This window comes from Pseudomonas sp. AC229, from assembly GCF_979254655.1.
In genome coordinates, this window is record NZ_CEEDHK010000004.1 from 171,970 (window position 1) to 215,480 (window position 43,511).

Sequence of the window (43,511 nt, forward strand, 5' to 3'; positions counted from 1 at the left end):
CACTTCGTCGGCGAAGTGCTTGTAGAAGGTGCCGCCGCTGCCGACGATTTTGCGGCCCACCAGGTCGAGCGCCTGGATGCCGTTGGTGCCTTCGTAGATTTGCGTGATGCGCACGTCGCGCACCAGCTGCTCTTGGCCCCACTCACGAATGAAGCCGTGGCCGCCGAAAATCTGCTGACCGTGCACGGTGGTTTCCAAACCGAGGTCAGTCAGGAACGCTTTGGCGATTGGCGTCAGCAGTGCCACCAACTCTTCGGCGCGTTTGCGCGTGGTCGGGTCTTCGCTGAACTTGGCGGTGTCGAGTTGCATGGCCACGTAAGTGGAGAACGCGCGGCCACCTTCGTTGCTGGCCTTCATGGTCAGCAGCATGCGGCGCACGTCGGGGTGCACGATGATCGGGTCGGCCACTTTGTCTTTGGCAACCGGGCCGGTCGGCGCGCGGCTTTGCAGGCGGTCGCGGGCGTATTCGATGGCGCTCTGGTACGAACGCTCACCAGCGGCCAGGCCTTGGATACCCACGCCCAAACGCTCGTAGTTCATCATGGTGAACATGGCCGCCAGGCCTTTGTTCGGGCCGTCGATGATGTAGCCGGTGGCGCCGTCGAAGTTCATCACGCAGGTGGCGGAACCTTGAATGCCCATCTTGTGTTCGATGGAACCGCACGACAGGGTGTTGCGCTCGCCCAGGCTGCCGTCGGCATTGACCATGAACTTGGGCACCAGGAACAGCGAGATACCTTTGGAGCCCGCTGGCGCGTCCGGCAGTTTTGCCAGCACCAGGTGGATGATGTTTTCGGTGAGGTCGTGCTCGCCGCCGGTGATGAAAATCTTCGTGCCGGTGACTTTGAACGAGCCGTCAGCCTGCGGCTCGGCCTTGGTGCGGATGATGCCCAGGTCGGTGCCCGAGTGCGGCTCGGTCAAGCACATGGAGCCGGCCCAAACGCCGGAATACATGTTCGGCAGGTAGGTTTCTTTCAGCTCGGCGCTGGCGTGGGCGTTGATCGACAGGCAGGCGCCGGCAGTCAGCATCGGGTACAGGCCGAACGACAGGTTGGCGGCGTTGAGCATTTCCTCAACTTGCGCGCCGAGCACCTTGGGCATGCCCATGCCGCCGTAGGCCGGGTCACCGCCTACGCCAACCCAACCGCCTTCGCCGTAAATTTTGTAGGCCTCGGGAAAGCCAGCCGGGGTGGTAACCACGGTGTTGTTCCAGCTGCAGCCTTCTTCGTCGCCGCTACGGTTGAGCGGGGCGATGGTTTTTGCAGTGACTTTGCCGGCTTCTTCGAGGATCGCCTCGGCCGTGTCTGCATCGACGACTTCCGCCAGCGCAGGCAGTTGTTGCCAGAGTTTGGAGACCTCAAACACTTCATTGAGGACGAAACGCATATCGCGCAGGGGAGCTTTGTAGTCGGCCATGGTAGTGATCCTCGAACGATCCAACGATGCGGCCTAAAGGCCGGTATGACGCAGGCCTCGGAGTTTACCCGAACAACTTTTCAGACACATAGGGTCATGGTGGGACCGATGGGTCACACCCCAATCAGGCCATACACACGTACTGACTCCCCTCTCCCGCAAGCGGGAGAGGGGAGTCCGATTGATGTCTGCCACAAAAAAGCCCGCCATAAAGGCGGGCTTCGTTCAGCCTAGGCGCTTAGCCGGCAAACTGCTCGGCGCTCAGTTGCATCAGGCTTTCGCTGCCCGCTTCTACGCCAGCGCGGTGCACCAGGGTGCGTGGCAGCAGACGTTTGAAGTAGAAGTCAGCCGTCGCCAGCTTGGCTTTGTAGAACTCGGCATCACCGCTGCCGGCGTCGATTTTCTCTTGCGCCACAACGGCCATGCGCAACCAGAAGTAGGCCAACACGACGTAGCCGGAATACATCAGGTAATCGGTCGCGGCGGCGCCGACTTCGTCCGGGTTTTTCATGGCGGCCATGCCGACTTTAGTGGTCAGCTCGCCCCACTCTTTATTCAACGTGGCGAGTTGGTTGAACGCACCCTGCAGCTGCGGATGGCTGGCGTTGGCTTCGCAGAATTTGTGCACCAGCTTCGTAAAGCCACGCAGCAATTTGCCTTGGCTGCCGAGCACTTTGCGGCCGAGCAGGTCGAGGGCCTGAATGCCGTTGGTGCCTTCGTACAGCAGGGCAATGCGGCAGTCGCGCACCAGCTGCTCCATGCCCCATTCGCGAATAAAGCCGTGGCCGCCAAACACCTGCATCCCGTGGTTGGTCACTTCCAAACCGGTTTCGGTCATGAAGGCTTTGCAGATGGGCGTGAGGAAGGCCAGCAGGTCTTCGGCTTGCTGACGTTGTTCTTCTGTCTCGGCGTGCAACTGGTCAAGCAGTTGAGCGCAGAAGTAGGCGAGCGCGCGGTTGCCCTCGTTGAAGGCCTTCATGGTCAGCAACATGCGGCGCACGTCGGGGTGCACGATGATCGGGTCGGCGGATTTCTCCGGGGCCTTGGCGCCGGTGAGCGAGCGCATTTGCAGACGCTCGGTGGCGTATTTCAAGGCGCCCTGGTAGCTGGTCTCACCCAGGCAAAGGCCCTGCATGCCGGTGCCCAAACGCGCATGGTTCATCATGGTGAACATGCAGTTCAGGCCCTTGTTCATCTCACCGATGAGGTAGCCCTTGGCGTTATCGAAGTTGATAACGCAGGTGGCCGACCCTTTGATGCCCATTTTGTGTTCGATGGAGCCGCAGGAAACCGCGTTGCGCTCGCCGGCTTTGCCATCGGCGGCTGGCAGGAATTTCGGCACGATAAACAGCGAAATGCCTTTGGTGCCCGCCGGTGCGTCCGGCAGCTTGGCCAGCACCAGGTGCACGATGTTCTCGCTGAGGTCGTGCTCGCCCGAGGAGATGAATATTTTGCTGCCGGTCAGCGAGTAGCTGCCGTCGGCTTGTGGCACGGCGCGGGTTTTGATCAGGCCCAGGTCGGTGCCGCAGTGCGCTTCGGTCAGGCACATGGTGCCGGTCCAGTTGGCCTCGGTCATCTGCGTGAGGTAGGTCTGTTTCTGCTCTTCGGTGCCGTGGGCTTGAATGGCCGCCATGGCGCCTTGGGTCAGGCCGGGGTACATGCCCCAGGCGTAGTTGCTGGAGCCGATCATTTCGCTGAACAGCAGCCCCAGCGAGTGCGGCAGGCCTTGGCCGCCGTAGGTTGGGTCGGCCGACAGGCTCATCCAGCCGCCTTCAGCGAATTGCTGGAAGGCTTCTTTAAAGCCGGTGGGCGTGGTGACGACGCCGTTGTCGAATGTGCATTCTTCTTCGTCGCCGGAGCGGTTCAGCGGCGCGATGACCTGCTCGCAGAACTTCGCCCCTTCTTCAAGAATGGCGTTGACCATGTCCGGCGAGGCGTCGGTGGCGCCCATGGCCGCGTAGCCAGCGTGGAAGTCGAACACTTCGTCGACCAGAAAGCGCATATCGCGCAGGGGAGCCTTGTATTCGGGCATGGACGTTCTCCTAGGCAGGGACGCGAGCGCGTCATCGAGACCGACACGCTACTGCCGGCCAGTTGCCCGGGACAATGACGTTGCGCGCGCTGAATGCGCGCCTATAAGCAGGCGCGCCTATGCCGTAGGGCTTGCCACGCGCACCGCGCCGCGACGGTTTTGGCCGTGCTGGATCACGCAGTTGCGCCCCGCCGCCTTGGCCGCGTACAGCGCGCGGTCGGCGGCTTTGATCACTTCTTCGGGCGTGCGCTGTTCGCTTTCTTTTTCCGCCACGCCAATGCTTACCGTCACCGACACACTGGTGGCCGCCGCCGCACCGCGCCGTTGTTTGCCTTTGCTGTCGTTTTGCGGGCGGTTGCCTTTGTCGCGCAGCTGAATCACATAGCGCTCGACGGCCTGGCGCACTTCTTCCAGGTGCGGTTTGCATTCGTCCAGCGTCTTGCCGGAAAACACCAGGGTGAATTCCTCGCCGCCGTAGCGATACGCCTTGCCGCCGCCACCGATTTTTCGCAGCTGGCTGGCGACGACGCGCAGCACTTGGTCGCCGACATCGTGGCCGTGGGTGTCGTTGAATTTCTTGAAGTGATCGACGTCGGCCATGGCAATCACGTAGTTGCGGCCCAAGCGAGGCAAGCGTTCGTTGAGCGCGCGACGGCCCGGCAAGCCGGTGAGCTCGTCGCGAAAGGCCATTTGGTAAGCCTCGTGTGCCACCGCCACGGCCAGAATCAGCATGACTTCGCTGCTCATCACGTTCAGGCCGTGGGGCAGCAGGAAGGTTTTCGGCAGCATCCAGCACAGACCCACCAGGCCGACGATTTGCGCGGCGTGCAGCGGGCGCGGCTTATAGATGTATTGAACGATCAATCCGATAAACGCCAGCACGAACAACGGATACGCCAGCTGCACCAGGCTCATCCACTCGGCGTGCAGTGATGGCCAGCGGATCTGCGCCAACCATTCGAGCATGCCCTCCGGGTAGCGCTGCGCCAGGCCAAGCACCACGGCGCCGATAGCCAGCAGCACGGCGGAACGCGCCACCAGATCGCGAACCAGGTGGGTGCGTTCCAGCCAGGCCGCGTAAATACCGTAGAGCAGCGGCAGCAACAGGCTGCACAGGTGGAACACCAGCGCCGTTTCAGGCCGCGCCTTGCCGGTGGTGCGGAAAAAGTCGGCTTGGGTGTCGAGCAGAAAGTAGGCGCCGTAGACCACTACCAACAAAAACAGCTCGCGTTGGCGGGAATAGATCAGACAGAACGCGCCGCCGAGAATCAGCAGCAGCGTGGGCAAGACGTTGAACAGCGACGTGAAGAACTCGTTCAGCACCGGCAAGCTGGCAGCCGTCATCCCTGCCACTAACAGCAGCAACGAAGGAAGGAAATGGCTGAGGCGAACGGCTTTAAGGCGATGCACGACACTGTTCCACGGGCCGTCAGAAAGTGGCGGCGAACCGGTGGCATTTTGCCTATTTCCATCGCACTCGGCACCGGTTCCTGTCGCAATTTCCTTTAATTAAGAGCGAAACATCTGTCTGTAGGAGCGGCTTCAGCCGCGATGTTTTTGTTCTGTTCGAAAAAATGCATCGCGGCTGATCGGTATAGCCAGACCCCGCCCATAAAAAAACCGCCCGCCCTTTCGGGCGAGCGGTTTTTTTCAACCGATGGTGCGAACTACGACTTAGTAGCCCAGCGCGAAGTCTTCTTCGGCCATGTCCATCAGGTTGTTGGCGCCGGACAGCATGGCTTCAACGTGCGCGCGAGTGCGCGGCAGGATGCGCTGGAAGTAGAAGCGCGCGGTTTGCAGCTTGGCTTTGTAGAACGCTTCTTCGGCGGTACCGGCAGCCAGCTTCTCAGCGGCTACACGGGCCATGTCGGCCCAGAAGTACGCCAGGCAGACATAGCCGGAGTACATCAGGTAGTCGACCGAAGCAGCACCCACTTCTTCACGATCTTTCATCGCGGCCATACCGACCTTCATGGTCAGCTCGCCCCACTCTTTGTTCAGCTTGGCCAGCGGAGCGGTGAACTCGGCGACAGCCTCGTTACCTTCGTTGGTCTGAACAAACTTGTGCACGATCTTGGTGAAGCCTTTGAGCGCTTCGCCTTGGGTTTGCAGCACTTTACGGCCCAGCAGGTCGAGCGCCTGGATACCGGTGGTGCCTTCGTACAGCATGGAAATGCGGCTGTCGCGAACGTTCTGCTCCATGCCCCACTCAGCGATAAAGCCGTGGCCGCCGTAGATTTGCACGCCGTGGTTAGCGGCTTCGAAACCGACTTCGGTCATGAAGGCTTTAGCGATTGGCGTCAGGAAGGCCAACAGCGAATCGGCTTTCTTCTTGGCTTCTTCGTCTTGGCTGTATTTGACGATGTCCACTTGCTGAGCGGTGAAGTAGACCATTGCGCGGTTGCCTTCGGCGAACGCTTTCATGGTCAGCAGCATGCGGCGAACGTCCGGGTGCACGATGATCGGGTCAGCGGCTTTGTCCGGCGCTTTCGGGCCAGTCAGCGAGCGCATCTGCAGACGTTCACGGGCGTATTTCAGACCACCCTGGAAGCCGACTTCAGCGTGAGCCAGACCTTGCAGTGCGGTACCCAGGCGAGCGGTGTTCATAAAGGTGAACATGCAGTTCAGGCCTTTGTTCGCTGGGCCGATCAGGTAACCGGTGGCGCCGTCGAAGTTCATCACGCAGGTGGCGTTACCGTGGATGCCCATTTTGTGCTCGAGCGAGCCACAGGAAACGGCGTTACGGGTGCCGACGCTGCCGTCTTCGTTCACGTTGAACTTGGGAACGATGAACAGCGAAATGCCTTTGGTGCCTTGCGGCGCGTCGGGCAGGCGGGCCAGAACGATATGGACGATGTTGTCGGCCATGTCGTGTTCGCCAGCAGAAATGAAGATTTTGGTGCCGGAAACTTTGTACGAGCCGTCCGCTTGCGGTTCAGCTTTGGTACGCAGCATGCCCAGGTCGGTGCCGCAGTGCGGCTCGGTCAGGCACATGGTGCCGGTCCACTCGCCGGAAACCAGCTTGGTCAGGTAAGTGTGCTGCTGCTCAGGCGTGCCGTGCTCGGAGATGGTGTTCATCGCACCGTGCGACAGGCCTGGGTACATGCCCCACGACCAGTTCGAGCTGCCGACCATTTCGCTCAGTACCAGACCCAGAGACTCTGGCAGGCCTTGGCCGCCGTGCTCTACGTCGTGGGACAGGCTTGGCCAGCCGCCTTCTACGTATTGTTTGTAGGCTTCTTTAAAGCCAGTCGGGGTTTTAACGCCGGACTCGCTCCAGGTGCAGCCTTCCAGATCGCCAACGCGGTTCAGTGGCGACAGCACTTGCTCACAAAACTTGGCGCCTTCCTCGAGAATGGCATCAACCATGTCCGGGGTAGCATCTGCGCAAGCCGGCAGGCTTTGATAGTGCGCTTCGTAGCCGAGCAACTCGTCGCGTACGAAACGAATATCACGCAAGGGGGCCTTGTAATCAGGCATAGCGGTAACCTCTACGATGGGTCCTAGATGGGTGACCGGCTTGGCGGTCTCGTGCGAGATCTCTCTCGATTGCCCGGCGGCTAGGATTCAGCCCAGCAATCAAACAGGCGTTTGAAACATACGTTTACGCTGATACCTTGTCAAGCATCGCCCTACAGCCTTCTAGGCAAACGCCTCTATCTGCGGCGCGGCTTCTGTGGGCGAAGCAATACTCTGATACACCTGAAGCGATGCCGCCGCGTCGGCCGGCTTGGCCGCATCGTCAGCCGTACTGTCTTTGTCGTCTTCGGCGTTCTTTTCTTCAGCCCGTTCCACGTTCTCATTGCGACGTTGCTGCGCCAGCTCCGCGCGTGCCGCCGAGGCCAGCCCCTGGGCTTGCGCCGCTACGCGGAGGTCTTGGGCGGAGGGATCTGCCGGCGCCAAGGCCGCGCGCATCACCACTTCCATTTTGCTGATAGTGGCTGCGGGGTCGTTGGCCACTGCGCTCACGTCAATGCCCACTTCGCCGCCAACTGCATACGCCTTGCCGTCCGGCCCGCGCTGCAGGGTGTAACTGGGCGAGCCAGCATACGCGCCACCTACTGAGGCATGGGCAGCCTCGTGGGCGCGAACGTCGGAGTCTCGGCTCGACAATTCGGAAATCTTCTGGCGATCCAGTTGTGCTTGCTGGGCATTTGCTGCGTCGCCCTTAGCGGCGCCGCCGTCCTGTACCGCGTCACCGGGCTTTTCATCAGCCGCCGCCAAGCGCTTGCCATCGGCGGACAACGTCACCGTGGCGGAGGGAGAAGACGCAGAGGTTGTGTCAGAGGGGAGCGCCGAAGGCGTGTCGTCGGCAAGCGAAGACGGGCTCGGCGTGGGCGAAGCCTGCGGTAACAGCGGATAACGCGCAGCACTGCCGATTTGCATGGGCTTTTCTCAGCGCCCGAATAAAACGAGCCCGCGAAGGGCGAACCGCCGACAGAGTCAGGCGGTCAAGGAATCAGGCACGAATGTCGATCAAGGTGCCGAGCACCTCGTCGCTGGTTTCAATCACTTTCGCGCCGGCCTGGGCTTCGGTTTTACCGACGCTCAGTTGCACCAAGTTGTCAGCCGTGTCGGCTGCATCGGAGTTGCGCGTGACGGAATTGCTCGCGATTTCGGACGCCGCCTGATCAATCCGGCGCTGGCCAGATTGCACGGTGCTTAACCCGGAGCTGAAAGCACTACCCGAGATTTCCATCGCAGACCTCGACAAAGAGAAAATTCTGACGCCAATTTAAGCAGATCGCGCTTAATAAACGTACAACCAAAAGGCTATGGGAGCGCCGCTGTTTATAGCGCCAAATGCGCCAGGTGCAGATGAACTGCCACGCTTTCGGCGGCGGCGTCAGCCAAACGCGGCACGCGACCCAGGCACGGCGCGGCCAGCAGCTCGGTCAAAGTGGCCAGGTTTTCATCGAGCCGTGAGGTTTCCGGGTCAACAATATTCGCCACCCAGCCGGCCAATTTCAGGCCGTCCCGCTCAATCGCCTCGGCGCTCAACACGGCGTGATTGATGCAGCCCAAGCGCACGCCCACTACCAGAATCACCGGCAAGCCCAGCGCTATCGGTAGGTCGGATAAAAAGCCGCCATCGCCCAGCGGCACGCGCCAGCCGCCAGCACCTTCCACCACGGTGAAATCCGCGCCTTGGTCGAGCACATGACGCACCGGCGCCAGCAACGCTGCCGCCGTCAGCTCGACACCCGCTTCACGCGCCGCCAAGTGCGGGGCGATGGCCGGCGCGAAGGCCAGCGGGTTGACCTCGTTGTAGTTGAGCGGCAACGAGCACTGGCCGAGCAGCGCAAGCGCATCGCTATTGCGCAGTCCGTCGGCGGTGTTCTCGCTACCGGACGCCACCGGCTTGCACGCCGCCGTGCTCAAGCCCTGGCGGCGAGCGGCGCACAGCAGCCCGGCGGCGATCGTGGTTTTGCCGACCTCGGTGTCGGTGCCAGCGATAAAAAATGCAGCGCTCATCTCAACCTTCCTTTTCCAACACGGCGTACACAACCTGATAAGTCGCCGGCAAGCCCTGCGCTTGGCGGAACTGCTCGTAGGCTTCGATCAGCGCCAGAATTCGCGCCCGCCCGGTCAACCCGCCGGGCCGGCCAGGGTTGAGGTTGTGGGCGCCGAGGGCTTTGAGTTCATGGGTCAGGCTGCGCACGTCGGCGTAATGCAATACGTGGGGCAGCACATTCAGGCTGCGCACGCGCAAGCCGCTGTCGGCACACAACTGTTGGTAGTCGCTGAACTGGCGAAACCGGTTGACGTGCACATGACCGTCCACCGCCTGCCAGCTGTCGCGCAATTCCTGCAGCGTGCCAACGCACAGGCTGCTGAAGGCCAGCACACCGCCTGGGCGCAGTACGCGTTTGGCTTCACTCAGCACCACCGCGAAGTCGCCGCACCATTGCACCGCCAGACTGGAAAACAGCAGGTCGCGGCTGGCGTCGCGCAGCGGCAAGCGCTCGGCATCGCCGGCAATAAAATGCTGCGCGCCGCCCAGTGGCCGCGCGTGTTGCAGCATGCCCTCGGCGATATCCAGCGCCATGCCGGTCCCGGCACCAAACCGCTCGCCCAGTGCACGGGTGAAATAGCCGGTGCCGCAGCCAATATCCACCCAATCAGCCGGGGCCATTGCTGCCGGCAACTGTTCCAGCAGGTGATTGCCGACGGCGCGTTGCAGCTCGGCAACGCTGTCGTAGCTGGCGGCTGCGCGGGAGAACGAGGCGGCAACCTGGCGTTTGTCGGGCAAGGCGCTCGCTGACCGATCAACCATCATGGCGCCGCCAAAAACGGCATATTTCCTCGGCCACCGGACCGGCCTGCTCCATTTGGAACGCGTGGCAGCCGCCCATAAAACGGATCTCCGGATGACTAGCGCTGGCGGCCGCTTCTGGCACCAACGCGTCGCTGTCGCCAAACATGTGCAACTGCGGGCCCTTGAACGTCGTCATTGCCTCGCGAATATCCAGTGCCGCGAGTACGTGCAAGCCGTTGATCAAGCTGTTAACGGCGGGGGAAGGAGCAGATCTGACGATCAATTTCGCATAGTGGTCCGCTTCGTCTCCGCCTTTGGTGCAGAGCAGCGCAAAGCGCCGCAGCGTGCCGGCAGGATTCTTCTCGCAGCGCTGCATGAAATCGGCAAAGTCTTCGGGCGGCATACCGTGGGGCCAGTCTTCGCTGGCGACGAAACGGCTGTTACTCGCCATGGTAATCAGTCCCGCACAGCGATGTTGGCGACGGGCTGCCAGCTCGGTGGCGAGCATGCCACCCAGTGACCAGCCACCCAACCAGCAACCGTCCGGCAACCGTGCATCGAGTTCGTCCAGCCAGTGCCCCGGCACGCTCGAATCAATTTCCGGCAACGGCTCGAGCTGAACCTGCAGGTCATTTTCCTCGCACTCCAGGGCGATTTGCAGGATGCCCAATGGCTCGATTCCCAAGCCCCACCCCGGCAACAGCACCAATGAGTTACTCATTAGGGTTCCCCAACAACGGCCAGCACTCGGCCAGCCCATTCAACAATTGCTGCACCTGCGCTTCGCTGTGGGCGGCCGACAAGGTCACCCGCAGCCGCGCGCTGCCAGCGGGCACGGTCGGCGGGCGAATGGCGGTGACCATCAAACCGCGTTCACGCAGCAGCTCAGACAGACGCACCGCACGCCCGGCATCGCCAATCACGATCGGCTGAATCGGCGTAAAGCTGTCCATTAACTCCAGGCCCAAGGCTTGCGCGCCACGGCGGAACTGGCTGATCAGGTTGTTCAAATGCTCGCGGCGCCAATGCTCGCTGCGCAGCAATTTCAGGCTTTGCAGGGTGGCGCAGGCCAGCGCGGGCGGCTGGCTGGTGGTGTAGATGTACGGACGGGCGAATTGCACCAGGGTTTCGATCAGCTCTTCGCTGCCGGCAACGAAAGCGCCCGCCGTGCCGAAGGCCTTGCCCAGGGTGCCAACCAGCACGGGCACGTCTTCCAGGCTCAGGCCGAAATGCTCGACGATGCCGCCGCCATTGGCGCCCAGCGGACCGAAGCCGTGGGCGTCATCGACCATCAGCCAGGCGCCAGCGGTTTTGCAGGTGGCGGCCAAGGCCGGCAGGTCGGCGATGTCGCCGTCCATGCTGAACACGCCGTCGGTGACCACCAAGGTATTGCCGACGGGCTCTTTTTTCTCCGCGCGGGCGATGCGCACGCACAGGCTGTCGGCGTCGTTGTGCAAATAGCGGGAAAAGCGCGCACCGCTAAGCAGGCCGGCGTCGAGCAAAGACGCGTGGTTTAAACGATCTTCCAGCACGGTATCGCCCTGCCCGACTAACGCGGTGACGGCGCCGAGGTTAGCCATATACCCGGTGGAAAACAGCAGCGCGCGCGGCCGCCCGGTGAGGTCGGCGAGCGCTTCTTCAAGCTCGTGGTGCGGCGTGCTGTGGCCGATCACCAAATGCGACGCACCGCCGCCCACACCCCAGCGCTCGGCGCCGGCTTTCCAGGCAGCGATGACGTCGGGGTGGTTGGCCAGGCCCAGGTAGTCGTTATTGCAGAAGGCCAACAAACGCTTGCCGTCGACGACCACGTCCGGCCCCTGCGGGGTTTCCAGCAGTGGACGGTGGCGATAGAGGTTGTCGGCGCGGCGGGCAGCCAGGCGGGCGGAGAGGTCGAAACTCATAGGACGTTTGCCTTACGCGATCCTGTAGGAGCGAACTGGCTCGCGAAGCTTTCCAAGATCACACGCTTCGCGAGCCAGCTCGCGCCTAGGGAGCACGGCGGGATTCAGATGATCAGGCTGAGGCAGCGTCGTAGAACAGCTCGCTGCTCTTCTGCTCGATCAGCGCCTGCTCGATGGCGGCCTGATGCACTTCGTCCGCGTGCTCTTCGCGCTCTTCAGGTTTGATGCCCAAGCGGCTGAACAGCAGCATGTCTTTGTCAGCTTGCGGGTTGGCGGTGGTCAGCAGTTTCTCACCGTAGAAAATCGAGTTGGCGCCGGCGAAGAAGGCCAGTGCCTGCATCTGCTCGTTCATCGCCTCACGGCCAGCGGATAAGCGCACATGGGATTTGGGCATAAGAATGCGCGCCACCGCCAGCATGCGAATGAAATCGAACGGGTCGACATCGTCGGCGTTGGCCAGCGGCGTGCCCTGCACTTTCACCAGCATGTTGATCGGCACCGACTCCGGGTGCTCCGGCAGGTTGGCCAGTTGAATCAACAGACCGGCGCGGTCGTCCAGCGACTCGCCCATGCCGAGAATCCCGCCGGAGCAGATTTTCATGCCGGCATCACGCACGTAGGCCAGGGTTTCCAGTCGTTCGCTGTAGGTGCGGGTGGTGATGATGCTGCCGTAGAACTCGGGCGAGGTGTCGAGGTTGTGGTTGTAGTAATCCAGGCCCGCTTCGGCCAAGGCGCTGGTCTGCTCTTTGTCGAGCTTGCCCAAGGTCATGCAGGTTTCCAGGCCCAAGGCTTTCACGCCTTTAACCATTTGCAGCACGTAGGGCATGTCTTTGGCTGACGGGTGTTTCCACGCAGCGCCCATGCAGAAACGGGTCGAACCGATGGCCTTGGCTTCTGCCGCCGCCTCCAGAACCTTCTGAACTTCCATCAGCTTTTGCTTATCCAGGCCGGTGTTGTAGTGGCCGGATTGCGGGCAGTACTTACAGTCTTCAGGGCAGGCGCCGGTTTTGATCGACAGCAAGGTCGACACCTGCACGCGGTTAGCGTCGAAGTGCGCGCGGTGGACGGTCTGGGCTTGGAACAGCAGGTCGTTGAAGGGCTGTTGAAAAAGTGCCTTAACCTCAGCGAGGGACCAGTCGTGACGCAGGGTAGGAGAAGTGGTGGCGCTCATCAGCAGTCCTTCTTGTAGTCATGCGCAAGCGGGTGAATCAGACAATGCCCACAAGCGCGGTATAGATGTTCGGCATAGTTAAGGAAGCAAAATGCGCTGTCAACCTGCCAACTGGAAAGTGGTTTACAAGTGGTTAAATAATGACCAGATCTGTTTTCTCTGCGACGGGCCGCTTGGCGGTCAGCGCTCGCTGTGTAATGCGTGCGAAGCGGACCTTGCGTGGCTCGACAGCTGCTGCATCCGGTGCGCTTTGCCCCTGCCCATGCTCTCGCCACATCAGGGTTTAATCTGCGGCGATTGCCAGAAAAAGCCGCCCCAGTTCGATCAGGTGGTCTCACCCTGGCGCTACAGCTTTCCCATCGACACGCTGGTTACGCAGTTCAAGCACCACGGCAAGTGGCCTGTGGGACGCCTGCTGGGTCAGCTTTTGTCACACCACCTGCGAAATGCCTTCGCCGCCGGCTTACCGCGCCCGGATTTGTTGCTGCCGGTGCCGCTGGGCAAACAGCGGTTGCGACAGCGCGGTTTCAACCAGGCCGGCATGCTCGCCCACTGGCTTGAGCCGCGCCTAAACGTGCCGGTGAACGCGCGCTTGCTCCGCCGCATACGTGAGACGGACGCCCAGCAGGCGCTCGACGCCATCGCTCGGCAACGCAACTTACGCAACGCGTTCGTGCTCGACGATGCCGCGCAAGTCGCCGGCAAACACCTGGCCCTGATAGATGACGTACTGACCACCGGCGCCACCGCCAACAGCCTGGCTCGGTTGCTGAAGAAAGCCGGGGCGCGGCGTGTGGATGTGTACTGCCTGGCACGCACGCCGAAACCCGGCGAAACAGCCTGAGACCAACGCTCGGCGCGCCGCTGGGCGTACACTGGCACCCCACGCCGCCAGGAACGTCCCATGAGCCACCCGTTTGCTGACCTCACCCCCGACCTGGTTCTGGATGCCGTAGAAAGCATCGGGTTTCTCAGCGATGCGCGCGTCATGGCGCTCAACAGTTACGAAAACCGCGTGTACCAAGTGGGCATCGACGAAGGCCAGCCACTGATTGCCAAGTTCTACCGCCCGGCGCGCTGGACGGACGCGGCGATTCTCGAAGAACACGCCTTCACCGCTGAGTTGGCTGATTGCGAGGTGCCCGTGGTCGCGCCACTGGTGCACAACGAGCAAACACTGTTCGAGCACAAAGGTTTTCGCTTCACCTTGTTCCCGCGCCGTGGCGGCCGGGCGCCTGAACCGGGCAATCTCGATCAGCTGTATCGCCTAGGCCAACTGCTCGGCCGCCTTCATGCCGTCGGCGCCAGCAAGCCTTTCGCACACCGCGACGAGCTGAGCGTGCAGAACTTTGGCCACCAGTCGCTGGCCACCTTGCTGGACGGCGGTTTTATTCCCAAGAGCTTGCTGCCGGCTTACGAGTCGGTCGCGCGCGACGCGCTCAAGCGGGTGGAAGACCTTTACGCCGCCACGCCCTATACCGCTATCCGCATGCACGGCGACTGCCATCCCGGCAACATGATGTGCCGCGACGAGGTGTTTCATATCGTCGACCTCGACGACTGCCGCATGGGTCCGGCGGTGCAGGATTTGTGGATGATGCTGGCCGGCGACCGCCACGAGCGCCTCGGCCAGTTGGCCGAATTGGTGGACGGCTATCAGGAATTCCATGACTTCAACCCGCGCCAACTGCCACTGATTGAAGCCCTGCGCACCCTGCGTTTGATGCACTACAGCGCCTGGCTCGCACGGCGCTGGGATGACCCGGCGTTTCCCATGAGCTTTCCCTGGTTTGGCACCGAGCGTTATTGGGGCGAGCAGATTCTGGTGTTGCGCGAGCAGCTCTCGGCGCTACAGGAAGAGCCGCTGCGGCTGTTCTGATTAGCGCGGCTCACGAACCAGCCGCAGGCCGACGTAAGTGGGCGGCGTGCCCACCGAGCACGCCCCGCTGATCGGGTCGCGAATAAAGTCCGACAGCGCACTCGGGTGGCGCCCCGCCGCGATATGAATGCCGCAAAAATCCTGCCCACCCGCGCCAGCGGAAAAACACGTGTTGGTCCATTCCCACACGTTCGTGGCAATGCTCACCAAACCGCTGGGGCTTGAGGCCTGCTCACTGAAACGCTGCACCTTCAACGATGGCGCGCTGCGCTGGGCGTCCCGCTCGTACTCCTCGAGCCAGCGGCGTGCCGGGTTGCGCGGGTCGTCTTTGATAGGCGGGTCATCGACATACAAGTGCCCCGCCGCCTGCAGCCACTCGCCGTATCGCGGCAGCCGGTAAGTCTCGCCCGTCACCGCCGATAGCCAGCTTGCGTAAGCGGTCGCATCCACCCAACTGATACCAACCACCGGCTGATCGGCACGTTTGCGCCCAGGTTTATCCAGCGCCGCGCAGCGTTTAGCCCGCACGCAGGCGGCGTATTCAGCACGGCTCACTTGACGACGCATGATGCTGAACGCCGCCACTTTCTCAACTACCGGAGCAGAGGCGGCCGGCAGCTGATAGCGCGCTACGCCAGCCGGCACCTGTACCCAACTGTCTTCGCGCTCCGGCGCCGGCCCGCCGACGCCCAAGGCCATTAGCAGGCCCAACACCACTGTTTCCGAGTGATCCATAGCGCCTCCTGTTACTGAGCCTTGGTGATCGGGCCGGGCGCTTTCACCTGCTCCATCAGGTCGCTATTCCACTCGCCCTCCACCTTCACATGGCCGGCAGCACCCAGTTCCATGGCTTCGATCAGGTTGTGGTTCACGTAGGCATAAATGCCGGGTTGCTTGAAGGTGTAAAGCGCAGCTCCGGCCGAGCCGCCGCGAATAAACCAGGTCTCCTGGTCTTTCTGCGGCGGGTTGGCGAACTTGCCGTTTTCCCACACCCAATCGCCGTGGCCGCCAATCAGGTGCGGGCGCGTGTCGCGGTTGGCTTGGGAATGAATAAACAGCACGGTTTCGCCGACCTTCGCGGTCATGGCGTTTTCGCCAGTCAGGGCGCCGACGCGGCCGTTGAACACCACATGGCTGGGCGTCAGGGTGCGCATCACCGCGCGGGTGTCGGCGTAACTGGCGATGGCGTTGGGGTATTCCTTGTACTTGCCGTCCGGTCCTTTCGGGATATACAGGTCGAACTCGCCAATGGTGTACGCGCGGTCGTAGTGTAAGGCCTGGCCCGCCGGGTCTTTGAGCCCCTCACGCGGAAGCACCATCAGCGTGCCGCTCATGCCCGACACCACATGCCACGGCACCATGCCCTCGGGCGCGCAGTGATAAACAAAGGTGCCGCTGCGGTCGGCTTTGAAGCGCAGCACGGTTTCCTGGCCTGGCGAAACGAAGGTCAACTTGGCGCCACCCAGGGCTCCGGTGGCGGCGTGAAAATCGATATTGTGCGCCAGGCTGTTGGTCGCCGGATTTACCAGCGTCAGTTCAACGTAATCGCCCTCGTGCACCACCATGGTTGGGCCAGGCATCGAGCCGTTGAAGGTCATCGCCTGTAACGTGGTGCCCTGGTTGTCGACGACCATTTTTTTCTCTTCGATGGTCATTCGAAACTGCACCACCTTCGGCGCCCCGGTGTCGACTTGTTGGTGGGCGTGAACCTGCGGCGGCGCCACCAGGTCAACCTTCACGCGTTGCAACTTGTCGGCGCCGCCTGCCATTGCCGTGCCCGCCAAGCCAAGCGCGACGGCCATTACCAGCGGTTTGATGTGGTTCATTCCAAGCTCCATCAGCGATTGAGTTTGCCGGCCATTGCAGGCCAACAACCCGTCGCTGTTGTTGTCTTGGAGCAATGCCCAACCACTGCTTCGCAGAATCGAGCGATTTCGCACAGCCGCAGTTGCCAGGTCGGACAGATGCCAGCGGGCTGACTAGAATGAGCCCCTGCGTTTTTTCACCAAGGACTTCCATGACCAGCGCCAACCCGCGCCGCGGGTATCTACTCGGCATTTGCGCCTACACCATCTGGGGCCTGTTCCCGCTCTACTTCAAAGCCATCGCGCAGGTGCCTGCGCTGGAAATCATCGTGCACCGCGTGCTCTGGTCGGCGCTGTTTGGCGTGCTGTTGCTGCTGGTGTGGAAGCATCCGGGCTGGTTCGGCGAGCTGCGTAAAAACCCGCGTCGATTCGGGGTGCTGGTTCTTAGCGGCGCGCTGATCGCAGCCAATTGGCTGACCTATGTGTGGGCGGTGAACAACGGCCACATGCTCGACGCCAGCCTCGGCTACTACATCAACCCGCTGATCAACGTGCTGCTTGGCATGGTGCTGCTGGGCGAGCGCTTGCGGCGTCTGCAATGGCTGGCAGTGGCGCTGGCAAGTATCGGCGTGGCGCAGCAGCTCTGGCTGGCCGGGCATGTGCCGTGGATTTCGCTGATGCTGGCGCTGTCGTTCGCGTTTTACGGGCTGATCCGCAAACAGGCGCCTGTTGCCGCGCTGCCGGGGCTGGTGGTGGAGACGTGGCTGTTGGTGCCGTTCGCCATTGGCTGGCTGTTGCTCAGCCCGGACGCGCTGAGCCGGCAACCGGACTTCTGGGCCAGTACCCAGTGGCTATGGCTGGCGGCGGCCGGCCCGGTAACGCTGGTGCCGCTGCTGTGCTTCAACGCAGCGGCGCGGCACTTGCCCTATGCGGCGCTGGGCTTTCTGCAGTACGTGGCGCCGACGCTGGTATTGCTGCAAGCCACCCTGTTGTTCGGTGAGCACCTGAGCCCAAGCACGCTGACCGCCTTCGCGTTTATCTGGGCGGCGCTGGCTATCTACAGCGTCGACGCCTGGCGCAGTTTGCAGCGCAGCAAACTGCCCGTCGCCTGACGGGCATCGCGCAGCCGAGGTTATTCCTCGCTGCGCAGCACCAACTCAACCATCAAGTCATCGGCCAGTGTTTCCAGCCGCGCCTGCAGCACGTCGAGGGACAAGCTCAGCGGAACCGCCAGCACCGCCTCGGCATGAAACAGCGGTTCGTTGCTCATGGGCGCGGGCACTACATCGGTTTCCAGGCTCTCGACGTTCACTTCCAGCTCGCTAAGCACGCGGGTGATATCGCGCACGATGCCGGGTCGGTCGTTGCCCACCAGATCAAGCAGAATCGGCTTCCAGGTGCACGCGGGCTCAATGCCGCTTTCGGCCAGCAGCACGCGAATGCCCTGGTCATTCAGTGCCTGCAACGCGGTGACAAGGTCGTGGTGCCCTTCGGCGGGAACGCCCACTTTCAGAATGCCGGCGAATTGCCCGGCCATGCGCGACATGCGGCTCTCCAGCCAGTTGCCGCCGTGGGTTGAAATGCAGCTGGCGATCTTTTCCACCAAACCGGGCTGGTCTTCGGCAATTACGGTCAACACCAAATGCTTCACGGTTAACTCCTTGCTGTGATTAACGCGGCGTCCGCCACATCGTAGGAGCCAGCTTGCTGGCGAAACGGGCGAACGCAATTCGAATCGGTGATTGCAGGGTTCGCCAGCAAGCTGGCTCCTACAAAAAGCGGTGTCAGGTCAGGCTTAGCCAGTAGGTCAGGTACACCTCGTCTTTCACATAACCCAGGCTTTCGTACAACGCCTGGCCAGCCACATTGGTTTTCGCGGTTTCCAACTGCAAGCCGCAGGCGCCGGTTGCTTCGGCGTGGGCGCGGGCAGCGTTCATCAGTAACTCGCCTACGCCTTGGCGGCGAGCGCTCGGGCTCACATACAAGTCGCTGAGCAACAACGCAGGCGCCAGGGCCAAAGAGGAATGAAAGGGATAAAGCTGCACGAAGCCCTGGGCCGCACCGGCCTCGTCACGCGCCAGTAATACGGTGGAATCACCCTTGTGCAGACGAGCGGCGAGAAAGCCTCGAATCTCATCCAGCGGACGCGGCACCTGATAGAACTCAAGATAACCGGCAAACAACGAGGCGAGGTCGTCAAGGTCGCGGGTTTGGACGGCGTTAACGGGCATACATGGCGCTCCTAAAGGGCTTGCGCGAGTATAGGCAAAAGCCTACGAGCGCTGTCGAGCAAGGCGAAAAAGGTAGTAACACTACAAAATCGTGTACGAAACGAAGATTTTTGTGGAACAAAAGCGCTGTTTTTTGAGAACATCCGCGCCCCCGTTGTGACTGCCGAGGCCATAGCTGGTCGCAGTTCGACGCATGCCCGCTGATTTTCACCCAATCATGATGTAGTATGCCGCGCCTCGGACTACAAGACGGCCAACGCCGGGTCCGTACAGGGCTATCCGCAGTGAGCTATTGAGTACAGCTAAGAGCTGAGCAGAGAGGCAAGTAATGACTGAGCGCGTTCAAGTCGGTGGCCTGCAGGTCGCCAAAGTCCTGTTCGACTTCGTAAACAACGAAGCTATTCCCGGTACCGGGATTTCTGCCGAGCAGTTCTGGAAAGGTGCAGAGAGTGTCATCAATGACCTCGCACCGAAGAACCACGCACTACTCGCCAAACGTGATGAGTTGCAGGCCAAGATCGACGCCTGGCACCAGGCACGTGCTGGTCAGGCGCATGACGCCGTGGCTTACAAAGCCTTCCTGCAAGACATTGGTTACCTGCTGCCAGAAGTTGCAGATTTCCAAGCCACCACCCAAAACGTCGACGAAGAAATCGCCCACATGGCCGGCCCGCAGCTGGTAGTGCCGGTGATGAACGCGCGTTTCGCCCTCAACGCTTCCAACGCCCGCTGGGGTTCGCTCTACGATGCGCTGTATGGCACCGACGCGATCAGCGAAGAAGGCGGCGCCGAGAAAGGCAAGGGCTACAACAAGGTTCGCGGTGACAAGGTAATCGCCTTCGCCCGCGCTTTCCTGGACGACGCCGCGCCGCTGGCTGCCGGCTCGCACGTTGATTCCACCGCCTACAAAATCGTCGACGGCAAACTGGTGGTCGGCCTCAAGGGCGGCAGCAACACCGGCCTGCGCGACGATGCGCAACTGATCGGTTTCCAAGGCCCGGCCAATGCGCCCGTTGCCGTGCTGCTCAAGCACAACGGCCTGCACTTTGAAATTCAGATCGACGCGTCCAGCCCCATCGGCCAGACCGACGCGGCCGGCGTGAAAGACGTGCTGATGGAAGCGGCGCTGACCACCATCATGGACTGCGAAGACTCCGTTGCCGCCGTGGATGCTGACGACAAAACCGTTATCTACCGCAACTGGCTCGGCCTGATGAAGGGCGACCTGGCCGAAGAAGTGGCCAAGGGCGGCACCACCTTCACCCGCACCATGAACCCCGACCGCGTCTACACCAAGACCGACGGCAGCGAGCTGACCCTGCACGGTCGCAGCCTGCTGTTCGTGCGTAACGTTGGCCACCTGATGACCAACCCGGCCATTCTCGATGCCCAAGGCAACGAAATTCCGGAAGGCATCCAGGACGCCCTGTTCACCAGCCTGATCGCGGTGCACAACCTCAACGGCAACACCAGCCGCAAGAACACCCGTACCGGCTCGGTGTACATCGTAAAACCGAAAATGCACGGCCCTGAAGAAGTCGCCTTTACCAGCGAAATCTTCAGCCGCGTCGAAGACGTTCTGGGCTTGCCACGCAACACCCTGAAAGTCGGCATCATGGACGAAGAGCGCCGCACCACCGTCAACCTCAAGGCGTGCATCAAAGCCGCCAGCGAGCGCGTGGTGTTCATCAACACCGGCTTCCTCGACCGCACCGGTGACGAAATCCACACCTCCATGGAAGCCGGCCCGGTTGTGCGCAAGGCCGCCATGAAAGCCGAGAAGTGGATTGCCGCCTACGAGAACTGGAACGTCGATATCGGCCTGGCCACCGGCCTGCAAGGTCGCGCCCAGATCGGTAAAGGCATGTGGGCCATGCCCGACCTGATGGCCGGCATGCTTGAGCAGAAAATCGCTCACCCGCTGGCCGGCGCCAACACCGCCTGGGTGCCGTCGCCGACCGCCGCCGCCTTGCACGCACTGCACTACCACAAGGTTGACGTGTTCGCCCGTCAGGCCGAACTGGCCAAGCGTGAGCGTGCCTCGATTGACGACATCCTGACCATCCCGCTGGCGGCTAACACCAACTGGTCTGCAGACGAAATCCAGAACGAACTGGACAACAACTCGCAGGGCATTCTGGGTTACGTAGTGCGCTGGATCGACCAAGGCGTCGGCTGCTCGAAAGTGCCGGACATCAACGACGTTGGCCTGATGGAAGACCGCGCCACCCTGCGTATTTCCAGCCAACTGCTCGCCAACTGGCTGCGTCATGGCATCGCTAGCGAAGAGCAGATTGTGGCCAGCCTCAAGCGCATGGCACCGGTAGTCGACCGTCAGAACGCCAACGACCCGCTGTACCGTCCGCTGGCTCCGAACTTCGATGACAACATCGCCTTCCAGGCTGCCCTGGAGTTGGTGATCGAAGGCGCCAAGCAACCGAACGGCTACACCGAGCCGGTTCTGCACCGTCGTCGTCGTGAATTCAAAGCCAAAAACGGCCTGTAATTCACACGACAGCGGCACAAAAAAACGCCCTTAGGGGCGTTTTTTTATGGGTGTTCCTCGGCGATAGCTGCCTGATGGCACCTGGCCCTGCACTGATCCCGGAAAAGCCCTACAGACAACCGGACCAGCGGGCATACGGAAAACTTAAGCCGCCCTGTTAAATGCCGATAAAACTGTACCGCGACCTATACAATGGTCAGCTCGTGACCAATAAAAGATAATTAGTTTCATTTGGAAACTTTTCCTCTGCCGCAGTCTGGAAACATGTCCATGTTCAAAAATATGTCGCTGACGTTGAAGCTTTCCCTGCCGCCCGCCGTGGCGCTTATCGGCCTGCTGCTCTTCGTGGTCTACACCGGCATTCAATTGAGCAATAACGACACCCGGCTCGTCGCGCTGGAAAAACAGAGCTACCCGACATTGGAGAACGCCGACGCGGTGATCTTCCAGTTTTCCCGTATCCCCGGCCTGCTCAACAGCGCCGTTGCCGCCGGAGAAATGGAAACGCTCAACGACGCTCGCAAAGTGATCGACGAGATCAACGTCAAGCAGCAAGCCCTGCAGACGTTGGTGAACGATCAGCCGCAACGACGCGATGAGTTGCGCGCCTGGACCACCGCGGTAAAAAGCTATGCCGACAACGCCTTCTCGGCGACTGAACAACTGCTCAAGGGCACAGCCTTTGAAGACCTGCGCGCCAACCTCGACCGCATGGCCAACGACCTGCAACTGGCGCAGAAAGCCGGCGAGCAGTTTCGCGCCCACGCCTATGACGATTTCCAGACCAGCTTGGCGCAGACGCGCACCGACAATGCCACCACCACTCGCGTCGGTTACGGCCTGAGCATCGCGCTCATTTTGCTGGTCAGCATCGGCTCGGTAATGGTCATTCGCAGCGTCATGAGCAACATCCATGGCGTGATTGACTCGTTGAAAGCCATTGCCAGCGGCGACGGCGATCTCACCCGCCGCGTGACGGTGGAAACGAACGACGAAATCGGCGTGATGATCAAACTGTTCAACGGTTTCCTCGACAAGCTGCAAGGCACCATCCGCCAGATCGTCAATGCCGCCAGTCCACTGGGCGATATGTCCAAGGAGCTGTACCGGCTAACCCAGGGCGCCGAAGAAAACGCCCGCTCGCAGCAGGGTCACACCGACTCCATCAGCCGCGACATTGCCACCATGACCGGCAGCATTCAGGAAGTGGCGCAGCGTTCGCAACAGGCCTCCCACGAGGCGGGCGCGGCGTCGAAACAAGCCGAAAGCGCGCGCCAGAACATCGGCAGCCTGTCCTCCAGCATCAGCGACCTGGGCAGTAGCGTCATGGGCTCGGTTCAGGCCATGGAGCAATTGGAAGAAGAAACCCAGCAGGTGGGCTCGGTGCTCACGGTCATTCGCAGCATTGCCGAGCAAACCAACCTATTGGCCCTGAACGCCGCTATTGAAGCCGCGCGGGCGGGCGAGCAGGGTCGCGGCTTTGCCGTAGTGGCGGACGAAGTGCGCAACCTGGCGCAGAAGACCGCAGCCAGCACGGCTGAAATCCAGAACATCATTCAGCGCCTGCAAAACAGTGCCAATGGCGTGCTGAACGTAATGACGCAGAACGGCCAGAAAGCCCAGGCCAGTATCGAACGGTCGGTGGCCGCCACCGAAACCCTGGACGCTATCGCCCAGGCTGTTCGCCAGATTGACGAGTTGAATGCCGGCATCGCCCAGTTCACCCAGGAGCAGATCGGCCTTTCCAACTCCATTCAAAAAGACACAGAAGTGTTGCAGAGGGATACGCAAGCAACCACACACGGGGCCGATGCGACCGCACGCCTTGGCGAGCAGTTGGTCAGCACCGGGGACCATTTGCGCGCCGCTACGGCCCAATTCCGCGTTTAACACGAGAGCACCAGAATGACCCAACTTCGAGTATTCACCCTCGCAGCCTGCCTTGCGAGCACACCGGCGTTCGCCCTGGACCAAGGCGAATATCGCTTTAACGGTTTTGGCACCGCCGGCATTACCCACCTGGGTGGTGAAGACGATGGCCGCAGCTACGGCGTGAACGGCCAGACCAACGATTCCTGGCGCGGCGACCAACTGTCCAAGCTCGGCGGCCAGTTCCAATACGGCCTCACCGACACCGTCGGCGTCACCGTGCAGGCAACGCTCAAGCCCGAGCAAGACAACTGGAAAGCCAACCTGGAATGGGCCTATTTGTCGTGGCAAGCCACCGACGGCCTGATGCTGCGTGCCGGTCGTCTGCGCAGCCCGGTGTACATGTACTCGGAAACCCTCGATGTCGGCTTCACCTACCCCTGGCTGCGTCTGCCAGACGAGGTGTACAGCCAGGTTCAGGTCAGCAACTACGAAGGTGCGGATGCCGTTTACACCCTGCCGCTTTCCTTTGGTTCGGTAAGCTTCCAAGTTGCCGGTGGCCAGGCGGTCAACCGCAACATTTTCGCCGCCGATGACCTCTACGACATCGACTACAAGAAAATTTTCGCCGCCAACGTCAGCCTCGCCACGAACGACTTCGGCACCGTGCGCATCGGCTACACCGAAGCCGATATCGACGCCGACATCACCGGCCGCGTTACCACGCCGTTCCGCACGCGTATCACCATCCCGCTTAACCAGCTGGACCAGCAGAAAGGCAAATTCACCTCTGTGGGCTACCAGTACGACGACGGCACCTGGATTACCGCCAACGAGTGGACCAGCCGCATCATCGAAGCCGATGACGCCGGCAGCACCGACGCGTTCTACCTGATGGGCGGCCGCCGTTTCGGCGACTTCCTGGCCCACGTCACTTACGCCCAGTTGGACGAAGACGAGGGTCGCCAGACTTCCTGGACCTACGGCCTGAACTACAACGTGACCCCGACCGTGATCGTCAAAAGCGAGTACAAGCGCGTGGACACAACCGGCGGCTACGGCGGCGTGTTCGTCGAAAACGCCCAAGAGAGCTACAACCACGCGGTCTATTCAGCGACCAACGGCCTGGCGGGCACGCCTTCGCGCAACTTCGACGGCGACATCATCAGCGTCGGCGTTGACTTCGTATTCTAAGGAGAGCCCCCATGAAGTTTGCAATTCGCGCTCTCTATGCCAGCACCCTGATGGCCGCTGCCACCCTGGCTCACGCCGAAGTGGCGGTGATCGTCAATGCTGGCGCCAGTGCCAACCCGAGCCAATCAGACGTGGCCAACATTTTTCTGGGTAAAGACAAGTCGCTCAAAGGCGTCGACCAGAAGGAATGGAACCCCACCAAAGACAAGTTCTACAGCAGCGTCGCGAGCAAAAACGAGTCGCAGCTGAAGTCGTACTGGTCTGGCTTGGTGTTCACTGGCAAAGGCCAACCGCTGCCAAGCGTTGCCGATGACGCTGCCGTCGTCGCCAAAGTGGGCGCCGAAGCGGACGCCATCGGCTATGTCGACAAGGCTGCCGTGACCGACAAGGTGAAAGTGCTGTTCACCCTGCCGTAAGCACCGCGTCACCGCATAAAAAAACCGCCCGATTGGGCGGTTTTTTTATGGGGCAAATTCGCGGAAAGCCGCTGCGCTTCATAGCCTCATTGCACCAGCGGCGCCATTTCGCTGGGCGCCGACGCTGAATACTTAAGCCGCTCGATCACCTCGCGCGGCAGCACATCGTTACTGATACCCGGCTGCAACATGCCGGAAAAACAGTGATGCGGCAGCCCCATCAGTTTCCTGAACGTGCGAAACATCGAATTGCTGTTCACCGTTTTACCGAACACGGCGACACCGAACGGCGGGTAATCCAGATCCAGCGCATTGATAACCGCCAACGCGCGCCCTGCTGCCTGCCAGCGTGCATACGCCTCCTGCGCAGCGCCTTGAAACAACACCTTCTGACGTTGTCCGGGTAAATACAGATTGCTCTTCTTGAATGCCGGCGAGCTGTTGTCGACGCCGATGGCCGCCACCCAATCGGGCTCCACGAAACTCCAGGCCCGCAGCGAATGCTGTTTGGTGGTGCCGACCGGTAGCGGCCTTCCCGAGGCTCTATCAGTGGCCAAGCCATGCAACTCGGCAATTTTTTCCCCGGCGGCGTTTTTCAACACCCAAAAATTATGGCTCGCCACACCCGCGTTCAGAATGTTGAAAGAGCGCGCTTCGATGCTGAATGGGTTAGTGATCATCAATGGTCCAACGGGCTGTTTGAGGAAAATGTCTGAGCAGAAAGGTGCGCCTATACCGATCGCTACGCCAAGCGGTTGCGGTTCCATTTCGCGCAGCTCTGTTCCGCTAAGCCGCGTCGAAAACGCAAAATGCGAGTGGGAAAACCTCGGAGAATCGGGGTTTTTTCATCGAGCCGTTCAGCCGTCCGCCAACTAGACTTATGTCCCATGGCCCCCCCGTCGGATTTTCCCGACGATGGCCTTTCGATGAATTCAAGGCCACGGTCCGGACGCAGCGTTATGAGCAAGGCCAGTGAATTCGCCCAGGCGGGCAAGGTGGCGGTGCAGCAGAACATCCTCGGGTTGATGGAGTTTTTGCAGAAGTTTCCGCCGTTCAATCAGATGGAAAACGCCCACTTGGGCTATGTGCTGGAGAACTGCCAGCTGCGGTTTTATGGCGCCGGTGAAAGCATTCTCAAGCCCAGCGGCGGGCCGGTTCAGCACTTTTATATCGTCAAGCAAGGACTGGTAGTCGGTGAGCGACCGCACACGGCGCGGCGCGGTACGGAAACCACGTTTGAGATCACCACCGGCGAGTGCTTTCCGCTGGCGGCGCTGCTGGGTGAACGGGCAACCCGCACGGAGCACTTAGCGGGCGAAGACACCTTCTGTTTGCTGCTGGGCAAAGACGCGTTTATCAAGGTGTTTGCCTTGTCTGCGCCGTTTCGTGACTTTGCCTTGCGCGGCGTCAGCAGCCTGCTCGATCAGGTGAATCAGCAAGTGCAGCGCCAGGCTGTCGCCACGCTGGGTGCGCAGTATTCGCTGGATACGCCGCTGAGCGAATTGGCGATGCGCCAACCGGTAACGTGCAGCGCCGACACGCCCATCAGCGCGGCCGTGCGGCTGATGCATGAGCTGCAAGTGGGCAGCATTGTGATCGTCGATAACGCGCACCACCCGACCGGCATTTTCACCCTGCGCGATTTGCGCTCGGTGGTCGCCGCCGGGGCGGAAAACCTGGGCGGGCCGATTGCCGATGTGATGATTCCGTCTCCCTTCCATTTGCCGCCCATGGCTAGCGCCTTTGACGCCGCCATCGCCATGACCGAGCGCCATATCGCCCATGTCTGCCTGGTGGAAAACGGCGAGCTGCGCGGCGTGGTGTCCGAGCGCGATCTGTTTTCCCTGCAACGGGTCGACCTGGTGCACTTGGCGCGCACCATCAGCCACGCCAACCGGCTGGAGACGCTGGTGGCGCTGCGCAGTGACATTCACCAGTTGGTCGAACGCATGCTCGCCCACGGCGCATCGTCTACGCAGATCACGCAAATCATCACGCTGCTCAACGACCACATGGTGTGCCGCGTCATCGAGCTGAGCATCGAACAACTGGGCGACCCCGGCGTGCCGTTTACCTGGCTGTGTTTCGGCAGCGAAGGGCGCCGCGAGCAGACGCTGCATACCGATCAGGACAACGGCATGTTGTTCGAGGCCAGCGATGCGGCCGACGCAGCGATCAAGCGCGGCAAGCTGCTGCCGCTGGCCGAGCGCATTAACCATAGCCTGGATAAATGCGGCTTCAGCCTGTGCAAGGGCGGCGTCATGGCCAGCAATCCGCAGCTGTGTTTGTCGCACTTGGAATGGTCGCGGCGCTTTAGCAGTTTTATTCGCGATGCCAGCCCGGAACATTTGTTGGCCTCGAGCATTTACTTCGACCTGCGCGCGGTGTGGGGGCCGGTGGAAGGCTGCGAAGTGCTGCGCCAGCAGATTTTGATCGAAGTCGCGGACAACCAGATTTTCCAGCGCATGATGGCCGCCAACGCCTTGCGCAATCGCCCGCCGGTGGGGCGCTTCCGCGACTTCGTGGTGGCCCGGAGCGGTAGCGAGAAACACACGCTGGATTTAAAAGTGCAGGGGCTGACGCCGTTCGTGGATGGCGCGCGGCTCCTGGCCTTGGCCCACGGCATCAGCGCCGGCAACACGGTACAGCGCCTGCGCGAGTTGATTGCCAAGGAAGTGATCGACGCGCTCGACGGCGCCGCGTACCAAGAGGCGTATCACTTTATTCAGCAAACCCGCATGCAGCAGCACCAGCAGCAGGCGCGCCAGCAACAGCGTTATTCCAATCGCCTCGACCCGGACAGCCTCAACCACCTCGATCGGCGCATTTTGCGCGAGTCGTTCCGCCAGGCGCAGCGCCTGCAAAGCAGCCTGGCGCTGCGGTATCAGTTGTGAGCATGCGCCAATGATGCCGTTCGACTGGCTGCGCCGCCGCCCCGCCGAGCCCATCGCCCAATCGTTATTGGACGCCTGCGCGCAACTGCCCGCGCCGGGACAATGGCGCGACGTGCCGCTGCGCGAGCAACGCTTTGTGGTGCTCGATCTGGAAACCAGCGGCCTCAATTTGCAGCGCGATCAGGTGCTGTCGATTGGCGCCGTGGTAATAGAGGACGGTGCCATCAGCCTCGGCCAGCAGTTCGAATGCACCCTGCAACGCCATGCGCAGCCGGTAAGCCCCAGCGTACTGATCCATGGCATCGCGCCCAGCGCACTGGCCGCTGGCGTGGTGCCCGCGGACGGCTTGCTGGCATTTATGCAGTTTGTCGGCGACAGCCCGTTGTTGGCCTTTCACGCGCCATTCGACCAACACATGCTGAGCAAAGCGTTGACACAGGAATTGGGCTACAACCTGGAGCACCGTTTCCTAGACGTGGCCGACCTGGCGCCGATGCTCTGCCCCGACATCACCTTGCGCCAAGCCGGCTTGGACGACTGGACTGCGCACTTCGGCCTGCAGGTGCAGCAGCGCCACCACGCCAGCGCCGACGCATTGGTGACAGCAGAACTGGCGCTGATTCTGTTCAGTCGTGCGCGCCAGCAAGGCTTGCACAGCCCGGCCGCGCTGGCCGACGCGCTCGCTCGCTGGCAACGGCGCCAGCATCGACCGTCTCTGTAATCACGCCACAACGCAGCCCACATAAATAACCGACCGCGAACAATTGCGAGGCACAGGCACTCTCTGCAATCATATGCGAATAATTCTCGATTTCGCGTTTGTTCTGCTTTTGGGCGGTGAGTGCTGTGTCGGTTGGGGAATCCACAAACCACGAATTGGCGGGCGTGCTGTATCGCGATCATCGCGATTGGCTGCTCGGCTGGCTGCGTAAAAGCCTGAGCTGCCCGCACCGGGCCGAAGACCTCAGCCAGGACACGTTCGTGCGCATTCTCGGAAAACCCGAAGCCCTGCAGATGCGCGAACCTCGCGCCCTGCTGACCACCATCGCCAAAGGCCTGCTGATCGACTATTTCCGCCGCAGCGCCCTGGAACGCACTTACCTTGATGAACTGGCCGCCCTGCCGGAAAGCGTTCATCCCGACATTGAAGAACAAGCGCTGGTGCTCGAATCGCTGCGCGCCATCGACCGCCTGCTCGGCACGCTTTCGAGCAATGCGCGCGCGGCCTTTCTCTACAACCGCATAGACAACCTCGGCCACGCCGAGATCGCCGAGCGCCTCGGGGTGTCGGTGCCGCGCGTGCGTCAATACCTCGCGCAGGGTTTGCGCCAGTGCTACATCGCGCTGTACGGCGAGCCGACATGAACCGCAGCAGCGTATCGGCCAAGGTGCTCGATGAAGCCATCAGCTGGCAGCTGTGCCTCGGTTCCGGCGAAGCCAACGAGCTTGAACGCGCTGAGTTTCATCTGTGGCATGCCGCCAACGCCGAGCACGCCCGCGCCTGGGCGCAACTCAGTGGCGTGGATCAGCACTTCGTTAACGTCAGCAGCCAGCCGGCTCGCCGCGCCCTGGTGCGCGCCGCCAGTTCGGGCAAAAGTCGTCTGCGCAGCGGCGGCATTCTCGGGGTTCTGCTCGGTGCGGTTCTCGGCCTGAGCCTGGCGCACCAGCAGCGCCCGCTGGGTGACTGGCTGGCCGACGAGCGCACCGCGCCAGGCGAGCAGCGCCAAGTGGAATTGCCCGACCACAGCACCGTGCGCCTCAACAGCCGCAGCGCGCTGGACATCGACTTCAACCCGCAACAGCGCCGCCTCTTTCTGCGCAGCGGTGAAATTCTGGTGGAAACCGCCCACGGCGACACCCGGCCTTTTATCGTCGCCACCCGCAACGGCGAACTGCGCGCCTTGGGCACGCGCTTTCTGGTGCGCCAGGAGCCAACCGGCACGCGCCTGATCGTGTTGCAATCGGCGGTAGCCGCGCGCCCTGCGCAAGCGGCAGCTGAAACAGATGTCATCCAGCAAGGCCAGCAAGTGCTGATGGCCACCGACACGCTGGGCCAGGTAAACGCAGCGCCCGCCGTCGCCGACGCCTGGACCCACGGCATGTTGGTGGTGGAAAACATGCGCCTGGCCGACCTGCTCGAACAGCTCGGCGACTACCGCGAAGGCTTTCTCAGCGCCGACCCGCAAGTGGCCGACCTGCGCATTAGCGGAAGTTTCCCCCTGCGCAACACGGACCTGGCCCTGGCCGCGTTGCCGCCCAGCCTGCCGGTGCAAATCGAGCGGCGCACCGACTGGTGGGTGCGCGTGGTGCCAGCGCCCATCGTGGAAAAACCCTGAAAAACCGGCTGCTGAAAATATTTTCAGGCAGCCCTATCACTTTTTGATTTTGCTTCGGCATAGGGGCATTGAGATTAATTCCTGCTTGGGAGCCGCTCGCAATGTCGAAGTCCGCCGTCACCTTGTTCCGCCCCACGTTACTGGCCGCTGCCCTGGCATTCGCCAGCCTGCCAGCCCTCGCCGCCGACACCGCCGCCGTGCGCAGCTACCAACTGCCGGCCGCGCCATTGGCCAGCACCCTGAACCAGATCGCCAGCCAAGCCGGCGTAGTGCTGAGCATCGACCCGAGCCTGACTGCCGGCAAAACCGCCCAGCCGGTGCAGGGGCAGTACGACGCGCAGACGGCGTTGCGTCAGGCCTTGCGCGGTAGCGGGCTGACGTTGGTGGCTAACAGTGCGGGCACGTTTAGTCTGGCGCCGGCTGCGACCGATGAAATGACCCTGCCTGCCACCGACATCAATGCCTCGGGCATTCTCGATGGCAGCGCCGACTCCGGCTACCGCACCGAATCGATCAAAAACGTCGGCGCGCTCGGCGGCATGAGCCTGCAAGACACGCCGTACTCCATCAGCGTCGTCTCCAAAGAAATGCTGCAAAACACCCAAACCACCTCCACCGACGACGTATTCAAGCGCAACCCGTTTACGCAGCTGTACTCGCCGAAAAACGCCGGCTACGCCAGCGCCGTGGCCATTCGTGGGTTCAGCAGCGCGGGGAACTTGAGCATTGCCAACGACGGGTTGCGGTTTAGCACCGGCTACGACGCTGGCAACTACGTTGAGGAAATGGAGCAGATCGAGATTCTCACCGGTCTGAGCGGCTTCCTTTACGGCCCCGGCAATCCGGGCGGCCTGGTCAACTACGTGCTCAAACGCCCCACTGCCGAGCGCTACAACAGCGTGACCCTGGGCAATGCCGGTGGTGAAAATTACTACCTGCATGGGGATTTCGGCGGTCCAATCGATGACGCGGGCGTGTTTGGCTATCGCTTAAATGTGCTGACGCAAGACGGCGAGACCGCCATCGACATGCAGAAGCGTCGGCGTGAAATGATCACCCTGGCGCTGGATTGGAACGTCAGCGATGACTTGCTGGTGCAGTTCGATGCGTCGCACAAGAAGACAGAGACACGAGGTTTGACGAGCTACTGGTATGTCGATGACGGCGCCGACCGTCCCGACGCCAAAGACTTGAGTAACGACAAGCTGTACAGCCAAAAATGGTCCTTCTCAGACTCCGAGCATGATCGCGTCGGCTCGCGTTTCAACTGGCGCCTGAACGACATCTTTACCCTGCGTGGCGCGCTCGGGTACTCCGAATACACCGAAGAGTACGTTTACACCGGCCCAACGATGTACGCGTCGGGCGTGTACTCGCAGCCGCTCTACGCCTTCGCGCCAACCGACAAACAGGAGACCTCGGGCCACCTGTTCCTGGATTCGACCTTCAACACCGCCAACATTGGGCACAAAGTCACGCTGGGTTACCAAGGGAATGTGCTGCGCACCCGCGAGTACGAAGACGCCATCCCGTTCCCCGGTCCTCAATACCTTTCGCCCGTGGGTAATTTGCCGCTCAGCCAGACGCCGCAAGTGGACAAGCCCAACTACTCCATCGGCCATGGTGACCAGCGTCTGTCCTCCACCAGCGAATCGCAGAACGTGCTAATCGGCGACGTGATTACCTTCAACGAGCAGTGGTCGAGCATCGTGGGTGTCACTCACAGCCAGATCAAATCGTCGTCGAATGACTTCGTCTACGCCCAAGCCTTTGGTTACGCGGAAACCGTGACTAAATACGATGAAAGCAAGACGTCGCCGAACTACTCGCTCATCTACAAACCCGTGCCATGGCTGACCACATACGCCACCTACATCGAAGGTCTGGAACCGGGCGGCAGCGCATCGACCCGCCCCGGTTTCCCGATCACTGCGCTGCCGCCTGAAGTCAGCGAGCAATACGAACTCGGCGCCAAAGCCACCTGGGGCGACACGCTGTTCACCGCCGCGCTGTTTAAAATCGACAAACCCAACTACATCAGCAACTTCGTCTACACGCCCAATGGTCGTCAGGTAAACAAAGGGCTGGAGTTGGGCGTCACCGGAAAAGTGGTCCCGGGACTGACGGTCGTGGGTGGCATTACGTTGCTCGACCCAGAGGTGAAGAAAACCAATCTGCCTGCCAACGATGGCAATAAACCAACCAACGTGGCGTCGCAACTGGCCAAGTTGTACGTCGAGCAAGACGTGTGGGCGTTGCCAGGTTTCGCGCTCACCGGCGGCGCTTACTACACCGGCAAGCAATACACCGACGAAGCCAACAACTACAGCCTGCCCTCCTTCACCACCTTCGACCTCGGCGCCCGCTACGCCATGCCGGTGGCCGACAACAAGCTGACCTTGCGCGCCAACGTCAGCAACCTGGCCAACAAGGAATACTGGCTGAACAGCTACTACCTGGGCGACCCGCGCACCCTGACGTTCTCGGCTCAGTTGGAGTTCTAAGCCGCTCGCTCAGCCTGCGTACCATTCGCTACCGCTATCGAGGCTAAAGCCTCTCCTACAGGTTTCTTATTTCCTGTGGGAGTGGCTTTAGCCTCGATGCGTTTGCGGCCAGAATCGCCAACCCTTGGACCTCTGCTTGGCGCCTCCAGGCTCGACGCTGTAGGGTTAGCGCCTCGCCATTTACTTGAGAATCGCGCCATGTCCGCTGCCACCATGAAGCTGTTCCACAACCCCGCCTCGCCGTTCGTGCGCAAGGTGCTGGTGGTTCTCCACGAGACCGGCCAGCAGGAGCGTGTCGAGCTTGAAACCGTGTTGCTGACACCGACCAACCCCAACGCCGCCGTTATCGCCCATAACCCGGCGGGCAAGATTCCGGCGCTGCGCCTGGACGATGGTTCGCTGCTGCACGACAGCCGCGTGATCGTCGATTTCCTCGACCACCAGCACGTCGGCGAACCGCTGATTCCTCGCGACGGCGCCAGCCGTTGGCGGCGGCTGACGTTGGCCTCGCTGGCCGATGCGGTGATGGATGCTGCCGTACTGATCCGCTACGAACTGGCCACCCGCCCGCAAGACAAACACTGGGCTGAATGGCTCGACGCTCAGCAGGCAAAAATCGTCCGCGCCTTGGGCGAGTTCGAGGAAGCGGCAGGCGCCGAGTTACCGAGTCGCTTCGACGTGGCCGCCATCGGCATCGCCTGTGCCCTCAGTTACCTCGACTTCCGCCAAGCCGAATTCGACTGGCGCCAGCAATTCCCAAGCCTGGCCACGTGGTACGCCGACGTCAGCCAGCGCCCCTCGATGTTGGCGACTCAGCCGCCGGTTTGATAAGCCCGCTCTCTCGTAGGTTGGGTCGGTCCGCGTTCGGTGCGCCGAAGGCGAAGCCCAACCTACGAAAAGCATTGCAATCTGACGCGCCAACTGGTGCCCAACCTGCGCATCTTCTCGCAACCCCACATGCCCGCTCATTTGCTCATGCTCATGCGGAACAGCCCGGCGCCGACCAGCAGGGCGACTTGCCCCAGCGCCGCGCACATTTGCAAAAACGAGCGCACCGAGGCGTTTTCAATGGCGTCGGGGGCGCCGGTCAGGCTGACCCAGAAGCCTTCCGGCAACACCGCCAGCGCGAGGTGCGCCAGGGGCTTGCCGGTCAAAACGATGAAGTTGATGAGGTCAAAACGCTGGGCAAACATCAGGCCCACCAGAATCAGCAGGGCGACGAACATACCCAAGGCCAGACACGCGCCGAGTTGCAGGACGATGCGCATGGCGTTATTCCCCCAACAGGCCAGGTTCAAGGGTCAGGGTCGGCTCGGCGGCGGGGGTTTTACCCACGCCATACCAGTCGAGTTTGCGGGTCAGCAGCATCACGCAAGCCAGCAGGCCGAACACCAGCAGTGAGCCCATCAACAGCGCGTAATCCTCGGCGCTGAGCAGCACGTACAGCACGCCGTAGAGCACGCCCAACCCCGCCGTAAACCCTGCGCCGCGCACCCAGCTGTGCAGCACATGGCACACGTAGAACCCCACCAGCGCCACACACGCGGCCGCCGATACGGCATACGCCACGGCGAAGTTCAGGTGTTCGGAAAGCGACAGCAGCAGCAGGTAAAACATCGCCAGGGCCAGGCCCACCAGACCGTATTGCACCGGGTGTACTGCCAGCCGCTTGAGCACTTCCATCAGGAAGAAGCCGGCAAACGTGAGGGCGATAAACAGCATGGCGTATTTGATCGCGCGGTCGGTTTTCAGGTACTGGTCGACCGGGTCGACAAAGCTCACGCCAAAGGTGCGCGCATCAAAGCTGCTGCAATTGGTGGTGGACACACAATCGCGCAGCACCTGTTCCATGTTGGTGGCGAAGAAGCTGGTCTGCCAGGTGGCGTTGAAACCCTGCGCGGTGATCTCGCGTTCCACCGGCAGAAACTCGCCCATAAAGCTCGGGTGCGGCCAGTCCGAATGCAGCTGCACCTGGCTGTCGCGACCGACCGGCACCACGCTGAAACTGGAAGTGCCTTGCAGCTTCAGGTTGAAGCCGAAGCTGAGTTTCATGTCGCGGGTGGTGTCGACTTTGCCCAGCGGCGCATGCACGCCGTTGGCCAGCATGTCGTCGCCAAAACCCGGTTCGAAGTCGAGCTTCTGGCCGTTGAGGTCGAGCTTCAATGCGTTGCTGATGCCACGGATATCGCTGATGCCCACCGCCAGGAACGGCTCGTCGAACTGGTAATCGGCGAGGTCTTCGGTGATGCCGTAGTTGGCCGGCACTTCGAAATGGCCGCTGATCTGGTTGTCACTTTTGAACAGCCGCGCCTGGTAAATGCCACGGGCACGCAGCTCGGTGCCGACATCGCCATTGAGGCTGAAGGTTTCCGGCAGCACGTACAGGCGGCTCGAAATAGTGCGTTCTTCCTGATAGCGCACGCCGGTTTTTTCGGCGGTTTTCCATTCGCGAATTTTCTGCCGATACGGCACCACCAGAATCGGCCCGGTGATTTGCTGGCTGTAGCTGGAACTGCGGGCGATGTTATCGAGCACGCCATTGCGCGCCGACTGCCGCTCGCCGATCAGGCCATCGATCATTAACAGGGGAATTAACAACAACAGAATCAAAAGGCCGATGGCCCCGAGTTTGATGCCCAGGCTGCGGTTCATCGCGGTGCTCTCCATGTGGTTGGGATGGAGAGAGTGTGGGGAGGCGCGGTGGAGCGGTTATGGGGGGAATGTGGAGAGTGTGTGGAGAAGCGAGAAGCGGCCCTCTCCCGCCCTTCGGGCACCCTCTCCCGCGCGCGGGCGAGGGAATTGGGCGACTACCGCGATCAAGCTCCCCTCTCCCGAAAACAAACTCAACTGCTCTGCTCCCCTCGCCCGCCTGCGGGAGAGGGGCCGGGGGAGAGGGCCAGCCGCGCCGCTACTCCCCCGCCATTCCCCACTATTCCCCGCGAATGTACTGCTCCAAATGATTAATCAAACTCTCCTGCTCGGAGATGATGTCTTTCACCAAGTCACCAATGGACAACAAGCCGATCAGCTTGCCTTCATCCATCACCGGCAGGTGACGCAGGTGGCCGTCGGTCATCAGTTGCATGCAGTGGCGATTGCCTTCTTTCGGGCTCACGGTGATGACCTTGGAGGTCATGATTTCGCTGACCGTGGCCGGGGAGGCGCGTTCGAGCATGGCGATTTTACGTACGTAGTCGCGCTCACTGACGATGCCGACCAATTGCTCGCCTTGCATCACCACCAACGCCCCGATGCCCTTCTCGCCCATGAGCTTCACGGCGTCGAGCACCGAGGTGTCAGGCGTGACACTGAAAATGGTGTTCCGCGTTTTTGACTTGAGGATTTCCGCAACCGTTTTCATACCCTGACTCCTGTGGCGTTCTTGTTGTCGCAGTGGCTTTCACATTTAGTGCCACCTGCAAGGCCGCCGGGCCTTGCGCGCTTGTTTGGACACTATTGAACAGGCTTTGCAGAGCCGTTACGGCGCTGAAAACGCCTTCTGCTAGTGCACCAGCGGCAGGCTCAAGCGAACCTCCACGCCTTCGTCGACGTTGCCAATTGTTATAGCACCACCATGCAGGCTGGCCACTTCCTGCACAAAGTTGAGGCCCAGGCCGGTGCTCTTGCGCCCGCTCGTTGGGCGCGGCAAGGAATAGAAGCGCTCGGTCAAACGGGCCAGGGCGTAGTCGGGAATCGGCGCGCATTGGTTGAAAACGATCAGGGTCAGGGTGTCGTCGTGCGGCTCGGCGGCGAAGCGCAGCTGGCCGCCGGCTGGGGTGAAGTCCAGGGCGTTGTCGAGCAGATTGGCCAGCGCCTGCTGCAACAGGAAACGCTCGCCGCGCACCTGCACGTCATCTGGCACCTGGTTTTCCACCTGCAAGCGGGCGCTGACGATGCGCGCCGCCTGCGCCTGTAATTGCTCCTCCACCAGCGCACGCAGCGGCAGCGGCATGCGCTCGTCCAGGCCCTGACGTTGCTCGACCAGTGCCAGGTTGAGCAGCCGCTCGATCAACTGCTGCAAGCGCGCGCTTTCGGTTTGAATGTTGGTGACGAAACGCTCGCGCTGCTGCGCCGGCATGTCACTTTCCAGCAATTCGGCGGCGCCGCGAATCGCCGCCAGCGGGCTTTTCAATTCGTGGGTCAGGGTGTGCACGTAGCGCTCGACGTAGGCCTTGCCCTCCAGCTCGCTGCGCATGTGTTCCAGCGCCTCGGCAAGCTGCTTCAGCTCGCCGCCTTGCAAGGCCGGCAACGGGCTGCGCTCGCCGGCCGACACCGCTTGGGCGTAGTCGGTAAGCCGACGCAGCGACGCGCTCAGCCACCACGACAGCAGCCCGCCCACCAGCAAGCCCAGCAGAATCAGCCCGGCGCCAAACCAGGCCAGGCGCTTCTGCGACCGCTCGATATACGGCTGCAAGGTGCGGCTCGGTTTGCTCACCGAGACCACGCCAATAATCTTGCCGTCGTCCTTGATCGGCGCGGCCACGTACATCACCGACGTTTCCGGGTCGCCCTCGACCTCGCGGGTAGAGCGTGCGCCGTACTCGCCGCGCAGGGTCAGAAACACGTCGTTCCAGCGCGAATAATCCTGGCCCACGGCCACGTCTGCGGAGTCGATCAGCACCTTGCCGGTGGCGTCGGTGACGTAAATGCGGTGGCTAACTTCGCGTTTGGTCAGGCCCCAAATCTGCGCATGGGGTTGGCGCTGCCCGTAGGCCTGAAATTGCGCTTGCCAGTGCTGCTGATCGAGGCGGCCGTTGCGCAGGTCATCGCGCAATAACTCGGCGAGCAGGTTGGCCGTGTCCACCAAGGTTTCTTCGGTGGTCTGGCGCACGCCGGGGCGAATTTCGTCCATCACCGTGCTCAGCACAAACCAGCCAGACAAGCCGACGAACACGAAGTAGACGAGGAATATCCGGATACCGAGCGGCATCAGTCCACCTTGATGCTGTAGCCCAGGCCGCGATGGGTCTGGATCGGTTCGGCATCTGCCGTTACCTGGCGCAACTTGGCGCGCAGGCTTTTGATGTGGCTGTCGATATTGCGCTCGTAGCCGGCTTCGGCCGGTACGCCAGCGGCGTCCAGCAACTGCTCGCGGCTGAACACCCGCAGCGGCTGGGCAACCAGCGTGTGCAGCAGGCGAAACTCGTGGCGGGTCAGGCCCAGCAAGTGGCCGTGGTAGTGAATCTGAAAGCGCTCGGCATCGACCGAAAACGCGCAGGCGCTGACGGGCGCGGCCGGCTCGCGCGGTTGCACGCGCTTGAGAATGGCCTTGACCCGCGCCGCCACTTCACGGGGGCTGAAGGGCTTGATGACGTAGTCATCGGCACCAATTTCCAAGCCCACCACGCGGTCGATTTCAGCGTTGCGCGCGGTGAGGAAAATCACCGGCACCTCGGAAAAACGGCGCAGCTGTTTGCAGGCTTCGAAGCCCGTCATGTCGGGCAGGCCGACGTCGAGAATCAGCAGGTCGGCGGGGGTGCTTTGTTGGTAAGCCAACGCCTCGCCAGCCAGGGTCAGCCAGTGGGTGCTGTAGCCCTCACTTTGCAAGGCGTAGATCAGGGTGTCGGCGATCGAGGCTTCGTCCTCGACCAACAAGATGGTTGGCATGTGCGTCCTGCAGCAGGGAAGGCAAGGCGCTCAATTTAGCATTGAGGGATAGGCGTAACGACGAAAATTCTGGATTCCGAATCGTCGGACCGCCGCCTGCGCGGGAATGACGAATTTTCTAAGATCACCGTCATTCCCGCGCAGGCGGGAATCCAGAATCTCGGATAAAGCCCCTTACCTCAGCATTTCGGCTGCCCCGCCGTAAACCGCTTCGCCGGGTTCACGGCGGCGTCGAACTCACGCAGGGCCTTGGCGCCGATCAGCAGCGGGTAGTTGAAGCTGCTGCGGTCGGTGAGATTGACCTCGATGATGCGGCTGGTGCCGTCCAGGCACATGCGCATGGCCACTACCGGGCGCTTCACCACTTCGGCGCTTTCTTCGCCTTCGTCTTCGTCGGCGCGGCTTTTGATTTTGCTGATGCGCGCCAGTTTGTGTTCGTACACCTTGTCGCTGGCGTCTTTGGTGGCCAGGCGGAAACGCACCCAGTCGTCACCGTCTTTTTTGAAGGTTTCGATGTCCTTGGCCGACAGCGAGGCGGTCAGCGCGCCAGTGTCCATTTTGGCTTTGAAGGTCTGGTCGATTTCCGGCAGCTTGATGTATTCGTAGCGGCCATACACGGTTGGCTCGGCGGCCATAACCGGCAGCGCCATCAGCGCTAACAGGGCGAGAACAGGTTTCACAGATCAGGTCACTCCAGGCAGTTAAAGGGCCGCTGCATCAGGGCAGACAACGGCCCTTCATACACCGGTTCAGGTGAAGAAACTGTAGCGGACGCGGCAAAAAGTACGACGGTCTAAACTTCCAATCGGCGTATTGGACGGCGCGCCAGGCCTGATTATCATGGCCCGCTCGCGCTAAGTTAGGAGCCTTCATGCGCCGTTTGCTCACCGGTATGACCGTCGCCTTGCTGCTTTTGCTCAACACGTTGGTGTTGATCGGCCCGTTAACCGTACTTGCCCTGCTCAAACTCATCCTGCCTGGAAAACTGCGCGCCGCCTGCTCGGCCGGGGTGGTGTGGATTGCCGAAACCTGGTCCGACATCGACAAATTCATCTTCGCCCTGTGCCTGCCCACGGTCTGGGACATTCGCGGCGACACCGAGCTGCGCATGGATCGCTCGTACCTGATGATCAGCAACCACCAGTCCTGGGTCGACATTCCTGCACTGATGCAGGCCTTCAACCGCAAGGCGCCGTTCTTCAAGTTTTTCCTGAAAAAGGAACTGGTCTGGGTGCCCTTGTTGGGCCTGGCGTGGTGGGCGTTGGACTACCCGTTTATGAAGCGCTACTCCAAGGCCTACCTGGCCAAACACCCGGAGATGGCCGGCAAGGATTTGCTCATCACCCAGCAAGCCTGCGAAAAATTCCGCGACTTGCCGGTGAGCGTGGTGAATTACCTGGAGGGCACGCGCTGCACCCCGGCCAAGCAGGCCGAGCAGCAATCACCGTATCGGCACTTGCTCAAACCCAAAGCCGGCGGCGTCGCCTTCGTGCTGGCGAGCCTGGGTGAGCAACTGGACGCCATTCTCGACATCACCGTGTTCTACCCCGGCGCGCGCATTCCAGGCTTCTGGGACTTGCTGTGCGGGCGTGTGCCCAAGGTGGTGGTCGACATCCAGACCCTGCCCATGGACCCGGCGCTGTGGCAAGGCGACTACCAGAACGACCCAAAATTTCGCGTGTACATGCAGACCTGGATTTCAGAACGCTGGGCCGAAAAAGACGCTCGGCTCAGCGCCATGAAAGCAGAACAGGCCGCCGCGTAATCAGCTGGCCGGTTTCCACAGGTTGCCGAGATTACCCAACAGCGAATTGCCCACACCCTGCTGGCCGAGGTACTGCAACAACAGCGGCGCGAATTGGCCGATCATGCCGCTGTCCATGCCCAAGGCACCGAACGCGGCGCTGAGGTCTTGCGGGTTATTCACATTAGCCACTGCTGCGGCGGCCTCCGGGCTTACCGGCTTGCTGGCGGATTTACCCAACAAGCTGCTCAATGAACCCAACTGCGCCAGGCCGTTCGCGCCCTCGAACTTTTGCAGGCCCGGCACGGTTTGCGTCAGCTCACCGTACTGATTGCCCGGCAACTGATGCTTGGCCAAACCCAACATCGCCCCGGTGCCACCCACCGCCTGTTCCGGCGAGACCTTCAACTGCTTGAGCGCCGCCAGCAGTTGCAGGTTCTCTGGATTACTCAACAACGACGCCGAGGCATCACCGCCCTTGCCACCCTGACTGGCCGAATACAGCGCCGCCGCATCATTCAAATTGAACGCAAACGCCTGGCAACTCAGCACAGACAACGCAGCCAGCAACACCAAACGACGGGGAGCAGACATCGGCAAAACCTCAGCGGGGAATAGAAAGCGATTGGACTGGAGGGAACCAGTGATGTTCCCGGGGGGCCGGATTATGCAGCAAAAGCATCGCGGCTAAGGCGAGGGCTGGAGCGGACCGCCAGATCAAAAGATCGAGGCTGAAGCCTCTCCTACAGACCCGCTCACCACCCTGTGGGAGCGGCTTTAGCCGCGAGATGTTGATCTTGCTATCCAGCTTTTGATCTACCGCTTGTGATCTGGCTTGTGACCTACCGCTTGTGATCCACCCGCCCCGTTCATCGCAGGCCGAGTGGAGTCGTCGCGTAGGGGGTTGAGCGGCCGGGAGCCGCGAAAGGAACGTCGGGCCATGGATGGCCCGTTGTGACGGCCCCCGGAGTGGCGGCGGAGTGAGGGGACCTGGAGCGCAGCGGAAGGCCAAGGTAGGGGCAGACCTTTTGGTTTCTTTTGTGTCGACTGACAAAAGAAACTCGCGCGTAAGGCGCGAAACAAAACGTTCAGCACCCGCGGTAATGAATGCTGCTGCAAAAATTGAGGCTCGAGACAAAATTCTGGATTCCGAATCGTCGGACCGCCGCCTGCGCGGGAATGACGGAGGTTTGGGCCACCACCGCGTTCGACTGGAAATACTGGATCCCCGCGTGCGCGAGGATGACAGAGGTTTGGATTCGGATCGCAGAACGTTGGGCTTCGCCTGCGGCTCAACCCAACCTACGGGGGACCTCGCGCGTATGGCGCGAAACAAAACGTTCAGCGGATGCGGTAATGAATACCTCCACCCATGCCACATGCGTAAGGCTCAAAACTCTGGATCCCGAATCGTCGGACCGCCGCCTTCGCGAGGATGACGGAGGTGTGGGCAGATTCACTCGATCTGTAAGCGCCCAAAAAACAAAAAAGGCAGCCCTTAGGCTGCCTCATCCTTCACGCCGCACTAAACGACTTATGCGGATCAATCACAAACTTCTTCGGCACCCCGGCATCGAACTCGCCATACCCACGCGGCGCGTCATCCAGGCTGATCACCTGCACCCCAACCACCTCAGCAATATTGATGCGGTCCCACATAATCGCCTGCATCAACTGCCGGTTGTACTTCATCGTCGGCGTCTGCCCAGTATGGAAACTGTGGGACTTCGCCCAGCCCAAACCAAAACGAATACTCAGGCTGCCCATCTTCGCCGCCTGGTCGATAGCACCTGGATCTTCGGTGACGTACAAACCAGGAATACCAATCTTGCCGGCGACCCGCACCACGCCCATCAGCGAGTTGAGCACGGTGGCCGGGGCTTCATGCTGTGCACCGGCATGACCATGACCGCGCGCTTCAAAGCCCACGGCATCGACGGCGCAGTCCACTTCCGGCTCGCCCAGCAACGCGGCGATCTGTTCGTGCAGCGGCGTGTCGGTCGACAGGTCGGCAATTTCGAAACCCTGAGCCTTGGCGTGAGCCAGGCGCACCGGGTTGACGTCGCCGATGATCACCACCGCCGCACCCAGCAAGCGCGCCGAGGCAGCCGCCGCCAGGCCGACAGGGCCGGCGCCGGCTACGTACACGGTGCTGCCCGGGCCAACGCCAGCAGTGACTGCGCCGTGGTAACCGGTGGGCAAAATGTCGGAGAGGCAGGTCAGGTCGCGGATTTTTTCCATGGCCTTGTCGCGGTCCGGCAGCTTCAGCAGGTTGAAGTCGGCATACGGCACCAGCACGTATTCGGCCTGACCACCGACCCAGTCGCCCATGTCGACATAACCGTAAGCACCGCCAGGGCGCGCCGGGTTTACGGTCAGGCAAACACCGGTGTGCTGTTCTTTGCACGAGCGGCAACGGCCGCACGCCACGTTGAACGGCACCGACACCAAGTCACCGATTTTCAGGTGCTCGACGTCGCTGCCCTTCTCGATCACTTCGCCGGTAATTTCATGGCCCAGCACCAGGCCGACCTGCGCGGTAGTACGGCCACGGACCATGTGCTGGTCGGAGCCGCAAATGTTGGTGGACACCACTTTGAGAATGACCCCGTGCTCGATCTTGCGACCACGCGGGTCCTGCATTTTCGGGTAGTCGATTTTCTGCACTTCGACCTTGCCCGCGCCGAGATAAACGACGCCACGATTACCAGACATAGTTGATTCTCCGTTTGTTGTTGTGGTTACAAAGGCGCAGCCAAAACGCACTGCGCGGCCCTGCACTGGAGGTTGTTGGGTGAAGCGAAAGAGGCCGCTATAGGCAGCGCGGAATGCCCTCTTCGGATGGGGTTACAAAACCACCGTCCGGCTCGCGTTCAAAAACACGCGCCGTTCGATGTGGAAACCCACGGCTTTGGCCAGGGTCAGGCATTCGATGTCGCGGCCTTTGGCGATCAGGTCTTCGGGGTAGTGGCTGTGGTCTACCGGCTCGACGCCTTGCGCGATGATCGGGCCTTCGTCGAGGTCGTTGTTGATGTAGTGCGCGGTGGCGCCGACCAGTTTCACGCCCTTTTCGTAGGCCTGGTGATACGGCTTGGCGCCTTTGAAACCGGGCAGCAGCGAGTGGTGAATGTTGATGGCCCAGCCGTCCAGTTTGCGGCACAGCTCGGGCGACAGCACTTGCATATAGCGGGCAAGAATCACCAGCTCGGCGCCGGTGTCGGCGATCACTTGCATGACCTTGCGCTCTTGCGCCGGCTTGTCGGCCGGGTCGAGGGGGAAGTGGTGGTAAGGAATGCCGTGCCAGCGGGCGAGTGGTTCGAGGTCGGGGTGGTTGGACACCACGGCCACCACGTCCATTGGCAACTGGCCGATGCGTTGGCGGTAGAGCAGGTCGTTCAGGCAGTGGTCTGCCTTGGACACCATGATCACTACCTTGCTGCGGTAGTTGGGTGGCGTCAGCTCGAAGTCCATGCCGAAACTACCCACGCGCGCGGCCAGGCCGTCGCGGAAATCCAGCTCGGCGAACACGTCCGGCTGGCGGAATTCAACGCGAATGAAAAACCGCGACGACAGACGATCATCAAAGCTGTGGTGCTCGGTGACGTAGCAGCCCTGCTCGAACAGATAACGCGTCACCGCATCCACCGTGCCGAGAATGCTCGGGCAGGAAGCGGTGAGGATCCAGGTATCGGGGGTGCGGCTCATGCTGTTCTCCGGGAGATACCGACAATCGCGTAGGAGCGGGGT

General features: G+C 61.4%; 39 protein-coding genes (1 of these 39 running past the window's edge). 14 read left to right on the forward strand and 25 right to left on the reverse strand.

Translation table 11 applies throughout. The features are described 5' to 3' along the window. The 11 genes from AC0IW7_RS07295 to bioB all read right to left on the reverse strand — a co-directional run. Positions 1-1,416 carry the 5' portion of an acyl-CoA dehydrogenase C-terminal domain-containing protein gene (locus AC0IW7_RS07295; protein WP_471816753.1) on the reverse strand. Its footprint begins 363 nt before the window's first position, so only the first 1,416 of its 1,779 coding nucleotides appear in the window; it begins with the start codon at positions 1,414-1,416; its stop codon lies beyond the left edge, outside the window. A 238-nt stretch (positions 1,417-1,654) separates the two neighbouring features. Then, on the reverse strand, positions 1,655-3,448 hold the full coding sequence (locus AC0IW7_RS07300; protein ID WP_471816755.1) for an acyl-CoA dehydrogenase C-terminal domain-containing protein: 1,794 nt from the start codon (positions 3,446-3,448) through the stop codon (positions 1,655-1,657). Positions 3,449-3,565: 117 nt separating this feature from the next. Then, positions 3,566-4,858, reverse strand: coding sequence for a GGDEF domain-containing protein (locus AC0IW7_RS07305; RefSeq protein ID WP_471816757.1), 1,293 nt, complete (start codon positions 4,856-4,858; stop codon positions 3,566-3,568). Positions 4,859-5,122: 264 nt separating this feature from the next. Next, positions 5,123-6,928 (reverse strand): phenylacyl-CoA dehydrogenase, encoded by a 1,806-nt coding sequence (locus AC0IW7_RS07310; RefSeq protein ID WP_122492016.1) that lies wholly within the window; start codon positions 6,926-6,928, stop codon positions 5,123-5,125. Between the two features lie 162 nt (positions 6,929-7,090). Beyond that, positions 7,091-7,834, reverse strand: coding sequence for a putative metalloprotease CJM1_0395 family protein (locus AC0IW7_RS07315; protein WP_471816759.1), 744 nt, complete (start codon positions 7,832-7,834; stop codon positions 7,091-7,093). Between the two features lie 73 nt (positions 7,835-7,907). Beyond that, positions 7,908-8,147 (reverse strand): hypothetical protein, encoded by a 240-nt coding sequence (locus AC0IW7_RS07320; RefSeq protein ID WP_122492018.1) that lies wholly within the window; start codon positions 8,145-8,147, stop codon positions 7,908-7,910. Between the two features lie 92 nt (positions 8,148-8,239). Continuing rightward, positions 8,240-8,923, reverse strand: coding sequence for a dethiobiotin synthase (bioD, locus tag AC0IW7_RS07325; protein WP_471816761.1), 684 nt, complete (start codon positions 8,921-8,923; stop codon positions 8,240-8,242). Between the two features lies 1 nt (position 8,924). Next, positions 8,925-9,728: a malonyl-ACP O-methyltransferase BioC gene (gene bioC, locus AC0IW7_RS07330; RefSeq protein WP_471816763.1), complete on the reverse strand. Its 804-nt coding sequence runs from the start codon at positions 9,726-9,728 to the stop codon at positions 8,925-8,927. Further along, positions 9,718-10,428: an alpha/beta fold hydrolase gene (locus AC0IW7_RS07335; protein ID WP_471816765.1), complete on the reverse strand. Its 711-nt coding sequence runs from the start codon at positions 10,426-10,428 to the stop codon at positions 9,718-9,720. Before AC0IW7_RS07335 ends, bioC begins: the two co-directional genes overlap by 11 nt. Further along, positions 10,421-11,608, reverse strand: a complete 1,188-nt coding sequence (gene bioF, locus AC0IW7_RS07340) for an 8-amino-7-oxononanoate synthase (RefSeq protein ID WP_471816767.1) — start codon at positions 11,606-11,608, stop codon at positions 10,421-10,423. Before bioF ends, AC0IW7_RS07335 begins: the two co-directional genes overlap by 8 nt. A 112-nt stretch (positions 11,609-11,720) precedes the next feature. Further along, positions 11,721-12,779, reverse strand: a complete 1,059-nt coding sequence (gene bioB, locus AC0IW7_RS07345; RefSeq protein WP_471816769.1) for a biotin synthase BioB — start codon at positions 12,777-12,779, stop codon at positions 11,721-11,723. A 91-nt stretch (positions 12,780-12,870) separates the two neighbouring features. On the opposite strand from bioB, the gene AC0IW7_RS07350 reads away from it, so the two are divergent. Then, positions 12,871-13,623: a phosphoribosyltransferase family protein gene (locus tag AC0IW7_RS07350; RefSeq protein WP_471816771.1), complete on the forward strand. Its 753-nt coding sequence runs from the start codon at positions 12,871-12,873 to the stop codon at positions 13,621-13,623. Positions 13,624-13,683: 60 nt separating this feature from the next. Continuing rightward, positions 13,684-14,658 carry a serine/threonine protein kinase gene (locus AC0IW7_RS07355; protein WP_471816773.1) on the forward strand — a complete coding sequence of 325 codons (975 nt, stop codon included), beginning with the start codon at positions 13,684-13,686 and terminating at the stop codon, positions 14,656-14,658. On the opposite strand, the gene AC0IW7_RS07360 is transcribed toward AC0IW7_RS07355, so the two are convergent. Together AC0IW7_RS07360 and nirK are read right to left on the reverse strand one after the other, a co-directional pair. Next, the gene (locus tag AC0IW7_RS07360; RefSeq protein ID WP_471816775.1) at positions 14,659-15,393 is read right to left on the reverse strand and encodes an SUMF1/EgtB/PvdO family nonheme iron enzyme; all 735 of its coding nucleotides are present in this window, start codon (positions 15,391-15,393) and stop codon (positions 14,659-14,661) included. 11 nt (positions 15,394-15,404) lie between these two features. Beyond that, on the reverse strand, positions 15,405-16,484 hold the full coding sequence (gene nirK / locus AC0IW7_RS07365) for a copper-containing nitrite reductase (RefSeq protein ID WP_471816777.1): 1,080 nt from the start codon (positions 16,482-16,484) through the stop codon (positions 15,405-15,407). A gap of 191 nt (positions 16,485-16,675) precedes the next feature. Here nirK and rarD point away from each other — a divergent pair, with 191 nt between their 5' ends. Then, a complete protein-coding gene (gene rarD, locus AC0IW7_RS07370; protein ID WP_471816779.1) occupies positions 16,676-17,575 on the forward strand; it encodes an EamA family transporter RarD in 900 nt (299 codons plus the stop codon). A gap of 20 nt (positions 17,576-17,595) precedes the next feature. Here rarD and AC0IW7_RS07375 read toward each other — a convergent pair whose 3' ends face one another. Next, a complete protein-coding gene (locus AC0IW7_RS07375) occupies positions 17,596-18,114 on the reverse strand; it encodes a glycine cleavage system transcriptional repressor (protein WP_471816781.1) in 519 nt (172 codons plus the stop codon). A gap of 133 nt (positions 18,115-18,247) precedes the next feature. Next, positions 18,248-18,694 carry a GNAT family N-acetyltransferase gene (locus tag AC0IW7_RS07380; protein WP_471816783.1) on the reverse strand — a complete coding sequence of 149 codons (447 nt, stop codon included), beginning with the start codon at positions 18,692-18,694 and terminating at the stop codon, positions 18,248-18,250. A gap of 328 nt (positions 18,695-19,022) precedes the next feature. On the opposite strand from AC0IW7_RS07380, the gene AC0IW7_RS07385 reads away from it, so the two are divergent. From AC0IW7_RS07385 to AC0IW7_RS07400, 4 genes are all read left to right on the forward strand, one after another. Then, positions 19,023-21,200 (forward strand): malate synthase G, encoded by a 2,178-nt coding sequence (locus AC0IW7_RS07385; protein WP_471816785.1) that lies wholly within the window; start codon positions 19,023-19,025, stop codon positions 21,198-21,200. A gap of 270 nt (positions 21,201-21,470) precedes the next feature. Continuing rightward, positions 21,471-23,090, forward strand: a complete 1,620-nt coding sequence (locus tag AC0IW7_RS07390) for a methyl-accepting chemotaxis protein (RefSeq protein ID WP_471816787.1) — start codon at positions 21,471-21,473, stop codon at positions 23,088-23,090. A 15-nt stretch (positions 23,091-23,105) separates the two neighbouring features. Further along, positions 23,106-24,263 carry a hypothetical protein gene (locus AC0IW7_RS07395; protein WP_463384123.1) on the forward strand — a complete coding sequence of 386 codons (1,158 nt, stop codon included), beginning with the start codon at positions 23,106-23,108 and terminating at the stop codon, positions 24,261-24,263. Between the two features lie 11 nt (positions 24,264-24,274). Then, on the forward strand, positions 24,275-24,679 hold the full coding sequence (locus AC0IW7_RS07400; protein WP_122451660.1) for a phosphate ABC transporter substrate-binding protein: 405 nt from the start codon (positions 24,275-24,277) through the stop codon (positions 24,677-24,679). An 86-nt stretch (positions 24,680-24,765) separates the two neighbouring features. On the opposite strand, the gene AC0IW7_RS07405 is transcribed toward AC0IW7_RS07400, so the two are convergent. Further along, positions 24,766-25,359: a hypothetical protein gene (locus AC0IW7_RS07405; RefSeq protein ID WP_471816790.1), complete on the reverse strand. Its 594-nt coding sequence runs from the start codon at positions 25,357-25,359 to the stop codon at positions 24,766-24,768. A gap of 279 nt (positions 25,360-25,638) precedes the next feature. On the opposite strand from AC0IW7_RS07405, the gene AC0IW7_RS07410 reads away from it, so the two are divergent. The 6 genes from AC0IW7_RS07410 (at position 25,639) to AC0IW7_RS07435 (ending at position 33,241) form a co-directional block, all read left to right on the forward strand. Beyond that, positions 25,639-27,573, forward strand: a complete 1,935-nt coding sequence (locus AC0IW7_RS07410) for a putative nucleotidyltransferase substrate binding domain-containing protein (protein WP_471816792.1) — start codon at positions 25,639-25,641, stop codon at positions 27,571-27,573. Between the two features lie 10 nt (positions 27,574-27,583). Further along, positions 27,584-28,294 carry a 3'-5' exonuclease gene (locus AC0IW7_RS07415; protein ID WP_471816794.1) on the forward strand — a complete coding sequence of 237 codons (711 nt, stop codon included), beginning with the start codon at positions 27,584-27,586 and terminating at the stop codon, positions 28,292-28,294. A gap of 125 nt (positions 28,295-28,419) precedes the next feature. Further along, positions 28,420-28,938, forward strand: a complete 519-nt coding sequence (locus tag AC0IW7_RS07420; protein ID WP_463550833.1) for an RNA polymerase sigma factor — start codon at positions 28,420-28,422, stop codon at positions 28,936-28,938. After that, complete coding sequence (locus AC0IW7_RS07425; RefSeq protein WP_471816796.1) at positions 28,935-29,909, forward strand: FecR domain-containing protein; 975 nt, start codon at positions 28,935-28,937, stop codon at positions 29,907-29,909. The genes AC0IW7_RS07420 and AC0IW7_RS07425 overlap by 4 nt, the downstream gene beginning before the upstream one ends. Before the next feature lie 101 nt (positions 29,910-30,010). Beyond that, a complete protein-coding gene (locus AC0IW7_RS07430) occupies positions 30,011-32,413 on the forward strand; it encodes a TonB-dependent siderophore receptor (protein ID WP_471816798.1) in 2,403 nt (800 codons plus the stop codon). 198 nt (positions 32,414-32,611) lie between these two features. Beyond that, positions 32,612-33,241, forward strand: coding sequence for a glutathione S-transferase (locus tag AC0IW7_RS07435; RefSeq protein ID WP_471816800.1), 630 nt, complete (start codon positions 32,612-32,614; stop codon positions 33,239-33,241). A 137-nt stretch (positions 33,242-33,378) separates the two neighbouring features. Here AC0IW7_RS07435 and AC0IW7_RS07440 read toward each other — a convergent pair whose 3' ends face one another. From AC0IW7_RS07440 to rloA2, 6 genes are all read right to left on the reverse strand, one after another. After that, positions 33,379-33,681 (reverse strand): hypothetical protein, encoded by a 303-nt coding sequence (locus tag AC0IW7_RS07440; protein WP_463550837.1) that lies wholly within the window; start codon positions 33,679-33,681, stop codon positions 33,379-33,381. A 4-nt stretch (positions 33,682-33,685) separates the two neighbouring features. Further along, entirely contained in the window at positions 33,686-35,065 is a 1,380-nt protein-coding gene (creD, locus tag AC0IW7_RS07445) for a cell envelope integrity protein CreD (RefSeq protein WP_471816802.1), read from the reverse strand. Positions 35,066-35,342: 277 nt separating this feature from the next. Further along, the gene (locus tag AC0IW7_RS07450) at positions 35,343-35,774 is read right to left on the reverse strand and encodes a CBS domain-containing protein (RefSeq protein ID WP_463384135.1); all 432 of its coding nucleotides are present in this window, start codon (positions 35,772-35,774) and stop codon (positions 35,343-35,345) included. A gap of 141 nt (positions 35,775-35,915) precedes the next feature. Beyond that, positions 35,916-37,343 carry a two-component system sensor histidine kinase CreC gene (creC, locus tag AC0IW7_RS07455; protein ID WP_471816804.1) on the reverse strand — a complete coding sequence of 476 codons (1,428 nt, stop codon included), beginning with the start codon at positions 37,341-37,343 and terminating at the stop codon, positions 35,916-35,918. Next, complete coding sequence (creB, locus tag AC0IW7_RS07460) at positions 37,343-38,020, reverse strand: two-component system response regulator CreB (protein ID WP_471816806.1); 678 nt, start codon at positions 38,018-38,020, stop codon at positions 37,343-37,345. Before creB ends, creC begins: the two co-directional genes overlap by 1 nt. A gap of 179 nt (positions 38,021-38,199) precedes the next feature. Further along, positions 38,200-38,700: a retropepsin-like aspartic peptidase RloA2 gene (gene rloA2 / locus AC0IW7_RS07465; RefSeq protein ID WP_122492046.1), complete on the reverse strand. Its 501-nt coding sequence runs from the start codon at positions 38,698-38,700 to the stop codon at positions 38,200-38,202. A gap of 191 nt (positions 38,701-38,891) precedes the next feature. On the opposite strand from rloA2, the gene AC0IW7_RS07470 reads away from it, so the two are divergent. Then, positions 38,892-39,785: an acyltransferase gene (locus AC0IW7_RS07470; protein WP_471816808.1), complete on the forward strand. Its 894-nt coding sequence runs from the start codon at positions 38,892-38,894 to the stop codon at positions 39,783-39,785. Here the strand turns inward: AC0IW7_RS07470 and AC0IW7_RS07475 are convergent, their stop codons facing one another. From AC0IW7_RS07475 to purU, 3 genes are all read right to left on the reverse strand, one after another. Continuing rightward, entirely contained in the window at positions 39,786-40,358 is a 573-nt protein-coding gene (locus tag AC0IW7_RS07475) for a DUF2780 domain-containing protein (protein WP_471816810.1), read from the reverse strand. Positions 40,359-41,279: 921 nt separating this feature from the next. Continuing rightward, positions 41,280-42,479 (reverse strand): formaldehyde dehydrogenase, glutathione-independent, encoded by a 1,200-nt coding sequence (fdhA, locus tag AC0IW7_RS07480; protein ID WP_463540412.1) that lies wholly within the window; start codon positions 42,477-42,479, stop codon positions 41,280-41,282. A gap of 132 nt (positions 42,480-42,611) precedes the next feature. Further along, positions 42,612-43,469, reverse strand: coding sequence for a formyltetrahydrofolate deformylase (gene purU / locus AC0IW7_RS07485; protein WP_463384140.1), 858 nt, complete (start codon positions 43,467-43,469; stop codon positions 42,612-42,614). Positions 43,470-43,511: the final 42 nt, after the last annotated feature.

Excerpts from the sequence above, each read along its gene's own strand:
- rarD (WP_471816779.1), top strand. The coding sequence starts at position 16,676 with ATGACCAGCGCCAACCCGCGCCGCGGGTATCTACTCGGCATTTGCGCC.
- AC0IW7_RS07360 (WP_471816775.1), bottom strand. The coding sequence starts at position 15,393 with ATGGATCACTCGGAAACAGTGGTGTTGGGCCTGCTAATGGCCTTGGGC.
- AC0IW7_RS07310 (WP_122492016.1), bottom strand. The coding sequence starts at position 6,928 with ATGCCTGATTACAAGGCCCCCTTGCGTGATATTCGTTTCGTACGCGAC.
- AC0IW7_RS07335 (WP_471816765.1), bottom strand. The coding sequence starts at position 10,428 with ATGAGTAACTCATTGGTGCTGTTGCCGGGGTGGGGCTTGGGAATCGAG.
- bioF (WP_471816767.1), bottom strand. The coding sequence starts at position 11,608 with ATGAGTTTCGACCTCTCCGCCCGCCTGGCTGCCCGCCGCGCCGACAAC.
- AC0IW7_RS07430 (WP_471816798.1), top strand. The coding sequence starts at position 30,011 with ATGTCGAAGTCCGCCGTCACCTTGTTCCGCCCCACGTTACTGGCCGCT.
- AC0IW7_RS07395 (WP_463384123.1), top strand. The coding sequence starts at position 23,106 with ATGACCCAACTTCGAGTATTCACCCTCGCAGCCTGCCTTGCGAGCACA.
- bioB (WP_471816769.1), bottom strand. The coding sequence starts at position 12,779 with ATGAGCGCCACCACTTCTCCTACCCTGCGTCACGACTGGTCCCTCGCT.
- bioD (WP_471816761.1), bottom strand. The coding sequence starts at position 8,923 with ATGAGCGCTGCATTTTTTATCGCTGGCACCGACACCGAGGTCGGCAAA.
- AC0IW7_RS07300 (WP_471816755.1), bottom strand. The coding sequence starts at position 3,448 with ATGCCCGAATACAAGGCTCCCCTGCGCGATATGCGCTTTCTGGTCGAC.
- purU (WP_463384140.1), bottom strand. The coding sequence starts at position 43,469 with ATGAGCCGCACCCCCGATACCTGGATCCTCACCGCTTCCTGCCCGAGC.
- AC0IW7_RS07410 (WP_471816792.1), top strand. The coding sequence starts at position 25,639 with ATGAGCAAGGCCAGTGAATTCGCCCAGGCGGGCAAGGTGGCGGTGCAG.
- AC0IW7_RS07425 (WP_471816796.1), top strand. The coding sequence starts at position 28,935 with ATGAACCGCAGCAGCGTATCGGCCAAGGTGCTCGATGAAGCCATCAGC.
- AC0IW7_RS07415 (WP_471816794.1), top strand. The coding sequence starts at position 27,584 with ATGATGCCGTTCGACTGGCTGCGCCGCCGCCCCGCCGAGCCCATCGCC.
- fdhA (WP_463540412.1), bottom strand. The coding sequence starts at position 42,479 with ATGTCTGGTAATCGTGGCGTCGTTTATCTCGGCGCGGGCAAGGTCGAA.
- AC0IW7_RS07380 (WP_471816783.1), bottom strand. The coding sequence starts at position 18,694 with ATGCCCGTTAACGCCGTCCAAACCCGCGACCTTGACGACCTCGCCTCG.
- AC0IW7_RS07390 (WP_471816787.1), top strand. The coding sequence starts at position 21,471 with ATGTTCAAAAATATGTCGCTGACGTTGAAGCTTTCCCTGCCGCCCGCC.
- creC (WP_471816804.1), bottom strand. The coding sequence starts at position 37,343 with ATGCCGCTCGGTATCCGGATATTCCTCGTCTACTTCGTGTTCGTCGGC.
- bioC (WP_471816763.1), bottom strand. The coding sequence starts at position 9,728 with ATGATGGTTGATCGGTCAGCGAGCGCCTTGCCCGACAAACGCCAGGTT.
- creD (WP_471816802.1), bottom strand. The coding sequence starts at position 35,065 with ATGAACCGCAGCCTGGGCATCAAACTCGGGGCCATCGGCCTTTTGATT.
- AC0IW7_RS07320 (WP_122492018.1), bottom strand. The coding sequence starts at position 8,147 with ATGGAAATCTCGGGTAGTGCTTTCAGCTCCGGGTTAAGCACCGTGCAA.
- AC0IW7_RS07475 (WP_471816810.1), bottom strand. The coding sequence starts at position 40,358 with ATGTCTGCTCCCCGTCGTTTGGTGTTGCTGGCTGCGTTGTCTGTGCTG.
- AC0IW7_RS07450 (WP_463384135.1), bottom strand. The coding sequence starts at position 35,774 with ATGAAAACGGTTGCGGAAATCCTCAAGTCAAAAACGCGGAACACCATT.
- AC0IW7_RS07400 (WP_122451660.1), top strand. The coding sequence starts at position 24,275 with ATGAAGTTTGCAATTCGCGCTCTCTATGCCAGCACCCTGATGGCCGCT.
- AC0IW7_RS07405 (WP_471816790.1), bottom strand. The coding sequence starts at position 25,359 with ATGATCACTAACCCATTCAGCATCGAAGCGCGCTCTTTCAACATTCTG.
- AC0IW7_RS07385 (WP_471816785.1), top strand. The coding sequence starts at position 19,023 with ATGACTGAGCGCGTTCAAGTCGGTGGCCTGCAGGTCGCCAAAGTCCTG.
- nirK (WP_471816777.1), bottom strand. The coding sequence starts at position 16,484 with ATGAACCACATCAAACCGCTGGTAATGGCCGTCGCGCTTGGCTTGGCG.
- AC0IW7_RS07350 (WP_471816771.1), top strand. The coding sequence starts at position 12,871 with ATGCGCTGTCAACCTGCCAACTGGAAAGTGGTTTACAAGTGGTTAAAT.
- AC0IW7_RS07470 (WP_471816808.1), top strand. The coding sequence starts at position 38,892 with ATGCGCCGTTTGCTCACCGGTATGACCGTCGCCTTGCTGCTTTTGCTC.
- AC0IW7_RS07435 (WP_471816800.1), top strand. The coding sequence starts at position 32,612 with ATGTCCGCTGCCACCATGAAGCTGTTCCACAACCCCGCCTCGCCGTTC.
- AC0IW7_RS07355 (WP_471816773.1), top strand. The coding sequence starts at position 13,684 with ATGAGCCACCCGTTTGCTGACCTCACCCCCGACCTGGTTCTGGATGCC.
- creB (WP_471816806.1), bottom strand. The coding sequence starts at position 38,020 with ATGCCAACCATCTTGTTGGTCGAGGACGAAGCCTCGATCGCCGACACC.
- AC0IW7_RS07315 (WP_471816759.1), bottom strand. The coding sequence starts at position 7,834 with ATGCAAATCGGCAGTGCTGCGCGTTATCCGCTGTTACCGCAGGCTTCG.
- AC0IW7_RS07440 (WP_463550837.1), bottom strand. The coding sequence starts at position 33,681 with ATGCGCATCGTCCTGCAACTCGGCGCGTGTCTGGCCTTGGGTATGTTC.